This is a genomic window from Burkholderia sp. YHN3-13 (genome assembly GCF_055810675.1).
In genome coordinates, this window is sequence record NZ_JBVVNQ010000010.1 from 53,657 (window position 1) to 109,515 (window position 55,859).

Sequence of the window (55,859 nt, forward strand, 5' to 3'; positions counted from 1 at the left end):
GCGAACCGCAGCACCTGCTGCAGTTCGCGGAGATGGGGCACGCGCTCGTGGCGGCGCTCGAAGGCAAGGAGCGTCCGACGATCGGCCTGCTGAACATCGGCGAGGAGGTCATCAAGGGCAACGAGACGATCAAGCGCGCGGGCGAGCTGCTGCGCGCCAGCACGCTCAATTTCCGCGGCAACGTGGAAGGCAACGACATCTACAAGGGCACCGTCGACGTGATCGTGTGCGACGGCTTCGTCGGCAACGTCGCGCTGAAGACGTCGGAAGGACTCGCGCAGATGCTGTCCGACATCATCCGCGAGGAGTTCGGCCGTTCGCTGATGTCGAAGCTGATGGCGCTGCTCGCGCTGCCGGTGCTGATGCGTTTCAAGAAGCGCGTCGACCACCGCCAGTACAACGGCGCGGCGTTGCTGGGGCTGAAGAGCCTCGTGATCAAGAGCCACGGTTCGGCCGACGCCTACGCGTTTGAGTGGGCGATCAAACGCGGGTATGATGCCGTCAAAAACGGCGTGCTGGAGCGCCTCGCGCGCGCGATGGCGGATAATTCAGTGTCGCTCGGCGATGGCGAACACGACGCGGGCGGCGCGGGCCAGGCAAGCCCGGCCGCAGGCCAACACGCCGAACCTTCCGCTGCGCAATCCTCTAAAGCATAAATGGCCCAATCGACTCTCTATTCCCGCGTGCTCGGCACGGGCAGCTACCTGCCGCCCGACCGCGTCACGAACCAGCAGTTGACCGATCGTCTTGCGAAGGAAGGCATCGAGACGAGCGATGAATGGATCGTTGCGCGCACGGGCATCCATGCGCGCCATTTCGCCGCGCCCGACGTCACGACGAGCGATCTCGCGCTCGAGGCGTCGCGCCGTGCGATCGAGGCGGCCGGTGTCGATCCGCAGTCGATCGACCTGATCATCGTCGCGACTTCGACCCCCGATTTCGTGTTCCCGAGCACCGCGTGCCTGTTGCAGAACAAGCTCGGCATCAAGAACGGCGGCGCGGCATTCGACGTGCAGGCCGTGTGCTCGGGCTTCGCGTACGCGATGGCAACGGCCGACAGCTTCATCCGCAGCGGCCAGCACCGTACGGCGCTCGTGGTCGGCGCGGAGACGTTCTCGCGCATTCTCGACTTCAAGGACCGCACGACCTGCGTGCTGTTCGGCGATGGCGCGGGCGCGGTGATCCTGTCCGCATCGGAGGAGCCGGGCGTGCTGGGCAGCGCGCTGCATGCCGACGGCAGCTATTCGCACATCCTCTGCACGCCGGGCAACGTCAACCGCGGCGTGATCGAGGGCAGCGCGTTCCTGTACATGGACGGGCAGGCCGTGTTCAAGCTCGCGGTCAACGTGCTCGAAAAGGTCGCGATCGAGGCGCTCGCCAAGGCGAATCTCGCGCCCGAACAGATCGACTGGCTGATTCCGCACCAGGCCAACATCCGCATCATGACCAGCACCTGCCGCAAGCTCGGCCTGCCGCAGGAGCGCATGGTCGTGACGGTCGACCAGCACGGCAACACGTCGGCCGCGTCGATCCCGCTGGCGCTCGACACCGCGGTGCGCGACGGCCGCATCCAGCGTGGCCAGCACGTGCTGATCGAAGGCGTCGGCGGCGGCTTCACCTGGGGCGCGTCGGTCTTCCGCTTCTGATCCGCGGCGCGCGACCGCTGCGCGCGGATCCCACCGGCGCGCCGTTCGTGCGCGCCGTCCGAATCGATTCAATTGGGGACGATATGAAATTTGCATTCGTTTTTCCGGGGCAGGGCTCGCAGGCGATCGGCATGCTCAACGCATTCGCCGATCTGGCCGTCGTGCGCGAGACGCTTCAGGAAGCGTCCGATGCACTCAATCAGGATCTCGGCAAGCTGATCGCCGAAGGCCCGGCCGAAGAGCTGAACCTGACCACCAATACACAGCCGGTGATGCTGACCGCCGCTTACGCGTGCTACCGCGCGTGGCAGCAGGCAGGCGGCCCGGCGCCGTCGATCGTCGCCGGCCACAGCCTCGGCGAGTACACGGCGCTCGTCGCCGCGGGTGCGCTGGCGTTCAAGGACGCGGTGCCGCTCGTGCGCTTCCGTGCGCAGGCGATGCAGACGGCCGTGCCGGTCGGCCAGGGCGGCATGGCCGCGATCCTGGGCCTTGACGACGACACCGTGCGCGCGGTGTGCGCCGAAGCCGCGGAAGCGGGCGTCGTCGAAGCGGTGAACTTCAATGCGCCCGCGCAGGTCGTGATCGCGGGCAGCAAGGCCGCGGTCGAAAAGGCGTGCGAGCTCGCGAAGGCGAAGGGCGCGAAGCGCGCGCTGCCGCTGCCGGTGTCGGCGCCGTTCCATTCGTCGCTGCTCAAGCCGGCGTCGGATCAGTTGCGCGACTACCTCGCGAACGTCGACGTGAAGGCGCCGCAGATTCCGGTCGTCAACAACATCGACGTGGCCGTGATCAGCGATCCGGCCGCGATCAAGGACGCGCTGGTGCGCCAGGCCGCGGGCCCGGTGCGCTGGGTCGAGTGCGTGCGGCACATCGCCGGCACCGGCGTCACGCACGTGATCGAATGCGGTCCGGGCAAGGTGCTCGCCGGCCTGACGAAGCGCATCGACGGCAACCTGACCGGTGCGTCGGTGTTCGATCCGGCATCGCTCGACGAAGCCCTCAAGCTGGTGACCGCCTGACGCGGCGCCTTTTTTCAAGAAACGGATATTCGATTCATGGAAAAGACTCTCGATAAACAGGTCGCGATCGTGACCGGCGCGTCGCGCGGCATCGGCCGTTCGATCGCGCTCGAACTGGCGCGCCTGGGCGCGACGGTGATCGGCACGGCGACGAGCGAATCGGGCGCCGCCGCGATCAGCGCGGCATTCGCCGAGGCGGGCGTCACGGGCCGCGGCGCGGTGCTGAACGTCAACGACGCAGCGGCCGCCGAGGCGCTGATCGATGCGACCGTGAAGGAATTCGGCGCGCTGAACGTGCTCGTCAACAACGCGGGCATCACGCAGGACCAGCTCGCGATGCGGATGAAGGACGAGGACTGGGACGCGGTGATCGACACCAACCTGAAATCGGTGTTCCGCCTGTCGCGCGCGGTGCTGCGCCCGATGATGAAGGCGCGCGGCGGCCGGATCATCAACATCACGTCGGTGGTCGGTTCGGCCGGCAACCCGGGTCAGGTCAACTACGCGGCCGCGAAGGCCGGCGTGGCGGGCATGACGCGTGCGCTCGCGCGCGAGATCGGCAGCCGCGGCATCACCGTGAACTGCGTCGCGCCGGGCTTCATCGATACCGACATGACGAAGACGCTGCCGGAAGAACAGCAGGCCGCGCTCAAGACCCAGATTCCGCTCGGCCGCCTCGGCAGCCCGGAGGACATCGCCCATGCCGTCGCGTTCCTCGCATCGCCGCAGGCCGGTTATATCACCGGCACGACGCTGCACGTGAACGGCGGCATGTACATGTCGTAACGGTTTTCGTTTACCATCCGCGCCGTATCCCGATTTTCAGGCGGATAGGCGCTTGATCGACCATCAAGCCAACGCGCGTTTTGGCGTCAGCAAACCTGATAAAATGCGCGCACTTGTAAATCTGAACTTTCCCTCGGAGGGGTAATGGACAACATCGAACAACGTGTCAAGAAGATCGTCGCTGAGCAACTGGGCGTCGCGGAAGCCGAGATCAAGAACGAAGCTTCGTTCGTGAACGACCTGGGCGCCGACTCGCTCGACACGGTCGAACTGGTGATGGCTCTGGAAGACGAGTTCGGCATGGAAATCCCGGACGAAGAAGCAGAGAAGATCACGACCGTTCAGCAAGCGATCGACTACGCTCGCGCAAACGTCAAGGCGTAAGCGCCTTTCGCGCTTGTCCGCCACGTCGCCGCGATCTTCGCGATTGACGCGCCATCCTGCCGGCTTCGCGCCGGACGGACTAACAGCCACAGGGCTCGCAGGGCTGGTTCCTGTGGCCACTGTGGCTTTTGTTTTTGTCATCCAATAATGGAAAAGAGGTTACCGTGAGCCGCCGTCGTGTTGTTGTTACAGGCCTGGGGCTGATTTCGCCTGTTGGCAATAATGTTGCCGACGGCTGGGCCAATCTCGTCGCCGGCAAGTCCGGTATCGCCACCGTCACGAAGTTCGATGCGTCGAACCTCGCCTGCCATTTCGCGGGCGAAGTGAAGGGTTTCAGCGCCGAGGAGTACATTCCGGCGAAGGAAGCCCGGAACATGGATACGTTCATCCATTACGGCATCGCCGCCGGCGTCCAGGCCATCCGGGACAGCGGGCTGGAAGTGAACGAAGCCAACGCGGAACGCATCGGCGTGCTGGTCGGTTCCGGCATCGGCGGCCTGCCGATGATCGAAGACACGCATCAGACCTACGTCGATCGCGGCGCACGCCGGATTTCGCCGTTCTTCGTGCCGGGTTCGATCATCAACATGATCTCGGGCCACCTGAGCATCATGTTCGGCCTGAAGGGCCCGAACCTCGCGGCCGTGACGGCCTGCACGACCGGCCTGCACAGCATCGGCCTCGCCGCGCGCCTGATCCAGGCCGGCGACGCCGACGTGATGGTCGCGGGCGGTGCCGAATCGACGGTGTCGCCGCTCGGCATCGGCGGTTTCGCGGCGGCGCGTGCGCTGTCGACCCGCAACGACGATCCGGCCAGCGCCTCGCGTCCGTGGGACAAGGACCGCGACGGCTTCGTGCTGGGCGAGGGTGCCGGCGTGATGGTGCTTGAGGAGTACGAGGCGGCGAAGGCGCGCGGCGCGAAGATCTATGCGGAAGTCTCGGGCTTCGGCATGACGGGCGACGCGTACCACATGACCGCGCCGAACATGGACGGCCCGCGCCGCTGCATGGTCGCGGCACTGCGCGACGCCGGCATGAACGCGGACGAGGTCCAGTACCTGAACGCGCACGGCACGTCGACGCCGCTGGGCGACAAGAACGAGTCCGACGCAGTGAAGGCGGCCTTCGGCGAGCACGCATACAAGCTCGTCGTGAACTCGACGAAGTCGATGACGGGCCACCTGCTGGGCGGCGCGGGCGGCCTCGAATCGGTGTTCACGGTGCTGGCGCTGCACAACAACGTGTCGCCGCCGACCATCAACATCTTCAACCAGGACCCCGAGTGCGATCTCGATTACTGCGCGAACACCGCGCGGGACATGAAGATCGACGTCGCCGTGAAGAACAACTTCGGCTTCGGCGGGACCAACGGCACGCTGGTGTTCAAGCGCGTCTGACGCTGAATCGCTTGACGAGTCCATTCGACATGCCGGCCGGGCGCCCGCAGCGCTTTGCGTTGCGGGCCTCGGCTGTCTCGTATCTCGTGCTGGCCGTGTTCGTCGCATCGGCTGCCGCGTCGGCCTATCTGTTCTGGGCGCCGCGCGCGGGCGCCGCCGCCGGCGCATGCGTGTCGGCCGCGACGGCCGCGCTGCTGGCCGTGTGCGCGGCGCGGGCCGGTGCGCGCCGGCTGCCGGCCGAGCTGCGGATCGATGCATTCGGGGAGATTGCGGCGTTTGGCCGCACCGGGCGGCTGCTGGCCCGTGGCCGCGTGACCGGCCATGCGCACTGGAGCAGCTTGCTGCTGGTGCTGTCGGTCGGGCAGGGTGCCCGGCGGGCCCGGCCGCTGCTGATTCCGGCCGATGCGCTCGACGCGGCATCGTTCAGCGCGCTGTCCGTGCTGGCGAGAACCGCGGGCGCGGCGGGGCGGGCATGACCGCGGCACGGTTACCGACCGTAACCAGCGGCCGGCGCCGGAACGCTACAATAGCGCTCCGCGTTGCATCCCTAGTTAACGGATTTGTCAGGTGAGTGAAAAAGAAATCGATCAGGCTCTGGTCGAGCGCGTACAGAAGGGCGACAAGGCGGCGTTCGAACTCCTGGTCTCCAAATACCACCGCAAGATCATTCGGCTGATCTCGCGCCTCGTGCGGGATCCCGCCGAGGTCGAGGATGTGGCCCAGGACGCGTTCATCAAGGCGTATCGTGCGCTGCCGCAATTTCGCGGCGAATCGGCGTTCTATACGTGGTTGTACCGGATTGCCGTCAATACGGCCAAGAACTACCTTGCGACGCAAGGCCGCCGGGCACCGACCTCGACCGAGGCCGATGCAGAGGAAGCGGAAACTTTCTCCGACGCAGACCAACTAAGGGATATCAACACGCCTGAGTCGATGTTGATGAGCAAGCAGATTGCCGAGACGGTCAACGCTGCAATGGCTCTGCTGCCCGAGGAACTGCGCCAGGCAATCACGCTGCGCGAGATCGAGGGCCTTAGCTACGAAGAGATCGCGGAAATGATGGGCTGTCCGATCGGGACGGTCCGGTCGCGGATCTTCCGCGCACGCGAAGCAATCGCTGCCAAGTTGCGTCCGCTGCTCGATACGCCCGAAGGCAAGCGCTGGTAAGCGCGATGGGCGTAACGACGCGGGTCGGGGTCTAGTTACGGATAGAGTCGTGAAGTCACGACGGGGTGTGCAAGATGGGGAGCATCATGGGGTCGGTCAATACGCAATCGCAAGCGTGCTCGCGCGGCGAGCGCCTTTCCGCGCTGGTCGACGGCGAAATGTTCGATGGCCCGGACCACGGGCAGTTTCTGGCTGAGCTCGACCGCGCGGATCGCGCTGCGTGGGCCCATTACCACCTGATCGGCGATGCGCTGCGCTCGGACGAGCTCGCGCTGTCGCCCGCCGTGAGCGTCGCGTTCACCGCGCGCATGTCGGCTGCGCTCGACAGCGAGCCGCACCTGCTCGCGCCGGCGGCGGCGCCGGTCGCACGCAAGCTGCTGTCGCTGCGCCGGCGTGTCGTGCCCGCGTTCGCGGTCGCGGCCGCGGCAGCCACGCTGACGTGGATCGTCGTCCCGCAGATGCAGACGGCCGGTGCCCCGGGCGCCGTCCAGGTCGCATCGGCCGGTGCGCAGCAAGGCGGCAACCTGCAGCGCGTGACGGTTGCGCAGGCATCGGCCCAGCCGGGCCTGCAGGACGTCAACATCATTCGCGACGCGAGCCTCGACCAATATCTTGAAGCGCACCAGCAATTCGCGCAGCAGCCCGTCGTCACGGGTTCGATGCCGCTGATCCGCGCAGCCGTGACCACCACGCCAGGCCAATAAACCCGATGCGGACATTGCAGTTGAATCACGCCATCTCCGGGTGGAAGCGGCTGCCGGCCCTCCTGCTTTGCGCAGCCGCCCTGTTGTCCGTTCAATCCCTTCCTGCCAGCGCCCAGCAACCGGACGATCCCGTCGCGACCCGCAAGGGCGCCGCGGACTGGCTCGACCGCGTCCAGCAGGCGGCGCAGCAGCAGAGTTACGAAGGCACGTTCGTCTACCAGCGCGGCGGGTATGTCCAGTCGTCGCGCATCGCGCACGTCGCGTCCCGCGACGGCGAGTTCGAGCGGATCGAGACGCTCGACGGCAAGCCGCGCAAGCTGCTGCGGCATAACGACGAGCTGTACACGTTCGTGCCCGAGCGCAAGCTGTGCGTGGTCGAGCGCCGCCAGACGCGCGACTCGTTCCCCGCGCTGCTCGGCGCGAGCGGCGAGCACGTGATGTCGGTCTACGACGCGAAGTCGCTCGGCAAGGACCGCGTGGCCGGGATCGACGCGCAGGTCGTCGAGCTCGTGCCGAAGGATGCGTACCGTTTCACGTACAAGCTGTGGGCCGATGCGCGCACCGGGCTGCTGCTGCGTTCGCAGACGCTCGATGCGAACGATCACGTGCTCGAACAGATTGCGTTCTCCCAGTTGCAGACGGGGGGCGCGAACGGCGACAAGGCCGCGATCGCGGCCGGCATGCGCAACCTGAGCGGCTGGACGGTCGTGCGCCCGCCGGTCGCGACGGTCGACATGGAAGCGCAGGGCTGGCAGCTCGCACCGAGCGTTGCCGGCTTCCAGAAGATTCGTGAAGTGCGCCGGCCGATGGCCGCGCGCGATGCAGGCGACCCGCCGATCGCGGTCGATCAGGCCGTCTTCACCGACGGTCTCGCGACGATCTCGGTGTTCATCGAGCCGGCCGAAAAGAATACGCGCAAGGAAGGCGCGGGCAGCACCGGTGCGACGCACGTTCTCGTGAAGCGCCGCGGCGACTACTGGATCACCGTGCTCGGCGAAGTGCCGCCGGCCACGTTGCAGCAGTTCGCGTCTGCCATAGAATACAAGGCTTCCAAGTAACGCTACGGCTTCCGACATGATGAAACTCACGCTGCGCAAATGGCTCGCGGCGGCGGCGTTGTCTGCCTGCCTGCCGCTCGTGCCGCATACCGCATTCGCCGTGACGGCTCCCGCTGCCAGCCTGCCCGACTTCGCCGACCTGGTCGAAAAGGTCGGGCCGGCCGTCGTGAACATCCGGACCACCGCCAACGTGCCGACCAACAGCGGCCCGCGCGGGATGCTCCCGCCGGGCTTCGACAACGGCGACATGTCGGAATTCTTCCGGCGCTTCTTCGGCATTCCGCTGCCGCAGGCGCCCGGCAACGGCGGCGGCAACGGCAGCAACCCGAAGAGCGCGCCGGCGCCGGACAATCCGCCCGACACCGAGCAGAACCGTGGCGTGGGCTCGGGCTTCATCGTGTCGGCCGACGGTTACGTGATGACCAATGCGCACGTCGTCGACGATGCGGACACCATCTACGTGACGCTGACCGACAAGCGCGAATTCAAGGCGAAGCTGATCGGCGTGGACGACCGCACGGACGTCGCGGTCGTGAAGATCCAGGCGTCGAACCTGCCGGTCGTCGCGATCGGCGATTCGAACAAGGTGCGCGTCGGCGAGTGGGTCGTCGCGATCGGTTCGCCGTTCGGCCTCGACAACACGGTGACGGCCGGCATCGTCAGCTCGAAGAGCCGCAACACGGGCGACTATCTGCCGTTCATCCAGACCGACGTCGCCGTGAACCCCGGCAACTCGGGCGGCCCGCTGATCAACATGCAGGGCGAGGTGATCGGCATCAATTCGCAGATCTACAGCCGTACCGGCGGCTTCATGGGCATCTCGTTCGCGATTCCGATCGACGAGGCGATGCGCGTGGCCGACCAGCTGAAGGCGACCGGCAAGGTCACGCGCGGCCGGATCGCGGTGGCGATCGGCGAGGTGACGAAGGACGTGGCCGATTCGATCGGGCTGCCGAAGGCCGAAGGCGCGCTCGTCAGCAGCGTCGAGCCGGGCGGCCCGGCCGACAAGGCGGGCATCCAGCCGGGCGACATTATCCTGAAGTTCAACGGCCGTTCGGTCGACACGGCGTCGGACCTGCCGCGCATGGTCGGCGACACCAAGCCCGGCACGAAGGCGACGGTCAGCGTGTGGCGCAAGGGTCAGGCACGCGATCTGCCGATCACGATCGCGGAGACGCCGGCCGAGTCGACGGCGAAGGCCGAACAGCGCAAGAACGCGCCGCAGAAGCCGCGCCAGACCAATTCGCTCGGTCTGACGGTGAGCGACCTGACGGCCGACCAGATGAAGGCGCTGAAGCTGAAGAACGGCGTGCAGATCGACGGCGTCGACGGCCCGGCTGCCCGTGCGGGCCTGCAGCGCGGCGACATCGTGCTGCGCGTCGGCGACACCGACATCACGAACGCGAAGCAGTTCGCCGACGTGACGGCGCAGCTCGATCCGCAGAAGGCGGTCGCGGTGCTCGTGCGGCGTGGCGACAACACGCAGTTCGTGCCCGTGCGGCCGCGCCAGAAGTAACGCGCCGATGTTCACGCTCTACGGCCGCGGCTGGTGCCACCTGTGCGACGACATGCGCGACGCACTGGCGCCGGTGGCGGCCGAATTCGGCGTCGCGGTCGACTACGTCGACATCGATACCGATGCGGCGCTGGTTGCCCGTTACGACGAGGACGTGCCCGTGTTGCTGCTGGACGGCGCGGAAGTGTGCCGCCACCGGTTCGACGGCACACGGGTGCGCGACGCGCTGGCGGCCCGGCGCTGAGTTCCGGCCGCGTCCGGCGGGTGCCCGCGGCGGGCCGCGCTGCGGGCGGGCGTCCGAAATACCGCCCGTCGAAAGCCTTTTCAGCTAAAATAAGCTGTTTTTTCACCGACTTACACAAGGCGTGCTCCGCAGTCGTCGAGCGCGCCTTTTTCGCTTGATCGGCACTGAATGGATCATATTCGCAATTTCTCGATCATCGCGCACATCGACCATGGCAAGTCGACGCTCGCGGATCGCATCATCCAGGTATGCGGCGGTCTCGCCGACCGTGAAATGGAAGCGCAGGTGCTCGACTCGATGGATATCGAGCGCGAGCGCGGCATCACGATCAAGGCGCAGACGGCGGCATTGTCCTATCGCGCGCGCGACGGCAAGGTCTACAACCTGAACCTGATCGACACGCCGGGGCACGTCGACTTCTCGTACGAAGTCAGCCGTTCGCTGTCCGCCTGCGAAGGCGCGCTGCTGGTCGTCGATGCCAGCCAGGGCGTCGAGGCGCAGACGGTCGCGAACTGCTACACGGCGATCGAGCTCGGCGTCGAGGTCGTGCCGGTGCTGAACAAGATCGACCTGCCGGCCGCGAACCCCGAGAACGCGATCGAGGAGATCGAGGACGTGATCGGCATCGACGCGACCGACGCGACGCGCTGCAGCGCGAAGACGGGGCTCGGCGTCGAAGACGTGCTCGAGTCGCTGATCGCGAAGGTGCCGCCGCCGAAGGGCGATCCGGCCGCGCCGCTGCAGGCGCTCATCATCGATTCGTGGTTCGACAACTACGTCGGCGTCGTGATGCTCGTACGTATCGTCAACGGCACGCTGCGCCCGAAGGAAAAGATCAAGATGATGGCGACCGGCGCGCAGTATCCGGTCGAGCACGTCGGCGTGTTTACGCCGAAGTCGCGCAATCTCGACTCGCTGTCGGCAGGGCAGGTGGGCTTCATCATCGCCGGCATCAAGGAGCTGACGGCCGCGAAGGTCGGCGATACCGTCACGCACGCGGCCAAGCCCGCTGCCGAGCCGCTGCCGGGCTTCAAGGAAGTGAAGCCGCAGGTGTTCGCGGGGCTGTATCCGGTCGAGGCGAACCAGTACGACGCGCTGCGCGAGTCGCTCGAGAAGCTGAAGCTGAACGATGCGTCGCTGCAGTACGAGCCGGAAGTGTCGCAGGCACTCGGGTTCGGTTTCCGCTGCGGCTTCCTCGGGCTGCTGCACATGGAAATCGTGCAGGAGCGGCTCGAGCGCGAGTTCGACATGGATCTCATCACGACCGCGCCGACGGTCGTCTACGAGGTCGTGCAGAGCGACGGCTCGACGATCATGGTCGAGAACCCGGCGAAGATGCCGGAGCCCGGCCGCATCGCCGAAGTCCGCGAGCCGATCGTCACCGTGAACCTGTACATGCCGCAGGACTACGTCGGCTCCGTGATCACGCTGTGCGAGCAGAAGCGCGGCTCGCAGATCAACATGCAGTATCACGGCCGCCAGGTGCAGCTCACGTACGAGATCCCGATGGCCGAGATCGTGCTCGACTTCTTCGATCGCCTGAAGTCGGTGTCGCGCGGCTATGCGTCGATGGACTACGAGTTCAAGGAATACCGTTCGTCGGACGTCGTGAAGGTCGACATGCTGATCAACGGCGACAAGGTCGATGCGCTGTCGATCATCGTGCACCGGTCGCAGTCGCAATACCGCGGCCGCGAGGTGGCCGCGAAGATGCGCGAGATCATCCCGCGCCAGATGTACGACGTGGCGATCCAGGCCGCGATCGGCGCGCACATCGTCGCCCGCGAGAACATCAAGGCGCTGCGCAAGAACGTGCTCGCGAAGTGCTACGGCGGCGACATCACGCGGAAGAAGAAACTGCTCGAGAAGCAGAAAGAAGGCAAGAAACGGATGAAGCAGGTGGGTTCGGTCGAGATCCCGCAGGAAGCGTTCCTTGCGATCTTGCGCGTCGAAGACAAATAACAGGACTGATCCTTTTATGAATTTTGCGCTGATTCTTTTTGTGCTCGTCATCGTGACGGGCGTAGCGTGGGTGCTGGACAAACTGGTGTTCCTGCCGCGGCGACGCAAGGCGGCGGACTCGGCGATCGAGGAGTTCGATCGCCAGCAGTCGCGCATCGACAAGCGCTTCGCGGATGAAAACGCGGTGCAAACGCGTTCGAAGCTGCGCGACGAGAAGCTGCGCCAGCCGTGGTGGCTCGAGTACACCGCGAGCTTCTTTCCGGTGATCCTGGCGGTGTTCGTCGTGCGCTCGTTCGTCGTCGAGCCGTTCAAGATCCCGTCGGGCTCGATGGTGCCGACGCTGCTCGTCGGCGATTTCATCCTCGTCAACAAGTTCGAATACGGGCTGCGCCTGCCGGTCACGAACACGAAGATCACGCAGGGCAGCCCGCTGTCGCGCGGCGATGTCGTCGTGTTCCGTTATCCGAAGGACGAGTCGGTCGACTACATCAAGCGCGTGATCGGCCTGCCGGGCGACACGGTCGCCTACCAGGACAAGCAGCTGACGATCAACGGCCAGCCGGTGCCCGAAACGCCGCTGCCGGATTTCTTCGACGACGAGCGCCAGAATTACGCGAAGCAGTTCGAGGAAACGATCGGCAACAAGAAGAACGCGATCCTCAACAACCCGGCCGTGCCGCCGTTCGTGATGGGCGCCTACGACTATCCGTATCGCGACAACTGCACGTACAACAGCCGCGGCGTGATCTGCAAGGTGCCGCCCGGTCACTACTTCATGATGGGCGACAACCGCGACAACAGTGCGGACAGCCGCTACTGGGGTTTCGTGCCGGACCAGAACATCGTCGGCCGCGCGTTCTTCATCTGGATGAACTTCAGCGACCTGAAGCGCATCGGCTCCTTCAACTGATCGCAGTCGACTCGCACGCAATACGCGACGCACGGGCCGCGTCGCGTATTGCCGAACTACTTTAAGAACCGGCGGTAACACCGCCTCGTCACGCCTTTTCGTCTCCGGCCGTGCCGTTTCGGCCCGACCGGCGCCCGCGTTATACTCCTGCACATGCCCCTATCCCAGTTGGAAAGCCGGCTGCGCTACGAATTTCGCAATGCGGAATTGTTGCGCCAGGCTTTGACCCATCGCAGTCACAGTGCCACGCACAACGAACGGCTCGAGTTTCTCGGCGACTCCGTTCTGAATTGCGCGGTGGCCGCCCTTTTGTTCCAGCGTTTCAGCAAGCTGGACGAAGGCGACCTGTCGCGCGTACGCGCCAACCTCGTCAAGCAGCAGTCGCTGTACGAAATTGCTCAGGCCCTGAATATCTCGGACGGCCTGCGGCTGGGCGAGGGCGAACTGCGCAGCGGCGGGTTCCGTCGCCCGTCGATCCTCGCGGACGCGTTCGAAGCCATCATCGGGGCCGTGTTCCTCGATGGCGGCTTCGAAGCCGCCCAAGGGGTCATCAAGCGCCTCTACATCCCGATTCTCGACCACATCGATCCGCGCACGCTCGGCAAGGACGCGAAGACGCTGCTGCAGGAGTACCTGCAGGGGCACAAGATCGCACTGCCGACCTACACGGTCGTCGCGACGCATGGTGCGGCGCACAATCAGCAGTTCGAGGTCGAATGCACGGTGCCGAAGCTGGACGTGAAGGTATCGGGCTCCGGCGCGAGCCGGCGCGCGGCCGAGCAGGCCGCCGCGAAGAAGGCGCTCGACGAAGTGATGGCGGCCGCGCCGATGCTGGCCACGAAGCCGAAGCGCTCGAAAAACGCGCGCGGCTCGAAGCATGTGGAACCCGAAATCGTGCCGGGCGTGAAGGGCGTGCAGGAAGCGCTCGACCTGCGCTCGCCGGAGCGGAAGGAGCGGGCGGCTGCCCGCGAGGCCAGGGCGGCCGCCGGTGCGGTGCCCGCGGCGGCTGCGACCGGCGCCGAGCCGGCCGTCGCGCCGATGGCCGCGATTCGCGCGGCGCATGTCGAGACGGCTGCCGACAAGGGTGAGCGGGCGGCGAAGCCGGCGGCCGACAAGGTGGCCGATAAACCCGCCGACCGCTCCGACAAGGCGGCGGACAAGCCCGCGGACGCCGCGCCGCGTGCCGCCGATCCGGCCGCATCGTCCGCCGACAAGCCTTCCGCCGGTTCCGACCCCGCTGCGCGCACGCGTGCGCGCGACGCTGCCGCACCGGACGCCGAGACGCCGCCGGGCGGCGCGAGCCTCGCCGCCGCGCAGGCGCGCGTGGCCGATGCCGACCACTGAATTGCCCAGCGATCGTGCCGCGCGCCGCGCGGCCGTTTCCGAACCTGCCTCCCAAACGATATGAACACTCCCGCTCCTACCGGCTTCCGTTGCGGCATGATCGCGATCGTGGGCCGCCCGAACGTCGGCAAGTCGACGTTGATGAACGCACTCGTCGGCCAGAAGATCAGCATCACGTCGCGCAAGGCGCAGACGACCCGCCATCGCATCACCGGCATCAACACGTTCGATGACGCGCAATTCGTGTTCGTCGACACGCCGGGTTTCCAGACCCGTCACAGCACCGCGCTGAACCGATCGCTGAACCGCGCGGTCACGTCGACGCTGACGTCGGTCGACGTGATCCTGTTCGTGATCGAGGCCGGTCGCTTCGGGCCCGACGACCAGAAGGTGCTCGACCTGATTCCGCCCGGCATGCCGACGCTGCTGATCACGAACAAGATCGACCGTGTCGCCGACAAGGCCACGCTGTATCCGTTCATGCAGAAGATGAACACGCTGCGCGAATTCGCCGAGCTCGTGCCGCTGTCGGCGCAGCAGCCGGAAGACATCAAGCGCCTGCTCGAGACGATCAAGCCGTACCTGCCGGAAGGCGCCCCGATCTACGGCGAGGACGAGCTGACCGACCGCAGCTCGCGCTTCCTCGCGGCCGAAATCCTGCGCGAAAAGGTGTTCCGCTGGACCGGCGACGAGCTGCCGTACACGAGCACCGTCGTGATCGACAAGTTCGAGGAGGAAGGGCGGCTGAAGCGCATCTTCGCGACGATCCTCGTCGAACGCGATTCGCACAAGGCGATGGTGATCGGCAAGAAGGGCGAGAAGCTCAAGCAGATCAGCACCGAGGCGCGAATGGACATGGAGAAGCTGTTCGACGGCCCCGTGTACCTCGAGACCTTCGTGAAGGTGAGGAGCGGCTGGGCCGACAACGAGGCCGGACTGCGCGCCTATGGGTACGAATGACGCGCTGACGTCGACTGAAGACGCGGTGACGGCCGGCGCGAACGACGCGCCGCTGCCGGCTCCGCCCGAACCGCCGCGCAAGGCGCGGCGCGCGACGTCTCGCACGTCCGATTTCCGCGTCGCCGAGCAGCCGGCGTTCGTGCTGCACAGCTATCCGTATCGCGAAACCAGCCTGATCGTCGATGTGCTGACGCGCGATCACGGCCGGCTTGCGCTCGTCGCGAAGGGCGCGAAACGCCCGCACTCCGCGCTGCGCGGCGTGCTGCAGACCTTCCAGCCGCTGCTGCTGTCCTGGTCCGGCAAATCCGAGGTGCGCACGCTGACGGGGGCCGAGTGGGTCGGCGGCATGCTGCCGCTCGGCGGCGACGGGCTGCTGTGCGGTTTCTACGCGAACGAGCTGCTCGTGAAATTCTGCGCGCGCGAGGATCCGCAGCCGCCGCTGTTCAATCATTATGTGCTGACGCTCACGCGCCTCGCGCACGGCGAACCCGCGGTGCAGGTGCTGCGTTCGTTCGAGCGCGTGCTGTTGAAGGAGACCGGTTACGCGATGGCGCTGAACCGCACGGTCGCGCGCCGCGCGGTCGAGCCCGATCGCCGCTACGTGTTCGATCCCGAGCGCGGCGTGCGCAACGCGGACGACGACGTACCGTCGCACTGGCCGGTCATCACCGGACAGACGTTGCTCGACATGGAGCAGGACGATTACCATCGAGCCCAGACGGTCGCGCAAAGCAAGACGCTGATGCGCTTCCTGCTGAACACCTATCTCGGCGGTACGCCGCTTGCCACGCGTCAGATCCTGATCGACCTGCAAAACCTATGAGCTTCTTCCTGACAACGCCCACCGCCATCGACCTCGGTGTGAACATCGACCACGTCGCGACGCTGCGCAATGCGCGCGGCACGACCTATCCCGATCCGATCCGCGCGGCGCTCGCCGCCGAAGAGGCCGGTGCGGACGCGATCACGCTGCATCTGCGCGAGGATCGCCGCCACATCGTCGACGCCGACGTGCGCAAGCTGCGCCCGCTGCTGAAGACGCGCATGAACCTCGAATGCGCGGTGACGGCCGAGATGCTCGACATCGCGTGCGAAGTGCGTCCGCACGACGCGTGCCTCGTGCCGGAAAAGCGCGAGGAACTGACGACCGAAGGCGGTCTCGATGTCGCCGGCCACTTCGAAGCCGTGCGCGCGGCCTGCAAGCAACTGGCCGACGTCGGCGTGCGCGTGTCGCTGTTCATCGACCCGGACGAGACGCAGATCCGCGCCGCGCACGAAGCGGGCGCGCCGGTGATCGAACTGCACACGGGCCGCTACGCCGAGGCGCACGACGAAGCCGAGCAGCAGCGCGAGTACGAACGCATCGTCGCGGGCGTGCAGGCCGGTGCGCAACTGGGCCTGAAGGTCAATGCGGGGCACGGGCTGCATTACACGAACGTGCAGCAGATTGCCGCGATCGACGGCATCGTCGAGCTGAACATCGGTCACGCGATCGTCGCGCATGCGATCTTCGCTGGCTGGGACAACGCGGTGCGCGAGATGAAGGCGATCATGGTCGCCGCCCGCGTCGCCGCGCTGCACGGCGGCGCGCGTTGAAGATGAAATACCGCCGCGTGCGCGCGTACTGACATGGCGATCTACGGCATCGGTACCGACATCGCCCAGGTAAGCCGCGTCGCGGCCGTGCTCGAACGCACGGGCGGCCGGTTTGCCGAGAAGGTGCTGGGCCCCGACGAACTGCGTGTGTTCCATGCGCGCCGCGCGCGCTCCGAGGCGCGCGGCATCGCGTTTCTCGCGACGCGCTTCTCCGCGAAGGAAGCGTTCTCGAAGGCGATCGGGCTCGGCATGCACTGGCCGATGACGTGGCGCGCACTGCAGACGCTCAACCATCCGAGCGGCGAGCCGTACGTGGTCGCGTCGGGCGAGCTGGCCGACTGGCTGGCCGCGCGCGGCATCACGGCGCGCGTGACGGTCAGCGACGAGCGCGACTACGCGGTGTCGTTCGTGATCGCCGAAACGGACGCCGCGCCTGCTCCTGCACCTGTTTCCCGAACCTCCTCCTGACGGACTTCCCGATTCGATGAAAACGACTCCCGGCCCGGTCATGCTCGACGTCGTCGGCACGGCCCTGTCGCGCGACGATGCGCGGCGTCTTGCGCATCCGAATACCGGCGGCGTGATCCTGTTCGCGCGGCACTTCCAGAACCGCGCGCAGCTGATCGCGCTGACCGACTCGATCCGCGCGGTGCGCGAAGACATCCTGATCGCCGTCGATCACGAAGGCGGGCGCGTGCAGCGGTTCCGCACCGACGGCTTCACGGTGCTGCCCGCGATGCGCCGCCTCGGCGAGCTGTGGGATCGCGACGTGCTGCTCGCGACGAAGGTGGCGACCGCCGTCGGCTACATCCTGGCCGCCGAACTGCGTGCGTGCGGGATCGACATGAGCTTCACGCCCGTGCTCGACCTCGACTACGGGCATTCGAAGGTGATCGGCGACCGCGCGTTCCATCGCGACGCGCGCGTCGTCACGCTGCTCGCGAAGAGCCTGAACCACGGGCTGTCGCTCGCCGGCATGGCGAACTGCGGCAAGCATTTCCCCGGGCACGGTTTCGCGGAAGCCGATTCGCACGTCGCGCTGCCGACCGACGACCGCACGCTCGACGCGATCCTCAAGCAGGACGTTGCGCCGTACGACTGGCTCGGCCTGTCGCTGTCGGCCGTGATTCCCGCGCACGTGATCTATACGCAGGTCGACAAGCGGCCGGCCGGATTCTCGCGCGTCTGGCTGCAGGACATCCTGCGCGGCAAGCTCGGCTTCACGGGCGCGATCTTCAGCGACGACCTGTCGATGGAGGCCGCGCGCGAAGGCGGCACGCTCACGCAGGCGGCCGATGCCGCGCTCGCCGCCGGTTGCGACATGGTGCTCGTCTGCAACCAGCCGGAGGCGGCCGAGGTCGTGCTGAACGAGCTGAAGGCACGGGCGTCGGCCGAGTCGGTGCGGCGCATCAAGCGGATGCGCGCGCGCGGCAAGGCGCTCAAGTGGGACAAGCTGGTCGCGCAGCCCGAGTATCTGCAGGCGCAGGCGCTGCTGAAAAGCGCACTGGCGTAAGCGGGCGCGGTTCGGGTCCTTTCGCTCGCCGAAACAAAAAGCCGCGCAATTGCGCGGCTTTTTCATGGGGTGCGGCAAGGGGCAAACCGGGCAATCGGCACGGTGGGCTTTTGCGCAACTAACGGTCAGGTCCGGCCAGTACCCGTATTCACGATCGCCCGCTCAGTTCACCTTCATCCGCTGCAGCTTGTTGTACAGCGTCTTCGGGCTGATGCCGAGCAGCGTGGCCGCACGATGGCGCGTGCCGCCGACCGCGTCGAGCGTCGCGCGGATCAGCAGGTCCTCGACGTCGGACAGCGGCGTGCCGACCTTGATCTGCACGCTGCTGCCGTTCAGCGCGGCGCCGGAGGAGAAGCTCGGCTCGCCGGCGCGCAGCGTCTCGATGAAGTCGCCCGACGCGTCGTACGCGAAGCGCACGCGTTCCTGCAGTTCGCGCACGTTGCCCGGCCATTCGTAGGACAGGCATTCGCGCACGAAGCCCGGCGCCGCGCGCTTGTCGGTGGTGCTGCGCCCGGTCGCGCGCGCCTCGCGGTTCAGTTCGTCGATCTGCGCGTCCGCGATCGCGAGTGCGTCGCCGTCGCGCTCGCGCAGCGGCGGCATCGTGATCGACGCCGCATCGAGGCGCAACCACAGATCCTCGCGCAGCGTGCCGTTCGCGACCGCTTCGCGTGCCGGGCGGCGCGTGGTCGCGATCAGCCGGAAATCGCTCGCGATCGAGCTCGTGCCGCCGATCCGCATGAAGTTCTGCGAATCGAGCGCATGGAGCAGCGCTTCCTGCAGCACGAGCGGCAGCGCGGTGATCTCGTCGAGGAACAGCGTGCCGCCGCCGGCCTGTTCGAACAGGCCCGATTCGCGGCGCTCGGCGCCGTCGAACGCGCCGCGCTCATGGCCGAACAGCACGCTGTCGAGCGACGCGCCGTGGCGGCCGGCCTGCGCGATCGTCCGGCAGTCGAACGACACGAACGGCCCCTTGCGGCGCCGGCTCAGGTCGTGCAGCGTGCGCGCGGCCAGCTTCTTGCCGGTGCCGGCCTCGCCCGAGAACAGCACGGCCGTTTCGGTGCGCGCGTTGTGCTCGATCATGTCGTACACGTGCTGCATCGCATCGCTGCAGCCGACCAGCGCGCCGAAGCGGCCGAGCCGGCGCAGCGACGCACGCAGCGACTGCACTTCGTCGATCAGTTCGTACGGGCGCGGGATCCGCGCGAGCAGGCTGCGCAGGCGCGGAATGTTGATCGGCTTCAGCAGGTAGTCCCAGATGCCGTGACGCAGGCCCTCGATGGCGCTCTCGACCGTCGCGTTGCCCGTGAGCACGATGACGGGCAACGAGCCGTTCGGCTGTTGCTGCGGCAGGTGCTGGAGCAGGTCGAACCCGCTGCCGTCCGGCAGGTTCAGGTCGACGAGGACGACATCGGGGATCGAGCGGCCCAGCGCCGTGCGGGCTTCGGCGAGCGACGTGGCCGTGTCGACCGAGAAGCCGTCTGCGGCGAGCAGCGCGGTGAGGCCGGAGAGACTGTTGGGATCGTCTTCGACAATCAGGGCGTGTGGCATGGTGGACGCGAGTCGAGTCAAGAGAGGCGGGCTGTCGGCCATCGGGGCCGCAGCCGCATGTCAGATTAAAAACTGATTTTATGCCCCGCCGAACCCGTCACGCGCATTATTTCTCCGGCGCTATAAAACAGTTACCGATGATACAAATTGAATATCTTTACCGGTGGATTTTGTGTTCCTTATGCCCTTGTCAGGTGCCCGCTGTTGGCGCCAGACAAACAAAAAGCGCCCCGAAGGGCGCTTTGTTCGATGCGGGTATCGCTGACGATTACGCGCGGCTGCGGTATTCGTTCGTACGCGTATCGATTTCGATCTTGTCGCCGGTATTGCAGAACAGCGGCACTTGCAGTTCGAAGCCCGTTGCGAGCTTGGCGTTCTTCAGCACCTTGCCCGACGACGTGTCGCCCTTGACTGCCGGCTCCGTGTAGGTGATCTCGCGAACGAGGATCGTCGGCAGTTCGACCGAGATCGCCTTCTCGTTGTAGAACACGACTTCGCACGCCATGCCGTCTTCGAGGTAGTTCAGCGCTTCGCCCATCATTTCGGCTTCGACTTCGAACTGGTTGTAGTCGGCGTCCATGAACACGTACATCGGGTCGGCGAAGTACGAGTACGTCACTTCCTTGCGGTCGAGCACGACGACGTCGAACTTGTCGTCGGCCTTGTAGACCGATTCCTGGCCTGCGTTCGTCAGCAGGTTTTTCATCTTCATCTTGACGACGGCGGCGTTACGGCCCGACTTGTTGTATTCCGTCTTGGAGATGACCCATGCATCGCTGCCGATCTGCACGACGTTGCCTACGCGGAGTTCCTGTGCGGTCTTCATAAAAACTGTCCTGATCCAATCAAATAAATAGGTGCCTGAGCGTTGCGCAACGGCTGACGGCGCAAGCGGTGCGTTCCGGTGGACGCCAAAAGCGAGCGCTTGCCTGGTCAGCCGTCGGATAACCGCTTATTTTAACTGAGATTTTGCGTATTCCGCCAGCTTTCCGGCGAGATCGCCGACCGCCGCGAGCGCGTCGGCCCAGCGGGCCGCATTGGCGTCCAGTGCGGCACGGTGTTGCCAGAAATCGGCCCAGTCGGGCGTGCCGGCGCCGTTCCATGCATGCCAGAACCGCTCGAGCGCGGCGCGCGGCGCATCGGCGAGGCCTGCCGACAGGTGCGCGAGCGCGGCGTCGAGCTTCGGCAGGTGCACGTCGTCGGCCTGCGGGTAGATGTGCCACACGAACGGCTTGCGCGCCCATTGCGCGCGGACGAACGAATCCTCGCCGCGCACGAAATTGAGGTCGGCCGCCCACAGCAGCGGATCGTAGTCGGCCTGCGGGACGAATGCGAGCCCGTGGGCGACCAGGTTGCCGGCGCGTGCATGGGCGCCCGCCGCGAACGACTCGACCCCGAAAAAGCGCGCGACGGCCGGGGACAGGCGGCCGGCCGGCACGAGCGCGACGACCGGCGACGGGCCGTCGCGCCATTGGGCGAGCAGTGCGTCGACGGCCGGATTTTCGTACGCGAACAGACTGACGACCGTCGTGCCGGGCGCCGGCGGCGCGCCGCCGGTCGCGCGCTGCCACCATGCGGCGCGGGCCGCGGCGTCGGCATCGAAGGCCGTCCGGCGCGCGTCGAGGTCGTGCTCCTTTGGCACGCCGCCGGTGCCGGCCGACAGGCCGGGGAAGAAGAACGTCTTCAGCAGCGGGTAGCGTGGATGCGGCGACGGCCGCAAATGGAAATCGGCGACCCAGTCCTCGGCGCTCAGGTATTCGAGGTTGATCCACACGGGGCGGCGCTCGCGGCGTGCCATCGCCGCGAGATACGCGCCGGGCAGCTCGCACGCGAACGCCTCGATCACGACATCGGCGATCTCCAGTGCGTCGCCGACTTCCGCATGCCAGTGCTCGATCGCGATCGCGTCGATCGTCTGCCGTCCGGCGTCGGGATCGACGCTCGGCAGCAGGCGCGCGAAGGTGCGCAGGTCGTCGACGAACAGCCGGACCTGCCAGCCGTGCTCATGCGCGAGCTGGTGCGCGACGCGCCAGCACACGCCGATGTCGCCGAAATTGTCGATCACCGTGCAGAAGAGGTCGCAGGCGATCGGTTCGCCCGGCGCGAGCGTTGCGGCGGGGTGTGGGGCAGCGGTGGTGCGTGGCATCGAAGCGGGCCGGTGAATGCTCTAAACTGGCGATTCTAATAGACCCGTTCCGCGTTACAAGGCGCCCGGATCACGCATGACAGCCCCAGAAGCCTCCGATATCCCGTTCGAACCGAAGAAGATCCTTGCGCAGTTGCCGCACATGCCCGGCGTCTATCGTTATTACGACACGGCGGGCGCCGTGCTTTACGTCGGCAAGGCGCGCGACCTGAAGAAGCGCGTATCGAGCTATTTCACGAAGACCCAGCTGTCGCCGCGCATCGCGATGATGGTCACGCGCATCGCGCGCATCGAGACGACCGTCACGCGCTCGGAAGCCGAGGCGCTGCTGCTCGAGAACAACCTGATCAAGGCACTCGCGCCGCGCTACAACATCCTGTTTCGCGACGACAAGTCGTATCCGTACCTGAAGCTCACCGCACATCGGTTTCCGCGGATGGCCTACTACCGCGGGTCGGTCGACAAGCAGAACCAGTATTTCGGGCCGTTCCCGAGCGCGTGGGCCGTGCGCGAGAGCATCCAGATCCTGCAGCGCGTGTTCCAGTTGCGGACCTGCGAGGATTCGGTGTTCAACAACCGCACGCGGCCGTGCCTGCTGCACCAGATCGGGCGCTGCACGGCACCGTGCGTCGGCGCGATCTCCAGCGAGGATTACGCGGTCGACGTGTCGAACGCCGCGCGGTTCCTGCTCGGCCGGCAGTCCGAAGTGATGAAGGAACTCGAGCAGAAGATGCATGCGTTCGCGGCCGAGCTGAAATTCGAGCAGGCGGCGGCCGTGCGCAACCAGATGAGCTCGCTCGCGACGGTGCTGCACCAGCAGGCGATCGAGGTCGGCGGCGACAGCGACGTCGACATCCTCGCCGTCGTCGCGCAAGGCGGGCGTGTGTGCGTGAATCTCGCGATGGTGCGCGGCGGCCGGCATCTCGGCGACAAGGCGTATTTCCCGACGCACGTCGAAAGCGCGCTGACGCTCGCCGAAGGTGGTCTTGGCGACGAGGCCGAGTCGTCGGAAGCGGCCGACACAACCGGCGCGACCGCCGCCGGGGTGCCCGACCAGCCCGCGGAAGAAGCCGGCAGCGTGCGCGGCGGCGCGGCGGCGGCATCGGTCGAGGCGGAGGTGCTCGATGCGTTCATCGCGCAGCACTATCTCGGCAACCGCGTGCCGCCGGTGCTTGTCGTCAGCCACGCGCCCGCGAGCCGCGACCTGCTCGAGCTGCTGTCCGAACAGGCCGGCCACAAGGTGTCGCTGGTGCGGCAGCCGCAGGGGCAGCGGCGCGCGTGGCTGTCGATGGCCGAACAGAATGCGCAGATCGCGCTGATGCGGCTGCTGTCCGAGCAGGGCTCGCAGCAGGCGCGTACGCGCTCGCTGGCGGAAACGCTCGGTTACGACATCGACGATCTCGCGACGCTGCGGATCGAATGCTTCGACATCAGCCACACGATGGGCGAGGCCACGCAGGCGTCGTGCGTCGTCTACCATCATCACAAGATGCAGTCGGGCGAGTACCGCCGCTACAACATCACGGGCATTACGCCGGGCGACGATTACGCGGCGATGCGGCAGGTGCTCACGCGCCGCTACGAGAAGATGGTCGAGCAGGCCGCGCAGGCGGCCGCGGTGGATGAAGCGGCCGGCATCGACGGCGAATCGACGCGCCAGGCCGAGGCGTCGAGCCTGCTGCCGAACATCGTGCTGATCGACGGCGGCAAGGGTCAGGTCGAAATCGCGCGCCAGGTGTTCACCGAGCTGGGGCTCGACACGTCCATGCTGGTCGGCGTCGCGAAGGGCGAGGGGCGCAAGGTCGGCCTCGAGACGCTCGTGTTCGCGGACGGCCGCACGCCGCTCGAACTCGGCAAGGAGAGTGCCGCGCTGATGCTCGTCGCGCAGATCCGCGACGAGGCGCACCGCTTCGCGATCACCGGCATGCGGGCGAAGCGGGCGAAGGCGCGCCAGACGTCGCGGCTCGAGGAACTCGAGGGCGTTGGCGCGAAACGCCGGCAGCGGCTGCTCGCGCGGTTCGGCGGATTGCGTGGCGTGGTGGCCGCGAGCGTCGAGGAACTCGCGAGCGTCGAGGGCATCTCGCACGCGCTCGCCGAACAGATCTACAAGCAGCTTCACTGACGCGCCCGTGCGGCCGGGCTGCCTCGCCAGCGTTCTTGTGGCAGGCCGGTCGACACGGCACAATTGCGAATCCTTTACTGTCCCGCATGCCATGCCGTTCAATTTCCCGATTTTCCTGACGTGGGTACGGATCGTGCTGATTCCGCTCGTCGTCGGCGTGTTCTACCTGCCGGACACGGTGATGGGCGGCGCGCACCGCAATCTCGCGGCGGCGGCGATCTTCATCCTCGCGGCGCTGACCGACTGGTTCGACGGTTATCTCGCACGCAAGTGGAACCAGACCTCGTCGTTCGGCGCCTTTCTCGATCCGGTGGCGGACAAGCTGATGGTGACGGCCGCGCTGCTGATCCTCGTGCAGATTTCGCGGGTCGATGCGGCGATCGCGCTGGTGATCGTCGGCCGCGAGATCGCGATCTCGGCGCTGCGCGAGTGGATGGCGCAGATCGGCGCATCGAAGAGCGTCGCGGTGAACCAGCTCGGCAAGTTCAAGACCGCATGCCAGATGGTCGCGATCCCGATGCTGCTGTTCTACGGGCCGCTGCCGCTCGGCGTCGTGACGATCGACACGCGCGTGTGGGGTGAGTGGCTGATGTATCTCGCGGCGGTGCTGACGATCTGGTCGATGCTTTACTACATGAAGCTCGCGTGGCCGCAGATCCGTGAGCGCGGCGGTGCGTGAGACGTGCGTCTCGCGTTCGGTCGAGGCGGTTTTTGTAAAAAGGGCTGGAAAAGCCCTTGACACACGAATGTGCCTTCGACATAATCTCGCTTCTCCGCTGCACGACGAAGTAAGCGTGTGACGGGGAAGCAGCAGTAGCGTAGCGATACGCGGGAGTAGCTCAGTTGGTAGAGCGCAACCTTGCCAAGGTTGAGGTCGCGAGTTCGAGACTCGTCTCCCGCTCCAGATTTTTTCTGGCAGCGCGTTGGTTGGCGAAGCGCTGCAGATGCAGGACCCATGCGGGAGTAGCTCAGTTGGTAGAGCGCAACCTTGCCAAGGTTGAGGTCGCGAGTTCGAGACTCGTCTCCCGCTCCAGATTTTTCTGGCAGCGTGTTGGTCGGCGAAGCGCTGCAGGTGCAGGACAATGCGGGAGTAGCTCAGTTGGTAGAGCGCAACCTTGCCAAGGTTGAGGTCGCGAGTTCGAGACTCGTCTCCCGCTCCAAGTAATGGGGAAGCCAAGCTTCCCTTTTTATTTGATGGACTTCCGGTCCTCGAATAGAAATCTGTCGCTTGCCTCACGGCATCCGGACAGTCCGCTTTTGGCGCGATAGCAAAGCGGTTATGCAGCGGCCTGCAAAGCCGTTTAGGCCGGTTCGACTCCGGCTCGCGCCTCCAGGTAGGAAGAGAAAAAGCCCCGCTTCGGCGGGGCTTTTCTTTTTTCTGCATCGTTTGCCGGCCGCCGTACGGGATGCATGCGACGGCCTCCGCGCAATCAGCCATCCACCGGCTGCGCGGGCGTATCGAGCTTCAACTGATAGAACGCCGCGTCGAGCCAGCGGCCGAACTTGAATCCCGCCTCCGTGATCGTGCCCGAGTGCACGAATCCCAGTTTCGTATGCAGTGCGATGCTTCCGGCATTGGTCGCGTCGATGCAGCCGACCAGCACGTGCACCTGCGCGTCGCGCGCACGACGGACGACTTCGCGCAGCAGCAGTTCGCCGAGCCCGCGGCCGCGCTGGTCGCTGCGCACGTAGACGCTGTGTTCCACCGTGTACTTGAACGCAGGGAACGCACGGAACGTGCCCCAGCTCGCGAAGCCGAGCAGCGTGCCCGACGCGTCGACGGCGCCGACGACCGGAAACCCGCCCGCGCGTTTCGTCGCGAACCACGTGACCATCGCTTCCGGCGGGCGCGGCCGGTAGTCGTACAGCGCGGTCGAATTCGCGATCGCGTCGTTCAGGATCTCGAGGATGGCCGCTGCGTGCTCGGCCTCGCTGCAATCGATCAGGCGCACGTCGTCGTGCTGTTTCGGGGAATTCATACCGGTTCCTGGTGGGGTTGAACGGGGGCATACACCCCGCGCATGCGTTACGCGTTCCGCGCGCCGGCCGCGCCGGACGCATCGCAGATCACGACGACATAGCGCGCGGGATGCGGCGACGGATTGCTGAAGATCAGCGGCTGGTCGAGGCGCAGGGCCAGGCAGTCGCCTTCGTGAAGCGCGTGCAGCGCATCGCCGAGCGTGACGTCGACGCGGCCGCTGATGACCCACACCTGCTGATGCAGCACGCGCTCGCGTCCGCCGCTGTCGTACGCGACACGCGCGCCGGGCGGGAAATCGACCTCGACGAGCTGGATCGGCGACGGCCAGCCGGCCGGGGAGAGATTGCGCCGCACGTAGCCGGACGCCGGATCGCGCCACTCGGCCTGCTGCGCGCGCCGGGCCAGCGGCTGCGCGGGCGCGTCGTCCCGGTTGCCGCCGAACAACCCGGCCAGCGAGATGCCGAGGCCGGCCGCGAGCTTGTCGAGCACGACGGCCGTCGGGCTGGCCGACGCGCGTTCGATGAGCGAGATCATCGAACGGCTGACGCCGGAACGCGCGGCCAGCGCATCGAGCGTGTAGCCTCGAACGGTGCGCAGTTCGCGCACGCGCCGTGCGATGCGCTCGTTGATGCCGCTGTCGTCGGCCGCGGTGATCGTGGATTCTTTCATGATGGATTGATTTTCCAGCAAACTGGAATTTGATGTCAACGGCATTTGCCGCAGCCGACAGAGAGGGGAGCGGGATTCGGGCAGCTTGCCCGGCGCGCGTGCGCAGCGTAATATACGAAATAGCTACGTTTCGTTTAATTGGGGATATATGGGCATCATCAAGATTTCCGAGCACATGCATGAACGGCTGCGCTCGACGAGCACGGCGCTGAGCCGTTCGATCAATGCGCAGGCCGAACACTGGCTGCGCGTCGGAATGCTGGCGGAACTCAACCCGGCGCTGTCCTACGGCGACATCTGCAAGATGTTGATCGAGGCCGAGGCGCGGGGCGGCGACGTGGGGCTGGCGGAACCGGTCGCGTCGCAGATCGAGCAGGTGGCGTAATGGCGAGGCGAGAAATCCCGATCCGCGGGGCCGCGGAAATCGCGAAGTCGCGCGAAGCCGCGAAGCTCGCGTCGCAGGTGCTGACGATGATCACCGAGCACGTGAAGCCGGGCGTGACCACCGACGAGCTCGACGCACGCTGCCGCGAATACATCGTCGACGAACTCGGCGCGATTCCCGCGAACATCGGTTATCACGGTTATCCGAAGACGCTGTGCACGTCGGTCAACCATGTGGTCTGTCACGGCATTCCGACCTCGCGGCCGATGCGCGACGGCGACATCGTGAACCTCGACATCGCGGTGATCAAGGACGGCTGGTTCGGCGATACGAGCCGCATGTATTTCGTCGGCGAGCCGAACGAGCTGGCGCGGCGCCTCGTCGCGGCCACCTACGAGGCGATGCACGCGGGCATCCGCGCGGTGCGTCCGGGCGCGACGCTCGGCGACGTCGGTTACGCGATCCAGCAGGTCGCGCATCGCGAAGGGTTCAGCGTCGTGCGCGAGTATTGCGGGCACGGCATCGGCGATGTCTATCACGACGAGCCGCAGGTGCTGCATTACGGCCGCCCGGGCACCGGCGTGCCGCTGCGGCCGGGGATGATCTTCACGATCGAGCCGATGCTCAACGCGGGCAAGCGCGACACGCGCGTGCTGGCCGACGGCTGGACGGTCGTCACGAAGGACCATTCGTTGTCCGCGCAATGGGAGCACATGGTCGTGGTGACGGAAACGGGCTTCGAGGTGCTGACCGAGGACGCGAAGCCGCAGGCGTTCGCGGCGCTGTCGGGCACGCACGCGGCCTGACAGCGGCCGTGCGCCGCGTATGACGAGGCGCGGCACTGCAATGAAACGGGCCCTTTCGCGGGGCCCGTTCCGTTTGCGGCGACCGGCCGGCGCGGCTCAGCCGCGCGCCTTCTGCCACGCGTGTTCGACGAACACGCGGCACAGCGCTTCCATGCCCTTGCGATCTTCGTCGTCGAAGCGCGCGGCGACCGGGCTGTCGACGTCCCACACGCCGATCAGCGTGCCGTCGCCGGCCACCAGCGGGACGACGATTTCCGATTCCGAGGCCGCGTCACACGCGATATGGCCGGGAAACTCATGCACGTCGCGCACGACCTGCGTCTCGCGCGTCTGCGCGGCGGTGCCGCACACGCCCTTGCCGAGCGCGATGCGCACGCACGCGGGCTTGCCCTGGAACGGGCCGACGACGAGTTCGGTCCCGTCGAAGAAGTAGAAGCCCGCCCAGTTGAGACGATCGAGCGCGTGATAGACGAGCGCGGAGAAATTCGCCGCGTTGGCCGTCAGGTCGCGTTCGGACTCGACGAGCGCGCGTGCCTGCTCGACGAGCGTCGCGTATTGATCGGCCTTGGAGGCGTTGGGGTCGTTGGACAGCGTGAACATGGCGGGAAAGCGATAAGGGTTGTGAAAAGACGCGTGGCGCGTACCGCAGTCTACGGCACGCACGTGCGGTCTGCAGCGCTCAGTCGGGCTCGAGTTCGGCAAACCGCTCGGCAAGGAAGTCGAGTAGCGCGCGCACCGCGGGCAGCAGCCCGCGGCGCGACGCGAACACCGCGTGCACGATCTCGCGGCGCGGCGCCCAGTCCGGCAGCACGGTGACCAGTTCGCCGCGCGCGACTTCGTCGCGGACCATCATCGTCGGCAACTGCACGACCCCGACCCCCGCGACGGCCGCCGCGCGCAGCGCGAGCATGCCGCCCGTCACGAGGCGCGGCTGGTGATGGATTTCCGCGTGCGCGCCGTCGGGCCCGCGCAGCCGCCACACGTGGGTGGACTGCGGCACGCCGTGGTCGAGGCTCGGCAGGCGGGCGAGATCGGCGGGAACGGCCGGCGCGCCGCGCTCGCGCAGCAGCGCGGGGCTCGCGACGAGGCACTGGCCGCGCTCGGCCAGCACGCGCAGCGCGAGATCGCTGTCTTCGAGCGGCGGCGGGCGCACGCGGATCGCGACGTCGATTCCTTCGCCGACCACGTCGACGCGACGGTTGGTTGCTTCCAGATGAATGTCGACGCGTGGACACGCGGCCATGAACGCGGCAATCATCGTCCCGACCAGCGAATCGAGCAGCACGACCGGGCAACTGACCCGCACGATGCCGCGCGGCTCCTCGTGCAGCAGCGCGATCGCCTCGTCGGCCGCGTCGGCCTCGACGAGCATCGCGCGGCAATGCGCGTAGTACGTCTGGCCGACGTCGGTGACCGTGAAGCGGCGCGTCGAACGCTGGATCAGCCGCATCCCGAGCCGTGCCTCGAGCAGCGCGACGCGGCGGCTCAGTTTCGATTTCGGCATGTCCAGCGCACGCCCGGCCGGCGCGAAGCCGCCGTGTTCGACGACCTGCACGAAGTAGTAGAGATCGTTCAGATCCCGTGCTTTATCGTTCATGAAATAGAACGCTGAGTGCGATTTCGGCAGTCTACCGGATCGATCGTTCCACCACTATATTGCTACCCATGGATGCGAAACACGTGTTTCGCCGCAATTTGGAGAAGGGCCATGAAGAAGATCCAGGGTGTGTACAGTGCGCCGCGCGGACATTGGGTCGGCGACGGTTTCCCGGTGCGTTCGATGTTCAGCTACCAGTCCCACGGCGCGCACCTGAGCCCGTTCCTGCTGCTCGACTACGCCGGCCCCGCGACGTTCGAGCCGGGCTCGGTTTCGGCGCCGCGCGGGGTCGGCCAGCATCCGCACCGCGGGTTCGAAACGGTGACGATCGTCTATGACGGCGAAGTCGCGCACCGCGATTCGACCGGCGCGGGCGGCACGATCGGCCCGGGCGACGTGCAGTGGATGACGGCCGCGAGCGGGATCCTGCACGAGGAATTCCACTCGGAGGCGTTCACGAAGCGGGGCGGCCCGCTCGAGATGGTGCAGCTGTGGGTGAACCTGCCCGCCGCCGACAAGATGGGCGCGCCCGGCTATCAGACGCTGCTGAACGCGGACATTCCCGTGGTCGAGCTGCCGGACGGCGCCGGGCGTGCGCGGATCATTGCCGGCGAACTCGACGGGCGGCGCGGCCCGGCCCGCACGCACACGCCGATCGACGTGTGGGACGTGCGGCTCGTGGCCGGCGGCCACGCGCGGTTCCCGATCGCCGAAGGGCGCACGCTTGCGGTGGTCGTGCTGAGCGGCACCGTGCAGGTGAACGGCGAGACGGTCGCGCGCGAAGCGCAGTTCGTGCAACTCGGCCGTGACGGCAGCGACGTCGAGATCGAAGCGAACGGCGACGCGAAGCTGCTGATCCTGAGCGGCGAGCCGATCGACGAGCCGGTCGTCGGCTACGGTCCGTTCGTGATGAACTCGCAAGCGGAGATCCGTACCGCGATCGAGGACTTCAACGGCGGCCGCTTCGGCCAGATGCCGGCATGACAGTCGTGACGGCATGACGGACAGGCCCCGCGCAATGCGGGGCTTTTTTTTCGCGCGCGGGCAGGCGGTCGTGCGCGGCAGGCGCTTCGAGGCATAATCGACGGTTATCGCGCGCCGGCCGGCGCGCCCGAATCAGGACCGTACATGAACGCATCCGCCGCATCCCCGAGCGCTGCCGATCTCGACTGGCGCTGGAAATCCTTCGACGCGCTGACGGCGCGCGAAGTCTATTCGATCCTCGAGGCGCGCAGCGCCGTGTTCGTCGTCGAGCAGAACTGCGTGTATCGCGATATCGACGATGCGGACCAGGCCGCATGGCACCTCGCCGCGTTCGATCCGGCCGGCCGCCTGGCCGGCTATCTGCGCGTGCTGCTGCCCGATGCGCAGCATACCGACGTGCGTATCGGCCGCGTGCTGACGACCGCCGCGTTTCGTGGTGCGGGCCTCGGCAACGGGCTGCTGTCGCGCGCGCTCGAGCACATCCGCGCGCAATGGCCGGATACGCCGGTGAGCCTGCACGCGCAGGCTCACTTGCAGCGTTTCTACGGGGCGTTCGGCTTCACGCCGAGTTCGGACGTGCATGACGAGGACGGCATCCCGCACGTGTGGATGAGCAGCGCGCGCGCATGACGCGCAGCGGTCAGTGCGCGGCGCGGGGCACCGGCGGCTTGTCCGCGTGCCGCGCCGCGCGTTCGCCGATCAGGCGGCCGCGCGCGGAGAGCCGCAGCCAGTGCCGCAGCGCGATCAGCGCACCGATCACGCTCATCATCGAGCCGGGAATCCACAGCAGCAGCCCGCCGATCTGCTGATCGCGCAGCGGGCTCAGCCACGTGAAGGCACGGCCGCAGATCGAGTAGATCGGATACAACTCGTGCGGTGTGAAGAAGATCAGCGCGCCGAGCGCGATCTGCGGCGGGATCGCCGCGACGACGATCAGGATCCGGCGCCCTGGCGACAGCCGCGCGGGCGGCGCGGGTCGCGGATCGACGACGAGCCACCAGAACAGCAGCCCGTCGATCACCATGCTCCAGTTCATCACGCGATAGAGCCGCCAGTCGAGCATCGCGATGAAGTGGATCGGCGAGAGCAGCCAGAAATAGATCAGCCCGACGAACAGCACGACCGCGACGACCGGATGGAACACCACGTCGAGCGTGGCCCGGACGGGCGCCCACGCGAGCGCGGGGCGCACGAAGCGCTGTCGCCAGCGGAACGGGATGCCCGCGCGGATCGCCGCGCCCGGATACGACAGCGCGATGAAGAACGGCCCGAGGTGGTGCAGCACGAGATGCTGCGCGCGATGCATGAAGAACTCGTGCTCGAAGAAATAGTCGAGCCGCGTATGCAGCGCGATGTAGAGCGCCGTCAGCCCGAACCAGAACGAGAACTGCCGCAGCGGCGACACCTTCGCCTTCTTCACGCCGCGCGCGAACAGCACGGCCGCCGTCAGCACCGCGATGACGACCGTCGGCGACGGCTCCCACGGGTCGAGCCAGTACAGGAGGTTCATTGCGCGCGGATCACTTCGCCTGGGCCGGCGACTTCACGGCAAACGGTGCGTCGACCGTTTCGCCGTCGGAGAATTTCAGGCGCAGGTGCACGGTGTCGCCCGGCTTGATCGCGTGCTTCGGTTCCTCGAGCATGAAGTGATAGCCGCCCGGTGCGATGTCGACCTTGCCGCGCGCGGGGATCGTCAGCTTGTCGACCATTTCCATCTTCTGCGTCGAGCCGTTCGACACGGTCTGGTGCAGCATGGCCATCCCGTAGTCGGGGCTGTCGACGTCGACGAGATCGACCGGCTTGTCGCTCGTGTTCACGAGCGTCACGTAGCCGCCCGCGGGCAGCTTGTTCGGCAGCCAGCGCACCCACGCGCCCTGCGCGGTGATCGCGCCGGCGGCATAGGCGTGGGCGCCGGTGCACAGCGCGGCGAGGAGGGCGAACGTCTTGAGGGTCGTCTTCGTGTTCATGGCGGAATTCAGGTCGTGGAGGCGGTGTCGATGATCCGGCGCACATCGGCGGCGATGGCGTCGGGCGAATCGCGATCGGTCGCGAGCAGGCGCGCGCGGCCGGTTGCGTCGAAGATGTAGACGGCCGAGCTGTGCGTGACTTCGTAGCCGCCGGACGGATCGCGTTTTTCCATCTGGTACGCGACGCGATAGCGTTTCGCGAGCGATTCGATCTGGCCGTCGGTGCCGGTCAGGCCGCGCGCGTGCGCGGCGTCGAACGCGGCGACGTACGACTGCATCATCTGCGGCGTGTCGCGCGCGGGATCGACCGATACGAACAGGATGCGCACGTCGTTGGCCCGCGGGCCGAGCTTGCCGAGCACTTCCATCAGCCGCGCCATCGTTTCGGGGCAGACATCGGGGCAGTGCGTGTAGCCGAAGTAGACGAGCGCGACGCGGCCGTGGAACGCATCGGCGTCAACGGGACGGCCGTCACCGCCCGTCAGCGTGAACGACAGGTCGGGCAGGTGGCCGGTGACGTTGGTCAGGTTCCAGCGCGGCTCGTCGTGCGTGCACGCGGCGAGCGTCACGGCGGCGGCGAGGGCCGCGGCCGTGCGGATGAGGCGGGGGAGGCGCCACGGCGGCGCGGGACGGGCAGACGACATCCTGGGGCTCGATCGGTCGGAAAAGTGGCCGGCCGGCGGTGATGCCAGGCGTCGCGCGGCAGGCGGTTGCGACTGTAGCGCAATTCGCGCGCCCGCGTCCTTTCGAAACCCGTACGGGGCGAGCGAGCGGGGCAATATGTCGCAGTTGACGCAAGCGGCGGCGCGCGGCAGGCGACGTACCGGTTTCGCCCATCTCGGTGCGCAGGCGCGGTAAGATGCGCACAATTCCATTCGCGCAGCGGCGGCCCGTGGTTGCCGGCCGACCCTCAGACTATCGAATCGATGCAATCCGTTCCGGCTTCCCTGTCCCTGACCGATACCGCGTTCTTCTTCGACTTCGACGGCACGCTCGTCGAACTCGCGCCCACCCCCGACAGCATCCACGTTCCGCCGTCGCTGCTGACGCTGCTGGACGCGTTGCGCCGCCGCTCGCACGGGGCGGTCGCGATCGTGTCGGGGCGCGGTATCGACAACCTCGACACGTTCCTGCAGATGCCCGGCCTGCCGATCGCGGGCCTGCACGGGGCGGAGCGCCGCGATGCGAACGGCGACACGCAGCGCATCGGCTTCAACGACGAACGCCTGTTGCGCATCGAGCGCGAGCTTGCGGGTGTCGTCGACCGTCATCCGGGCATGCTGCTCGAAATCAAGGGCGCGGCCGTCGCGCTGCACTTTCGCAATGCGCCCGAGCGCGAGGCGGTCGCGCGCGAAGCGGCCGAGCGTCTCGTGGCCGACTATGCCGATGCATACGTGCTGCAGCCCGGCAAGATGGTGTTCGAGATCAAGCCGAAGGGCGTCGACAAGGGGCGTGCGCTGGCGGCGTTCCTCGACGAACCGCCGTTCGCGGGGCGCATGCCGCTGTTCGCGGGCGACGACCTGACCGACGAGAAGGGCTTCGCGGTGGTCAACGCGCGCGGCGGCCTGTCGATCAAGGTCGGCGCGGGCGAGACCTCGGCCCGCGCGCGGCTCGATTCGGTCGACGCGCTGCATGAGCAGATCGCGCGCTGGCTCGGCACGGGGCAGCCGCACGCATGAGCCGGCTCATCATCGTTTCAAACCGCGTCGCACCGATTTCGGAAGGCGAACCGGCGGCGGGCGGCCTGGCGATCGGCGTCTATGACGCGCTGAAGGAGACGGGCGGCATGTGGTTCGGCTGGAGCGGCGAGGTCGTCGCATCCGGCGCGCCGCAGCCGCAGATCCGCATCGAGGAGCGCGGGCCCGTGACGTTCGCGACCGTCGGGCTGTCGCGCCGCGATTACGACCAGTACTACCGGGGTTTCTCGAACGCCACGTTGTGGCCCGCGTTTCATTACCGCGCGGACCTGATCCAGTACGACCGCCACGAATTCGACGGCTATCGTCGCGTCAACGTGTGGCTCGCGCAGCAGCTCGTGCCGCTGCTGCAGGACGACGACGTGATCTGGGTGCACGACTATCACCTGATTCCGTTCGCGCGCGCGCTGCGCGAGGCCGGCGTGAAGAACCGGATCGGCTTCTTCCTGCATATCCCGTTTCCGGCCGCGCAGGTGCTCGTCAACGTGCCGCCGCATCGCGAACTCGTCGAGTCGCTGTGCGCGTTCGACCTGCTCGGCTTCCAGACCGAACCCGACTTGCGCGCGTTCTGCGACTACGTCGAGTTCGAGGCGGGGGGCGACGTCGAGCGCGACGGGCACAACACCGTGCGCGTGCGCGCGTTCGGCCAGACGCTGCGTGCGGCTGCCTATCCGATCGGCGTCTATCCGGACGAGATCGCGTCGCTCGCGCAGGCGGGCGAACACGGCAAGGCCGTGCGCACGCTCGCGACGTCGCTGCGCGGGCGGCAGCTGATCATGAGCGTCGACCGGCTCGATTATTCGAAGGGGCTCGTCGAGCGCTTCCGGGCATTCGAGAAGCTGCTCGAGCACCAGGCGTCGATCCGCAACCGCGTGTCGTTCCTGCAGATCGCGCCGTCGACGCGTGCGGACCTGCGCGCGTACCAGGATATCCGGCTGCAGCTCGAAGCGGAGTCGGGGCGCATCAACGGGCGCTACGCGGAGCTCGACTGGGCACCGATCCTCTACATTCACCGCCAGTACGACCGGCAGGTGCTGGCCGCGCTGTACCGGCTCGCGCGCGTGGGCTTCGTGACGCCGCTGCGCGACGGGATGAATCTGGTCGCGAAGGAATACGTGTCCGCACAGAATCCGGACGATCCGGGCGTGCTCGTGCTGTCGCGTTTCGCGGGCGCCGCGCGCGAGCTGACCGGCGCGCTGATCGTCAATCCGATCGACATCGACGGGATGGCCGATGCGCTGTCGCAGGCGCTGACGATGCCGCTCGCCGAGCGGCGCGCACGCTATACGGACATGATCGCGCAGCTGCGCGAGAACAACGTGTCGGTGTGGCGCGACAACTTCCTGCGCGACCTGCAGCACGCCTGACCGGCCGTTTCCGCGCCAATGAAAAAAGCCGCGGTGCGTGATGCACCGCGGCTTTTTTGTCGGCTGGCGGGGGCGCGTCAGGCCACGCGCTCGCCGGTCGGCGTGTTGCCGTCGTGTGCCGGGGGATGGCGGCCGTGCTGTTTCGCGAGCAGGTCGCGGTACAGGCCGGGGCGATTGCGCAGCACCTCGGGCGGGCCGTCGTCGATCACCTTGCCGTTGTTCATCACGATGATCCGGTCGAAGTTGCGCAGCGTCGACAGGCGGTGCGCGATCGCGATCACCGTGCGGCCGACCATCAGGCGGTCGAGCGCGCTCTGGATCGCTTCCTCGGACGCGCTGTCGAGCGCCGACGTCGCTTCGTCGAGCAGCAGGATCGGCGCGTTCTTCAGGATCGCGCGCGCGATCGCGATGCGCTGGCGCTGGCCGCCCGACAGCTTGACGCCGCGGTCGCCGACGATCGTGTCATAGCCTTCCGGCATCGCCTCGATGAACTCCGCGCAACGCGCGTCGCGCGCGGCGGCGAGCACTTCGTCGCGGGTCGCGTCGGGGCGGCCGTACGCGATGTTGTCGTAGATCGTCCGGTGCAGCAGCGAGATGTCCTGCGGCACGAGCGCGATCGCATGGCGCAGGCTGTCCTGCGTGATCGCCTTCACGTCCTGGCCGTCGACCTTCACGACGCCGTCCTGCGTGTCGTAGAAGCGCTGCAGCAGCGCGAGCACGGTCGACTTGCCGGCGCCCGACTTGCCGATCAGGCCGACGCGCTGGCCCGGTTCGATATGGAGATCGAAGTGGTCGAGGATCGCGCGGCGGTGCGGATACGCGAACGTCACGCGCTCGAAGTCGACGCGGCCGCCCGTGGCCGCCAGCGGCTGCGCGTCGGAGCGGTCGGGCATCCCGTGCGGTTCGAGCAGCGTCTTCACGGCCTCGGACAAGCGCGCGACGTGCTGCGTGACGTCGACGAGCGCGACCGCGAGGTCGCGCGTGCCGTGCAGGATCGTGAAGCCGAGCGAACTGACGAGCACGATGTCGCCCGACGTCGCGCGGCCCTGGTCCCACAGCCACAGCGCCCAGCCGAGCAGGCCGGCGGACAGCATCGCGGTGATCACCGCGTGCAGCAGGCGCAGCTTTTCGAGATAGAGCAGGCTTTGCTGGCGCGCGTCCATCTCGGCCTTGACCGTCGCGCCGAAGCGCTTCTGCTCGCGCAGCGTCATCCCGAACGCGCGCACGAGGCCCATGTTGCCGATCACGTCGACGAGTTCGCCGTCGACCGCCGCGGCCTTCGCCGCGAACGCATGGTGACGGGCCGAGCCGCGGCCGGCGAGCTTGAACAGGATGATGGACAGCACGGCCGAACAGCCGAGCAGGCCGGCGGCCATCAGCGGATTGACGACGATGATCATCAGGATCGCGCCCATTACCGCGATGCACGGCGGCAGCACGTTCCACGCCATCGTGTTCTCGGACGTATACACCGCGTTCGACGTGGCCGTGATGCGGCTCGCGAGCGTGCCCGGCTGCTTCTCCGAGTAATACGTCGGCGAATGGCCGATCAGGTACTGGAACAGGTCGCGCCGCAGGTCGCCGGTCACGGCGACGAACGTGTGCGCGGCGACCCAGCCGCCGACGCGCCACAGCAGGTTGTCGGCCGCGATCAGCCCGACGAGCAGCGCGAACGCGCTCCACAGCGGACCCGGGTGATGGCGCCCGGTCGCGAGCACGTCGATCAGGTGCTTGATCGCATATTGCGAACCGAGCGCGCAGCCGACGGCGGCCAGCACGCTGAAGAGCACGATGAGGTGCGCGACGGGGTGGAGGCGGATGTAGCGGAACAGGAACGCGATCGGCCGGTGCGCGTAGCTCGACAGCTTCGCGTTGTGGGCGTTGCGCTGGGCAGGGGTGAGAGATTCCAAAATATGCGTGCGGTGATTCGGTGATTGAGCGTGGCGGCTGGATCGCATGCCGGCGTTCGCCCGGACTGAATAATCCGGCATTGTAAACAAGGCCGTGCGTCGCGCTGCGCGAATCTTGCCTTGGCCAGGGGCTCGCGGTCGATTTTGAGATAAAATCCGGCATCCCGTCCTGCCTCGTGTGCCGGAATCACGCTGCCGGCAGCCACGGGTGACGAGGATCGCCAAAGGGCCTTCCACTCTAGAACGGACACCCGAGTCCGCGGGTTGCAAAGTGTTGCGCCTTTGTAACAAAGTAAAGTGTTTGAAATGTTGTGCGCCGTATCGGGATTAACCCTAGATAATCGGCTCCGGGTTCGATTCCAGGTTTTTTTACGAACCCCTGTCAACGGGTCTTCGTTTCAAACGTTCTATGCCTGTCGCGTCGCCGACGCTCCTTGAGCAGCGCGGGTTCGACGCCCCCGGCAGGCTGATTCGTCCGATGGTTCGGATGAAAAGCATCCAGCCCGGACCGCCGGCAGGTTGCCGACCCATACCTGGTTTTTAGCCGATTTTTTAGGAGTTACGCATGCGAATCGCCCAAATCGCTCCGTTGCATGAAGCGGTACCCCCGAAACTGTACGGTGGTACCGAGCGAGTGGTGTCCTACCTCACCGAAGCACTCGTCGAGATGGGGCATGACGTCACGCTCTTCGCGAGCGGCGATTCGCAAACCTCCGCGAAGCTCGAAGCGTGCTGGCCGCAGGCGCTGCGCCTCGACCCGACGATCCGCGACGTGATGGCCCCGCACATGCTGCTCCTCGAGCAGGTGCGCCGCCGTGCGGAAGAGTTCGACGTCCTGCACTGCCACATCGACTACTACCCGTTCTCGCTGTTCTCGCGCCAGCCGGTCCCGCATCTGACGACGATGCACGGCCGTCTCGACCTGCCGGAACTGCAGCCGATCTTCAATGCATTCAGCGACGTGCCGGTCGTGTCGATCTCCGACAACCAGCGCATCCCGCTGCCGCAGGCGAACTGGCTGTCGACCGTCTACCACGGCCTGCCGGAAAACCTGCTGACGCCGATCCCGAACGTGAAGCCGAGCTACCTCGCGTTCCTGGGCCGCATCTCGCCGGAGAAGCGCGTCGACACGGCAATCCGCATCGCCGAGCAGGCCGGCCTGCCGATCAAGATCGCCGCGAAGCTCGACAAGGCTGATCGCGCGTACTACGAAGAGAAGATCAAGCCGCTGTTCGCGCTGCCGCACGTCGAGTACATCGGCGAAATCAGCGAGGCCGAGAAGACCGAATTCCTCGGCAATGCACATGCGCTGCTGTTCCCGATCGACTGGCCGGAGCCTTTCGGCCTGGTGATGATCGAGGCGATGGCGTGTGGCACGCCGGTGATCGCGTTCAAGCGCGGCTCGGTGCCGGAAGTGATCGACAACGGCGTGTCGGGCTTCGTCGTCGAAGACGAACTGTCGGCCGTCGCGGCGCTCAAGCGCCTCGATACGCTGCCGCGCGAGAAGGTTCGCGCCGCGTTCGAAGCACGTTTCTCGTCGAAGGTGATGGCGCAGAATTACGTGAAGGGCTACGAGGAACTGCTGCGCCAGAAGCGCCGCACGGTGCTCCGCGAAGTCAACGCAAGCTGATCGCGGGCCGCCGCCGCGCTGCGGCGCGCGGCCGTCATCGACGCCCCGTCCGGGTTTCCGGCGGGGCGTTGTCACATCCGCGGCGCGGATGTGTTGTATTCTCGCCGCGCCCGGCGCCGCGAACGCCCCCCGAAGCGGCCCGGCACGCCATCCGGCCGTCTGTCCAGACGGTAATGTCCCTATAATGGCCGTGCCGTGAAATCCGGCCCTGTACGAATATCAAGAGGAGAGCAGTCTTGGCGAGAACGAAAACCACGCGCGCAGCGCCGGCCCCCGGCGCCGGTGTGATCTTCGCGTTGCGCGCGATCGGTCTCGTGCTGCTCGCGCGCTGGCTGTTCTCGATGTCCCAGATGGGCTATCGCTCGTCGCTGTCCGCGATGGTGTCGTCGCCGTGGGCGTTCGTCTACCTCGTGCTGATCTTCCTGCTGCTCGCGCTGCCGGGCGCCGTCGCGCGCGCCGAGCGGCCGTTCCATCCGCTGCCGCAGTGGCTGCGTCAGGCGCTGCGCGTCTTCGCGCTGATCGGTTTCCTGTTCGCCGTCTGGTCGATCGGCGCGTTCACGTGGGCGGCCGGCTGGCGCCGCGCGCTGCATGCGGTGACGGCGACCAACGGCTGGCTCGTCGCCGCGCCGGCGCTTTACGCGGCCATCGTCTGGATCTGCCGCCCGCGGCCGCTGTGGCGCACCAACGTGGCCGCCCGCCGCTTCGCGGTCGGTCGGTATGCGATTTCACTCGACGTGCTGACGCGTACCGCGATCGTCTGGATGGAAAGCCGCAAGGTTGGCCAGTACGACGCGCGCGAGCTGTCGGTGCGCTGGCCGGGCCGCAAGGCTGCCGCGCCGGGCGAGCAGGGCGCGGCGGACGGGCAGCCGGCAGTCGTGCCGCCGCGTCGCGGCAGCCTGTTCAATCGGCCCAAGATCGAACTGCTGTGGGATTCGCCGGCGGCCGTCGGCCACAACCGGCAGATCGTGATGCGCGCGCCGCTCGCGACCGAAGGCGACCGCGTCGCGGTGCTCGCGCTCGACGCGGCGCTCAAGCAGATCGTCTGACAGGGCGGGGATGGCACGGGCAACCGGGCGATCCGGGCGCCCGGTTCGTTCCGCGTTCAGCGCACGAGGCAGGGGCGCTTGTTGTTGAACGTCCACCCCGGAATCAGGTACTGCATGGCCGCCGCATCGTCGCGAGCGCCGAGGCCGTGCTGCTTGTACAGCTCGTGCGCGAGCGCGACCGCATCCATGTCGATGTCGATGCCCAGGCCCGGCCGCTTCGGCACCTCCACCAGCCCGTTCTCGATCTTCAGCGGCTCGCGCGTCAGCCGCTCGCCGTCCTGCCAGATCCAGTGCGTGTCGATCGCGGTGACCTGGCCCGGTGCGGCGGCCGCGACGTGCGTGAACATCGCGAGCGACACGTCGAAGTGGTTGTTCGAATGCGAGCCCCACGTGAGACCCCAGTCGCGGCACATCTGCGCGACGCGCACCGAACCCTGCATCGTCCAGAAGTGCGGGTCGGCGAGCGGGATGTCGACGGCCTGCAGCTGCACCGCGTGGCCCATCTGCCGCCAGTCGGTCGCGATCATGTTGGTCGCCGTCGGCAGCCCCGTCGCGCGGCGGAATTCGGCCATCACCTCGCGGCCCGAGTAACCGTTCTCCGCGCCGCACGGATCTTCCGCATATGCGAGCACGTGATGCTGATCGCGGCACAGCCGCACGGCTTCGTCGAGCGACCAGGCTCCGTTCGGGTCGAGCGTCACGCGCGCGTCGGGGAAGCGTTCGGCGAGCGCCGTCACGGCCTCGATCTCGCTCGCGCCTTCGAACACGCCGCCCTTCAGCTTGAAGTCGTTGAAGCCGTAGCGTGCATGCGCGGCCTCGGCGAGCCGCACGACGGCCTCGGGTGTCAGCGCGGCTTCGTCGCGCACGCGCGTCCAGTCGTCGGTCGCGCCGCTGCCGTCGCGATAGGCGAGCGCGGTTTTCGTGCGGTCGCCGATGTAGAACAGGTAGCCGAGCATTTCGACACGGTCGCGCTGCTGGCCTTCGCCGAGCAGCGCGGCGACCGGCACGCCGAGATGCTGGCCGAGCAGGTCGAGCAGCGCGGCCTCGAGCGCGGTGACCGCGTGGATCGTCGTGCGCAGGTCGAAGGTCTGCAGCCCGCGGCCGCTTGCATCGCGATCGGCGAAGGTGCGCCGCACGTCGTTGAGCACCGCGTGGTAGTTGCCGACCGGCTGGCCGACGACGAGCGCGCGGGCATCGTCGAGTGTGCGGCGGATGCTTTCGCCGCCCGGCACCTCGCCGACGCCGGTTCGGCCCGCGCTGTCCTTCAGGATCACGAGGTTGCGGGTGAAGAACGGACCATGCGCGCCGCTCAGGTTGAGCAGCATGCTGTCGTGGCCGGCGACCGGAATCGCTTGCAGGTCGACGATGCGCGGCGTGTCGTGGGAAGGCGAGGCAGTGACGGCGTTCATGGGCGGCGATGGCAGAAGAGTAGGCAATGCCGTGCGGCAAAAGCTTTGCCGCGCGCGGCGGGAGGTGCGATCATTCGACAACCGACGTGCGCGGCGCGCAAGGCCCGCATGTCGACAGCAACCCGGAACGGGGGTGGGAGCGACAACGAGACCAGCGGAGCGCGGAACGCGAATGCTGGCCGATCGTCAGGCACGAGACCAGGCGGCGCTGAAGTGCCGGCCCTGAGTCGACAGGAGATCCGTGCACCGATCATCAGTCGTCGGATGACTTGTGACGCAGTATAATGAATCATCGGCTTTCGCTCAAACCCCGCGTAAACCCTCGGCTCACATTACGATCATTCAAAAAGGAACCGGCCTCATGTCCGTGCCCACGCTTCCCGCAGCGCCGCGCCGTCGCGCACGCAGCCTCGCACAAGATGTCGTCGACGCGCTGACCGCGCAGATCGAAAACGGCACGCTGCGTCCCGGCGACAAGCTGCCGACCGAAACCGAAGTCATGGCGGCGCAGGGCGTGAGCCGCACGGTCGTGCGCGAGGCGATCTCGCGGATGCAGGCGAGCGGCCTGATCGAGACGCGCCACGGCATCGGCAGCTTCGTGCTGGAGCCGTCGCGCCGCCAGACGCTCGGCATCGATCCCGCGACGATCACGACGCTGCGCGACGTGCTCGCGGTGCTGGAACTGCGCATCAGCCTCGAGAGCGAGTGCGCGAGCCTGGCCGCGCAACGCGCGAACGATGCCGACCTCGCCGCGCTGCGGCGCGCGCTCGACGCAATCGCGACGGGCGCGGGCGGCGGCCGCGATACCGCGCAGCTCGACTTCCAGTTTCACCTGCAGATCGCGCAATCGACCGGCAACCGCTATTTCGTCGACATCATGACGCAGCTCGGCACCTCGATCATCCCGCGCACACGCGTGAATTCGGCGCGCTTCGCCGGCGACGACCTCGAGCGCTACGTCGGCCGGCTGAACCACGAGCACGAGGATATCTACGAGGCGATCGCGCGCCACGACCCCGAAGCCGCGCGCGCCGCGATGCGCACGCACCTCACGAACAGCCGCGAGCGGCTGCGCCGCGCGCACGAGGCGGCCGAGGCCGAAGCCGGCTGACCGTCGCGTCACGGGGCCCGCGTTGGCGTGGGCCCGGTCGAATCGCTTCAACATCAGTCGTCATACAAGATCGATGCGACGGCATCGATCCGCCCGGCCTGGCGGCGGGTTCGCCGCCAGGCCGCCTGCATGACCGATCAGCCTCCCTTCGTCACGATCGTCTTCCACGCGCCGCTCTTCACCTGGTAGAGCGTCGACATCCCGCTCTTCAGCGAACCGTCGTTCGCGAACGAGATGCGGCCGGTGACGCCTTCGAAGTCGATCTTCTTCAGCGCCGGGCGATAGACCTTCGGGTCGGTCGAGCCGGCCGCCTGCATCGCCTTGATCGCGGCCCACGCCGCGTCATAGCCGAACTGCGCATACGACAGCACGTCGACGCCGAAGCGCTTCTTGAAGCGCTGTTCGAAATCCTTCCCCTGCGGCAGCTCGTCGAGCGGCTGGCCGTATTCCCACGCCATCGCCCCTTCGGCGGCCGGACCGGCGATCTTGATGAACTCGTTGTCCTTCACGCCGCCGCCGCCGACGAACTGCGCGTTCAGCCCGAGCTGGCGCATCTGCTTGATGAAGTTCGCGGCGAGCGAATCGAGGCCGCCGAAGAAGATCAGGTCGGGGTTCTTGCCTTTCAGGCTCGTGATCTGCGCGCGGAAGTCGACGGCCTGGTTGCTGGTGAACTCGCGGCCGATGATGTTCCCGCCGGCGGCCTTCACGGCCTTCTCGAACTCGTCGGCCTCGCCCTGGCCGAACGCGGTGCGGTCGTCGATGATCGCGATGCGCTTCGCCTTCGTCACGTCGACCGCGTACTTGCCCGCGTTGCCGGCGTTCTGGCCGTCGGTCGCGATCACCATGAACATGTTCGCGAGCCCGCGCGACGTGAGTGTCGGGTTGGTCGCGGCCGGGTCGATCACCGGGATGCCGGCTTTGTCGTAGACGACCGATGCCGGAATCGTCGTCCCCGAGTTGAAGTGACCGACCACGACCGACACGTTCTGGTCGACGAGCGCCTGCGCGGCCTGCACGCCGATGCGCGGGTCGGCCTGATCGTCCTGCACGACGAGATTGAAGTGAGCCGGCTTGCCGGCGATCTGCACCTTCTGCGCGGCGGCATCGTCGAGCGCGAGCTGCACGCCGTTCTGCAGATCCTTGCCGTAGCCGGCGTTCACACCCGTGAGCGGTGCGGCGAAGCCGACCTTCACGTCGGTTGCGTCGGCAGCCTGGGCGGCCTGTTGCGAGAGGAGGGCCAGCGCGGATGCAATCGACACCGACAGCAGGGAATGACGGAATTTCATGTTGTTCCTCTTGTTCGACACCAGCGAGTGGGTACCGCGCGCGTCCGGGCGAGCCGGGCGCGTGCGACGGGCGGGCGGTTCGACCGCTTCTCGGAATCGGGCGGGGAGGTCGGCATCGCGATCTTCGGAACACGCCCCCGTCAGGCTCGGTGAAGAGCCCCGATTGTCTCGATATATAGGTCGCCGATATGCGCGGGTCTTGGCAATTTGCTGCGCATTCGATGCGGATTTGCGCATAGCTTCCGCGCGGGCAGGACCGGCCGGTATCCGGAGTTTCCCGTTGCGGACGGAAGGGGCGAAGAGGAGGGCAGGAGGAGGGGGGCGAGACAAGGGCGCGAGACAAGGGCGCGGCACGGCCCGCCGGGGGCCGTGCCGCGCAAGCGATGCCGTTAGTCGGACAGCGCGTCCGATGCGGCCTCGGTGTCGTCGTGCGACGCGTGCGTGCGGATCAGCGGATCGCTGGTGCTCGGGCGGCCCGTTTCGACGTGGCCCGCGAAGCGGCGCAGGAAGCCGAGCAGCCGGCCGTCGCTGACGGTCAGGTCATACCAGCCGTGGCTGCCGCGCAGATCCCAGTAGTCGTCGACGTGCGCGCCGGGCGCGAGGTCGAACGTGCGCGGACGGCCATGACCATAGGCGTTCGTGACCTTGAGCCGCACGGCCTTGTGGCCGCGGTTCATCAGGCGCAGCGTGATGTTGCCGTTCGCGACGTCATAGCCGTAGATCACCTCGGGGTTCACGTTCGCGCTGCCCACGCCGGTCGCGAACGGGCCGCGGAAATGGCAGTAGAAGCCGTTCGGGCCGTACACGTCGAGGTCGTACAGGCCGAGCGATGCCGCCGCGCTCCACGTGTCGGCGACGCGTTTGCCGGCTTCGACCGTGTACGCCCACGGGCCGTCCAGGCGGTTGCGCGACTGGACCTGGAACGCGGCGCCCGCGCGGCCGGTGTTCGCGAAGGTCAGCCGGAACTGGCCGTTGACGGATTCGACGCGGCCGTGCACGAACAGCTCGTACGGCAGCGCGCGCGCCGGACGCAGCCCGGCCTCCTGCTTCGGCAGCTTCTGCAGCACCGGCGGCACCGGGATGTAGTCGGGATGGCGGTTGCGGTCGGGCGGCGCGTAGCCGCTCGTGTCGGGCAGCGTCGGCCAGCCGGCATCGGACGTCGCGAAGTCGAACGCGGCGGTCAGGTCGCCGCATACCGTACGGCGCCACGGCGACACGTTGGCGGCCGTGACCGGATATTGCGCGCCGAACCGTGCCTCGATGAATTGCAGCAGCGACGTGTGATCGAAGGTCTGCGAGCAGACCCAGCCGCCCTTGGTCCACGGCGACACGACGAGCATCGGCACGCGCGGCCCGAGCCCGTAAGGGCCGGCCATGTGCGACGCGTCGCCGGCGAATGCCTCGTTGGTCGTCGCGACCGTCGACAGCCCGTTGTCGCGCGACTGCGGCGCGAACGGCGGCGGCACGTGGTCGAAGAAGCCGTCGTTTTCGTCGTACGTGATGAACAGCGCGGTCTTGCTCCACACGTCGGGATTCGACACGAGCGCCTTCAGCACCTGCTCGATGTACCACGCGCCGTAGTTCGCGGGCCAGTTCGGGTGCTCGGAATACGCTTCCGGCGCGCAGATCCACGACACCTGCGGCAGCGTGCCGTTCTTCACGTCCTGCTGCAGCACGTCGAACAGCGTGCCGCCCGCGCTGATGTTGGTGCCGGTGCGCGCCTTGTCGTACAGCGGCGTGCCGGGCAGCGCGGTGCGGTACTGGTTGAAGTAGAGCAGCGCGTTGTCGCCGTAGTTGCCGATGTACGGGTTCTGCGTCCACCCCCACGAGCCGTTCGCGTCGAGGCCCGTGCCGACGTCCTGGTAGATCTTCCACGACACGCCGGCCTGTTCGAGCACTTCCGGATAGGTCGTCCAGCCGTAGCCCTTTTCCTCGTTGCCGAGCACCGGGCCGCCGCCCGTGCCGTCGTTGCCGACGTAGCCCGTCCACATGTAGTAGCGGTTCGGGTCGGTCGAGCTCGGGATCGCGCAGTGGTAGGCATCGCAGATCGTGAACGCATCGGCGAGCTGGTAGTGGAACGGGATGTCGTCGCGCTTCAGGTACGCCATCGTCGTGGTGCCCTTGTTCGGCACCCACTGGTCGTAGCGGCCCTTGTTCCATGCGGCGTGCATGTCCTGCCAGCCGTGCGGCAGGTCCTGCAGGAACTGCAGGCCGAGCTTGTCGGCGCCCGGATGGAACGGCAGCAGTTCGGCCGGACCGACCGGCTGGTGGAACACCGACTTGCCGTTCGCGAGACGTAGCGGGCGCGGGTCGCCAAAACCGCGGACACCGCGCATCGTGCCGAAGTAATGGTCGAACGAACGGTTCTCCTGCATCAGGATCACGATGTGTTCGATGTCGCGGATCGTGCCGGTGCGGCGGTTCGCGGGAATCGCGAGCGCATCGCGGATCACGGGCGGAAACAGGTTCAGCGCGGCGGCGCCGGCAGTGCCGGCGGCGACGCGCAGGAAGTCACGACGGTTCGATCGGGTCATGGTCGTTATCGTGCGTTAAAGGGGGAAGCCGATTGGCGGGACCTGCTGGAAGGGCGCGCTCCGGGGCGCAGGATGCGGCTGCGCGGGTTCGTGCCGCCGCGAGCATAGCGAGAAATCGGTGTCATTCATGTGAAGTCCGGAAACGTTTGCAGGTGCGGTGAAACGACGGCGAAGCAGCATCGGGACACGGGGCGCCCGCGGTCGTGGCGCGGCAGGGGAAGCGGGCAAGCGGCGCAGGCGGCTCGCCGGTGAAGCGGAGCGGAGGGCGATGCGTCAGGCGTCGGTCACCCACGCGCCGAACCATTCGCTCGGGCGGGCGATCTCGTCCTGCGCGGCGACGAGTTCGAGTTCGTAGCGGCGCGCATCGTAGGTCGCCTTCACGACCGCATGCACGGCCGCGAGCGTGTGCTCGAACGCGGCGCGCACGGAGTCGCCACGCAGCCGGCGCGCGACGAAGATCGCGCTGGTCAGGTCGCCGACGCCGACCGGATGGCGCGGAAACGCGTACAGCGGGCGCTGGCCGATCCACGCTTCGGTTTCGGTGACGGCGAGCATGTTGAAACGGTCGGCCGGACTGTTACGGTCGTGCAGGTGCTTGACGAGGATGATCCGCGGGCCGCGGCGGATCAGCGCGCGGCACGCGTCGACGGCTTCGGCGACGGTTTCGATGCGCCGCCCGGCGAGCTTCTGCAGTTCGGTGTGATTCGGCGACATGCCGTCCGCGAGCGCCGGCACCTCCTGCACGATGAACTCCTCGACGCCGGGCTCGGGCCGGATGCCGCCCGTCTGGCCCATCGCGGGATCGCAGAAGTACCACGCGTCCGGATTCATCGCCTTCACCGAGCGCACGATCTCGACGGCCGCGCGTGCTTGCGGCGGCGACCCGAGGAAGCCGGACAGCACGGCGTCGCAGCGCTTGAGCGCGCCGATCGCGGCGATGCCGTCGACGAGCTGTTCCATCTTCGCGGCATCGATCGCGCTGCCGGCCCAATGGCCGTACTGCATGTGATTCGACAACTGGACGGTGTTGAGCGGCCAGACGTTGACGCCGAGGCGCTGCATCGGGAACACGGCCGCACTGTTGCCGGCATGTCCGTAGATGACGTGCGACTGAATGCTGAGGACGTTTTTCATGGGAATCGCCTGCACGCGTTTCAGGGTCACGTCACACGATACCCGAGTTCGTCGCACGCGCGGAAGTCGCGTGGCCCCGGAGTGTTGCGCGCCGTCGTCACGCGAGCGCGTAGAATCGCGGGGCGCGCGGCGGCCCGGCTGCCCGCGCGCGTCTCCAATCTCCGTGATCGCCATGCTTTCGATTTGCAAGATGTTGTCTGTTGCGCGCGCCGCCGTGCTCGGCGCGGCCGCCGTCGTGTGCGCCATGCCTGCGGCGGCCGTTGCCGCACCATCCGCGGGCAACGACGGGCCCGTGTACGGCCCGCGCCTGGAAGGGTTCACGTATCCGGCGCCCGTGCACCTGTATACGTTCGTGTCGCAGCGCGAAACCCTCGAGATGGCGTTTCTCGATGTCCAGCCCGCCCACCCGAACGGTCGCACCGTCGTGCTGCTGCACGGGAAGAACTTCTGCGCGGCCACCTGGGAGGACACGATCGGCGTGTTGAGCCGTGCCGGCTACCGCGTGATCGCGCCGGACCAGATCGGCTTCTGCAAGTCGTCGAAGCCCGAGCGCTATCAGTACACGTTCCAGCAACTCGCGCGCAACACGCATGCGCTGCTCGAATCGGTGGGCGTGAAGTCGGCGACGATCGTCGGTCATTCGACCGGCGGGATGCTCGCGATCCGCTATGCGCTGATGTATCCGAAGGCGACCGACCAGCTCGTGCTCGTGAACCCGATCGGCCTCGAGGACTGGAAGGCGCTCGGCGTGCCGCCGCTGTCGGTCGACTACTGGTATGCGCGCGAGCAGAAGACGACGGCCGACGGCATCCGCCGCTACGAGCAGGGCACGTACTACGCGGGCAAGTGGTCGCCGTCGTACGAGCGCTGGGTGCAGATGCTGGCCGGCATGTATCGCGGCGCCGGCCGCGATGCGGTCGCGTGGAATTCCGCGCTGATCTACGACATGATCCTCACGCAGCCGGTGGTCTATGAACTCGGTGCGATCCGCGTGCCGACGCTGCTGATGATCGGCGACAAGGACACGACCGCGATCGGCAAGGACGTCGCGCCGCCCGACGTGCATGCGAAGCTCGGCCGCTATCCGGAACTCGCGAAGCGCACGCAGGCCGCGATCCCCGGCGCGCAGCTCGTCGAATTCCCGGCGCTCGGACACGCGCCTCAGATCCAGGATCCGGACGCGTTCCACAAGGCGCTGCTCGACGGGCTGGAGGCCGTGCACCCGCAGTGACGCGGGGGCAGGGGCGCCGTCAGCGCGCCTCGTTCGCGAGCTCGTCGCGAATCTGCGCGGTCAGTTCGAACGAGCGCAGCCGCGCGGCGTGATCGTAGATCTGCGCGGTGACGATCAGCTCGTCGGCGCCGGTTTGCGCGATGCGATCGCGCAGCTTGTCGCGCACCGTGTCGCGCGAGCCGACCGCCGCGAACGACAGCGAATGCGCGACGGTCGCGAGCTCGAGCTCGTTTGCCTCGAGCACGTCGACGGGCGGCGGCAGCTTGCCCGGCGTGCCGCGCCGCAGGTTGATGAACTGCTGCTGCAGCGACGTGAACAGGCGCCGTGCCTCGTCGTCGGTCTCCGCCGCGAACACGTTGACGCCGACCATCGCGTGCGGCTTCGGCCACGCGGCCGACGGCCGGTACTGCGCGCGATAGATCTCGAGCGCACGCATCAGGTAGTCCGGCGCGAAGTGCGACGCGAATGCGAACGGCAGCCCGAGCATCGCGGCGAGCTGTGCACTGAACAGACTCGAACCGAGCAGCCATACCGGCACGTCGAGCCCCGCGCCGGGCACCGCGCGCACTCGCTGGCCGGGCACCGGCTCCGCGAAGTAGCGCTGCAGCTCGGCGACGTCGTCCGGAAACGAGTCGGCGCTGCCGATCAGGTCGCGGCGCAGCGCGCGCGACGTGGTCTGGTCGGTGCCGGGCGCGCGGCCGAGGCCGAGGTCGATGCGCCCCGGATACAGCGAGGCGAGCGTGCCGAACTGCTCGGCGATCACGAGCGGCGCGTGATTCGGCAGCATGATGCCGCCCGAGCCGACCCGGATCGTTCGCGTGGCGCCCGCGACGTGGCCGATCACGACCGCGGTGGCCGCGCTCGCGATGCCCGGCATGTTGTGATGCTCGGCCAGCCAGTAGCGCCGGTAGCCCCAGCGCTCCGCATGCTGCGCGAGATCGACGGTGTTGCGGAACGCCTGCGAGGCGTCGGTGCCGGCCGGAATGGGGGCGAGATCGAGTACGGAAAACGGTGTCATCGGGTGGCCTTCGAATGAGGGGCGCGGTGATGCGCTTATGCAACAAATGCCAAGGATTTTGCCAAAGGGTTCCGGAACGTGCTGGCGGCGCGCCGATACCCATGCGCCTTACAGGGGTGCAGGGGCGTCGTTCTTGATCGTTGCAGAAATCAACCTAATCGCCGATTAATTACCAATCTTTACGGCGATTGGCGGTGAATCCGCATCGACGTACAAATTTGCACGAAACGTCTGATTTTCAAGACTGCAATACGCCTGCAAAGTGCTTACGCTAACGTGAACGTGGCTGTACCGATAAGGTTCGTCGTCCGCTCAGCTTTGCCGGAATTGCACTAGTCCGTTTCTCGTCGTGCCACGCGCGGGGGGCTGCGGACTGCTAAAATCCGGCGCCTGCCCATGTTGTGCCGATGGTAGCCATTCGAGTCTTCCCGCATCCCCTTCCGGGCATTGCGCGGAGAGATGCCACGCGAAACCGGGCATGGCCGCACCCGAACAACGGGGCGCGCCTCCCCCATTACAGACGCTGCTGGAACAAGGAGTCGGGTCGTGCCCGCGTTCGTCGTCGCCGGAATACCGCATCACGCTCAATCGCGCTCAAGCGTTCTCCATGGCGTTCAGGCTGCCGGGAGGCGTTGCGCATGACGCCAACCGCAACACTGCTCGACTGGCTCCTGATCGCCTTCACGCTGGCCGCGGCCGGCTATGCGCTCGTCGCGGCCTTCGCGCCGCGGCCGCGCACGCCGCGCACCGCCGCGCGCGACGGTTTCGAGCCGGTCAGCGTGCTCAAGCCGCTGTGCGGCGCGGAGCCGCACCTGTACGAAAACCTCGCGACGTTCTGCGAGCAGCGCCACCCGCGTCATGAGGTGCTGTTCGGGGTCGCGTCGCCGGCCGATCCGGCGATTGCCGTCGTCGAGCGGCTGCGCGCCGACTATCCCGAGTGCGACATCACGCTGGTGGTCGACGCGCGCGTGCACGGCAAGAACCTGAAGGTCAGCAACCTGATCAATCTCGCCGCGCGCGCGAAATACGACCGCATCGTGATCGCCGACAGCGACATCGCGGTGCAGCCCGACTATCTGGAGCGCGTGACGGCGCCGCTCGCCGACGTGTCGGTCGGGGTCGTCACGTGTCTGTATCATGCGCGCAGCGTCGGCGGCTTCTGGACGCGGATCGGCGCACAGTTCGTCGACGCGTGGTTCGCGCCGTCGGTGCGGATCACGCACCTCGGCCGCTCGAGCCGCTTCGGCTTCGGCGCGACGCTCGCGCTGACGCGCGACACACTCGACCGGATCGGCGGCTTGTTCGCGCTGAAGGACGAGCTGGCCGACGATTTCTGGCTGGCGGAATTGCCGAGGCGCCTCGGGCGGCGCACAGTACTGTCGGAGGTCGAGGTCGCGACCGACGTGATCGAGCCGTCGTTCGGGCCGTTGTGGCACCGCGAAACGCGCTGGCTGCGCACGATCCGTTCGCTGAACCCGGCCGGCTTCGCGTTCCTGTTCATTACGTTTACGGTGCCGTGGCTCGCGATCGGCGCGGCGCTCGCGCTGCGCCTCGACGGCACCTTCGCCGGCACGCTGGCGGGCGGCGCAGCCGTGGTCGGCGCATTCGGGCGGCTCGTGCTGCACGCGCGCGGCGAAGAGGGCTGGCGCGCGTTCTGGCGCGACCTGCCGCTTGTCGCGGTGCGCGACACGCTGCTCGCGCTCGAATGGCTCGCGGCCGTGTTCGGCACGCACGTCGTGTGGCGCGGCGCAAGGATGACGGTCGTCGGCGGCGAACGCGCGACGGCGGCGGTGGAAGCAGTGGACGGCCATTAGGACCGTCGATCGAACCCGGCCCGAGGGCCGAGACGCGCTGCACGGCGACGCCGCGCGGCGCGACATGACAGAGAGGCGGGCGCCGGCACGGCGGCCCGCGGTTTTTTGACTGAATCGTTGCAACGAAACGAACTATGCAGGCTACCGGAGCATTCATGAAAACGCTGTTCTTGCAGGCCCCTTCGTATGACGGCTTCGACGGCGGAGCCGGCTCGCGCTATCAGGCGAAGCGCGAAATCCGTTCCTTCTGGTATCCGACCTGGCTCGCGCAGCCGGCCGCGCTCGTGCCGGGCAGCCGTGTCGTCGATGCACCGGCCGACGGCCTGTCGGTCGAGGAAACGCTGAAGATCGCCAACGACTACGACCTCGTGATCATTCACACGAGCACGCCGTCGTTCCCGACCGACGCGATGTTCGCGCAGGATCTCAAGAAGATGAAGCCGTCGATGCTGGTCGGCATGGTGGGCGCGAAGGTGATGGTCGATCCGCACAACTCGCTCACGGCGAGCGACGCAATCGACTTCGTGTGCCGCGAGGAATTCGACTACACGTGCAAGGAGCTCGCCGAAGGCAAGCCGTTCCCCGAGATCAAGGGCCTGAGCTGGCGCGCGAAGGACGGCTCGATCGAGCACAACGAAGCGCGTCCGATCCTCGAGAACATGGACGAGCTGCCGTTCGTCGCGCCCGTCTACAAGCGCGACCTGAAGATCGACAACTACTTCATCGGCTACCTGAACTATCCGTACGTGTCGATCTACACGGGCCGCGGCTGCAAGTCGCGCTGCACGTTCTGCCTGTGGCCGCAGACGGTCAGCGGCCATCGCTACCGCACGCGCTCGGTCGAGAACGTGCTCGCGGAAGCGAAGTGGATCCGCGACAACATGCCGGAAGTGAAGGAACTGATGTTCGACGACGACACCTTCACCGACGACCTGCCGCGCGCCGAAGCCATCGCCATCGGCCTGGGCAAGCTCGGCATCACGTGGTCGTGCAACGCGAAGGCCAACGTGCCGTACAAGACGCTGAAGGTCATGAAGGAAAACGGCCTGCGTCTGCTGCTGGTCGGCTTCGAATCCGGCGACGACCAGATCCTCGTGAACATCAAGAAGGGCGTGCGCACCGATTTCGCGCGCCGCTTCAGCGCGGACTGCAAGAAGCTCGGCATCAAGATCCACGGCACCTTCATCCTCGGCCTGCCGGGCGAGACGCAGGAAACCATCAAGAAGACGATCGAGTACGCGAAGGAAATCAATCCGCACACGATCCAGGTCTCGCTCGCCGCGCCGTATCCGGGCACGACGCTCTACAAGCAGGCCGTCGAAAACGGCTGGATGGAAGAGAACAAGACGATCAACCTGGTGAGCAAGGAAGGCGTGCAGCTCGCGGCGATCGGCTACGCGCACCTGTCGCGCGACGAGATCTATCACCACCTCGAGCAGTTCTATCGCGAGTTCTATTTCCGCCCGTCGAAGATCTGGGAGATCGTGCGCGAGATGCTGACGAGCTGGGACATGATGAAGCGCCGCCTGCGCGAAGGCGTCGAGTTCTTCCGCTTCCTGCGCGCGCACGAGGCGTAATCCGTGGCGACGCAGCGGGCGGCGCGGGCGCTGATCTTCACCGCGGACGATTTCGGGCTGCACCCGCGCGTCAACGCGGCGGTCGAGCGCGCGCATCGCGACGGCGTGCTGAATGCCGCGAGCCTGATGGTCGGTGCGCCCGCGGCGCGGGATGCGATCGACCGCGCGCGGCGGCTGCCGTCGCTCGCGGTCGGCCTGCACCTGGTGCTCGCGGACGGGCCGGCCACGCTGCCCGCGCATGACATTCCCGCGCTCGTCGGGCCCGACGGGCGGTTCGGCGACGCGATGGCGAAGGACGGCTGTCGCTTTTTCTTCCTGCCGCACGTTCGCGCGCAACTGCGCCGCGAGATCCGTGCGCAGTTCGACGCGTTCGCGGCGAGCGGCCTGCCGCTCGATCACGTGAACGCGCACAAGCATTTCCACCTGCATCCGACCGTGCTGTCGATGATCATCGAGATCGGCCGCGACTACGGGTTGCGCGCGGTGCGGTTGCCGTACGAGACGAGCGCGCCCGCGCTGCTCAAGCCGTGGATCGCGCTCGTGCGCGCGCGGCTCGACCGCGCCGGGCTCGCGCACAACGACTACGTGGTCGGGATCGCGCAGACGGGCGCGATGGACGAGGCCGTGCTGCTCGACGCGCTCGCGACGCTGCCGCCGGGCGTCGGCGAGATCTACTGCCATCCGGCCGAGGCCGGCGACGGCCCGATCACGCCGACGATGGCCGGCTACCGTCCGGTCGACGAACTCGACGCGCTGCTGTCGCCGCGCGTGGCGGCCGCGCTGAAGGCGGCGGGCGTCGCGACCGGCGGCTTTGCCGACGTCTTCGGCCAGCCCGCGGCACGTCGCGGCGCGCAGGCGGCGCGCGCACCGGGAGCGCAGCCGTCATGAGCAAGTGGATCAAGTGGCTCGGCTGGCCGATCGGCATCGGCATCCTGCTCGCGCTGGGGCTGCACGAAGGCGTCGGCGACGTGTCGCAGATGCTCGCGCGCGCCGGCTATGCGCTGCTGTGGCTCGTGCCGTTCCATGGGCTGCCGCTGCTGCTCGATGCGTACGCGTGGCACCTGCTGCTCGACCGGCGCAGTTCGCTGCCGTTCCTGTGGTGGATCGCGACCGTGCGCGAGGCCGTGAACCGGCTGCTGCCGGTGGTCGGGATCGGCGGCGAGATCGTCGGCATCCGGCTCGCGCGCTGGCAGGTGCCCGATGCGAGCCGTGTCACCGCATCGGTGATTGTCGAAGTGCTCGTGACGATCGTCGTCCAGTATGCCTTCGCGGCGCTCGGCCTCGTGCTGCTGCTCGCGACGACCGACAACATGGGCGGCGGCACGATCGGTCTCGCGCTGCTGCTGACGCTGCCGTTGCCGGTGCTCGGCGTCGTGCTGATGCGGCGCGGCGGCGTCTTCCACGCGATCGAGCGTTTCGCGGGGCGCCTGCTCGGCGATTCGCACCGGCTGCTGCAGGGCGTCGACGGGCGCCGGCTCGACGCCGACATCGACGCGCTGATGTCGCGCACGGGCCTGCTGTTCAGCGCATTCTTCTGGCAACTGGCCGGCTACGTGCTTGGCGCGCTCGAGATTTACTGGGCGCTCGCGCTGCTCGGCCATCCGGTGTCGATCGGCGGCGCGATCGCGATCGAGGCGATGACGCAGGCCGTGCGGCATGCGGCGTTCATGGTGCCGGGCGGGCTCGGCGTGCAGGAGGCGACCGTCGTGCTGCTCGCGCAGATGTTCGGCGTCGACCGCGAGACGGCGCTGTCGCTCGCGGTGGTCAAGCGCGGCCGCGAGGTGCTGTTCGGCTGCCTGGCGCTCGGCTCGTGGCAGCTTGCCGAGCTCGTGCGTACGCGCCGCCGTCTCGGTGCGCCGCTGGCCGCGCCGCGCGCGGCGCAGGCGGGCCGCGTGACCGAAGCCGAGACGGAAACCGAAACGACGCATTGAACAGGAGACGGGCCGCGCGCCCGTCTCGCGCTTTTGGCGTCGCACGGGTATCCTTGCCGCGTGTTTTCTCGACGCGCATTTCTTCCGATGATTTTCCGATTCCGGCTGCTTCCCGTGACGATGCTGGCCGCCGCGCTGGCGCTGACCGGCTGCGACGACAAGCAAGGCGACCTCGACGTGCAACGTATCAGGGACTTCTTCAACGCGATCAAGCCCGCGCCGCTGCTGCTCAAGGGGCTGAAGGTCGGTGAATCGACCGAGGCCGACGTGCGCGGCACGATGGGCAAGCCCGAGATCGTGCGCGAGTTCACCGACGGCTCGAAGCGCTACGAATATCCGCGCGGCCCGATGGGCAACCAGACCTGGTTCGTCGATCTCGATGCGAACGGGCGCTACGCGGGCGCGACGCAGGTGCTGACCGCCGAGAATTTCGCGAAGGTGCGCCCGGGGATGAACGAGGACGAGGTGCGGCGCCTGCTCGGCAAGCCCGGCGACATCGCGCAGTATCCGCTGAAGCCCGAGACGGTCTGGAGCTGGCGCTGGCTCGAGGACGGCGTCAACACCGACGCGTTCTTCAACGTCCATTTCGGCCCGGACGGGCTGGTCTATACGACTTCGCGCTCCGACATCCTGAAGGGACGGTAAGCGCGGTCGTCTGCGGCGCTATATCGAAAAAGCGACCGGAAAATTGCAAAAAGTCCGCTTCCCTGCGTGTCATCCGACTGTCAGGAAGCGGCTTTTTTCCTTTTGAAACAG

The 55,859-nt window shown here is 67.3% G+C and carries 53 protein-coding genes and 4 tRNA genes (1 of these 57 cut by a window edge); 41 read left to right on the plus strand and 16 right to left on the minus strand.

What is annotated here, in order from left to right; translation table 11 throughout:
* From plsX to nagZ, 20 genes are all read left to right on the plus strand, one after another.
* Positions 1 to 656, plus strand: partial view of a phosphate acyltransferase PlsX gene (plsX, locus tag AC0KUR_RS22105; RefSeq protein WP_034186496.1) — the 3' portion only. Its footprint begins 451 nt before the window's first position; the window shows 656 of its 1,107 coding nt (coding positions 452–1,107); its start codon lies off the left edge, out of view; its stop codon occupies positions 654 to 656.
* The gene (locus AC0KUR_RS22110) at positions 657 to 1,646 is read left to right on the plus strand and encodes a beta-ketoacyl-ACP synthase III (protein WP_034186497.1); all 990 of its coding nucleotides are present in this window, start codon (positions 657 to 659) and stop codon (positions 1,644 to 1,646) included. It abuts the gene before it with no gap.
* An 83-nt stretch (positions 1,647 to 1,729) separates the two neighbouring features.
* Positions 1,730 to 2,662, plus strand: a complete 933-nt coding sequence (fabD, locus tag AC0KUR_RS22115) for an ACP S-malonyltransferase (RefSeq protein ID WP_226251698.1) — start codon at positions 1,730 to 1,732, stop codon at positions 2,660 to 2,662.
* Between the two features lie 36 nt (positions 2,663 to 2,698).
* On the plus strand, positions 2,699 to 3,448 hold the full coding sequence (gene fabG, locus AC0KUR_RS22120) for a 3-oxoacyl-ACP reductase FabG (RefSeq protein WP_034186499.1): 750 nt from the start codon (positions 2,699 to 2,701) through the stop codon (positions 3,446 to 3,448).
* 144 nt (positions 3,449 to 3,592) lie between these two features.
* Positions 3,593 to 3,832: an acyl carrier protein gene (gene acpP, locus AC0KUR_RS22125; RefSeq protein WP_004197638.1), complete on the plus strand. Its 240-nt coding sequence runs from the start codon at positions 3,593 to 3,595 to the stop codon at positions 3,830 to 3,832.
* Between the two features lie 164 nt (positions 3,833 to 3,996).
* A complete protein-coding gene (gene fabF, locus AC0KUR_RS22130; RefSeq protein WP_034186500.1) occupies positions 3,997 to 5,229 on the plus strand; it encodes a beta-ketoacyl-ACP synthase II in 1,233 nt (410 codons plus the stop codon).
* Positions 5,230 to 5,240: 11 nt separating this feature from the next.
* Positions 5,241 to 5,705, plus strand: coding sequence for a hypothetical protein (locus tag AC0KUR_RS22135; RefSeq protein ID WP_069245555.1), 465 nt, complete (start codon positions 5,241 to 5,243; stop codon positions 5,703 to 5,705).
* Positions 5,706 to 5,796: 91 nt separating this feature from the next.
* A complete protein-coding gene (rpoE, locus tag AC0KUR_RS22140) occupies positions 5,797 to 6,396 on the plus strand; it encodes an RNA polymerase sigma factor RpoE (RefSeq protein WP_006490873.1) in 600 nt (199 codons plus the stop codon).
* 86 nt (positions 6,397 to 6,482) lie between these two features.
* On the plus strand, positions 6,483 to 7,100 hold the full coding sequence (locus AC0KUR_RS22145) for a sigma-E factor negative regulatory protein (RefSeq protein ID WP_034186502.1): 618 nt from the start codon (positions 6,483 to 6,485) through the stop codon (positions 7,098 to 7,100).
* A 5-nt stretch (positions 7,101 to 7,105) separates the two neighbouring features.
* Complete coding sequence (locus AC0KUR_RS22150; protein ID WP_034186503.1) at positions 7,106 to 8,158, plus strand: MucB/RseB C-terminal domain-containing protein; 1,053 nt, start codon at positions 7,106 to 7,108, stop codon at positions 8,156 to 8,158.
* A 16-nt stretch (positions 8,159 to 8,174) separates the two neighbouring features.
* On the plus strand, positions 8,175 to 9,674 hold the full coding sequence (locus tag AC0KUR_RS22155) for a DegQ family serine endoprotease (RefSeq protein WP_034186504.1): 1,500 nt from the start codon (positions 8,175 to 8,177) through the stop codon (positions 9,672 to 9,674).
* A 7-nt stretch (positions 9,675 to 9,681) separates the two neighbouring features.
* Positions 9,682 to 9,918 (plus strand): glutaredoxin family protein, encoded by a 237-nt coding sequence (locus AC0KUR_RS22160; protein ID WP_059560708.1) that lies wholly within the window; start codon positions 9,682 to 9,684, stop codon positions 9,916 to 9,918.
* 168 nt (positions 9,919 to 10,086) lie between these two features.
* A complete protein-coding gene (gene lepA, locus AC0KUR_RS22165) occupies positions 10,087 to 11,880 on the plus strand; it encodes a translation elongation factor 4 (RefSeq protein ID WP_175028366.1) in 1,794 nt (597 codons plus the stop codon).
* A gap of 16 nt (positions 11,881 to 11,896) precedes the next feature.
* Positions 11,897 to 12,790 (plus strand): signal peptidase I, encoded by an 894-nt coding sequence (gene lepB, locus AC0KUR_RS22170; RefSeq protein WP_034186507.1) that lies wholly within the window; start codon positions 11,897 to 11,899, stop codon positions 12,788 to 12,790.
* A 153-nt stretch (positions 12,791 to 12,943) separates the two neighbouring features.
* On the plus strand, positions 12,944 to 14,134 hold the full coding sequence (gene rnc / locus AC0KUR_RS22175; protein WP_034186508.1) for a ribonuclease III: 1,191 nt from the start codon (positions 12,944 to 12,946) through the stop codon (positions 14,132 to 14,134).
* A 60-nt stretch (positions 14,135 to 14,194) separates the two neighbouring features.
* A complete protein-coding gene (gene era, locus AC0KUR_RS22180) occupies positions 14,195 to 15,094 on the plus strand; it encodes a GTPase Era (protein WP_034186509.1) in 900 nt (299 codons plus the stop codon).
* Complete coding sequence (gene recO, locus AC0KUR_RS22185; protein WP_034186510.1) at positions 15,081 to 15,917, plus strand: DNA repair protein RecO; 837 nt, start codon at positions 15,081 to 15,083, stop codon at positions 15,915 to 15,917. The genes era and recO overlap by 14 nt, the downstream gene beginning before the upstream one ends.
* The gene (pdxJ, locus tag AC0KUR_RS22190; protein WP_031400031.1) at positions 15,914 to 16,690 is read left to right on the plus strand and encodes a pyridoxine 5'-phosphate synthase; all 777 of its coding nucleotides are present in this window, start codon (positions 15,914 to 15,916) and stop codon (positions 16,688 to 16,690) included. Before recO ends, pdxJ begins: the two co-directional genes overlap by 4 nt.
* A 33-nt stretch (positions 16,691 to 16,723) precedes the next feature.
* Positions 16,724 to 17,158, plus strand: a complete 435-nt coding sequence (acpS, locus tag AC0KUR_RS22195) for a holo-ACP synthase (RefSeq protein ID WP_034186512.1) — start codon at positions 16,724 to 16,726, stop codon at positions 17,156 to 17,158.
* A gap of 16 nt (positions 17,159 to 17,174) precedes the next feature.
* Positions 17,175 to 18,203, plus strand: coding sequence for a beta-N-acetylhexosaminidase (nagZ, locus tag AC0KUR_RS22200; RefSeq protein WP_034186513.1), 1,029 nt, complete (start codon positions 17,175 to 17,177; stop codon positions 18,201 to 18,203).
* A gap of 162 nt (positions 18,204 to 18,365) precedes the next feature.
* On the opposite strand, the gene AC0KUR_RS22205 is transcribed toward nagZ, so the two are convergent.
* The 3 genes from AC0KUR_RS22205 to earP all read right to left on the minus strand — a co-directional run bounded on the left by AC0KUR_RS22205 (position 18,366) and on the right by earP (position 21,897).
* Entirely contained in the window at positions 18,366 to 19,751 is a 1,386-nt protein-coding gene (locus AC0KUR_RS22205) for a sigma-54-dependent transcriptional regulator (protein WP_034186514.1), read from the minus strand.
* Between the two features lie 268 nt (positions 19,752 to 20,019).
* Positions 20,020 to 20,577 carry an elongation factor P gene (efp, locus tag AC0KUR_RS22210; RefSeq protein ID WP_034186515.1) on the minus strand — a complete coding sequence of 186 codons (558 nt, stop codon included), beginning with the start codon at positions 20,575 to 20,577 and terminating at the stop codon, positions 20,020 to 20,022.
* Between the two features lie 126 nt (positions 20,578 to 20,703).
* On the minus strand, positions 20,704 to 21,897 hold the full coding sequence (gene earP, locus AC0KUR_RS22215; protein ID WP_367189392.1) for an elongation factor P maturation arginine rhamnosyltransferase EarP: 1,194 nt from the start codon (positions 21,895 to 21,897) through the stop codon (positions 20,704 to 20,706).
* Positions 21,898 to 21,973: 76 nt separating this feature from the next.
* Here earP and uvrC point away from each other — a divergent pair, with 76 nt between their 5' ends.
* From uvrC to AC0KUR_RS22245, 6 genes are all read left to right on the plus strand, one after another.
* Entirely contained in the window at positions 21,974 to 24,019 is a 2,046-nt protein-coding gene (uvrC, locus tag AC0KUR_RS22220) for an excinuclease ABC subunit UvrC (RefSeq protein ID WP_367189393.1), read from the plus strand.
* A gap of 91 nt (positions 24,020 to 24,110) precedes the next feature.
* On the plus strand, positions 24,111 to 24,698 hold the full coding sequence (gene pgsA / locus AC0KUR_RS22225; RefSeq protein ID WP_034186518.1) for a CDP-diacylglycerol--glycerol-3-phosphate 3-phosphatidyltransferase: 588 nt from the start codon (positions 24,111 to 24,113) through the stop codon (positions 24,696 to 24,698).
* 149 nt (positions 24,699 to 24,847) lie between these two features.
* A tRNA-Gly gene (locus AC0KUR_RS22230) sits at positions 24,848 to 24,923 on the plus strand.
* Between the two features lie 53 nt (positions 24,924 to 24,976).
* Positions 24,977 to 25,052, plus strand: a tRNA-Gly gene (locus AC0KUR_RS22235).
* Between the two features lie 51 nt (positions 25,053 to 25,103).
* Positions 25,104 to 25,179, plus strand: a tRNA-Gly gene (locus tag AC0KUR_RS22240).
* 99 nt (positions 25,180 to 25,278) lie between these two features.
* Positions 25,279 to 25,352, plus strand: a tRNA-Cys gene (locus AC0KUR_RS22245).
* A gap of 97 nt (positions 25,353 to 25,449) precedes the next feature.
* Here AC0KUR_RS22245 and AC0KUR_RS22250 read toward each other — a convergent pair.
* Both AC0KUR_RS22250 and AC0KUR_RS22255 read right to left on the minus strand, forming a co-directional pair.
* On the minus strand, positions 25,450 to 25,998 hold the full coding sequence (locus AC0KUR_RS22250) for a GNAT family N-acetyltransferase (RefSeq protein ID WP_034186519.1): 549 nt from the start codon (positions 25,996 to 25,998) through the stop codon (positions 25,450 to 25,452).
* Positions 25,999 to 26,045: 47 nt separating this feature from the next.
* Positions 26,046 to 26,669 carry a helix-turn-helix domain-containing protein gene (locus AC0KUR_RS22255; RefSeq protein ID WP_473376423.1) on the minus strand — a complete coding sequence of 208 codons (624 nt, stop codon included), beginning with the start codon at positions 26,667 to 26,669 and terminating at the stop codon, positions 26,046 to 26,048.
* 148 nt (positions 26,670 to 26,817) lie between these two features.
* On the opposite strand from AC0KUR_RS22255, the gene AC0KUR_RS22260 reads away from it, so the two are divergent.
* Together AC0KUR_RS22260 and map are read left to right on the plus strand one after the other, a co-directional pair.
* Positions 26,818 to 27,054: a ParD-like family protein gene (locus tag AC0KUR_RS22260; RefSeq protein WP_473376424.1), complete on the plus strand. Its 237-nt coding sequence runs from the start codon at positions 26,818 to 26,820 to the stop codon at positions 27,052 to 27,054.
* Positions 27,054 to 27,860, plus strand: coding sequence for a type I methionyl aminopeptidase (gene map / locus AC0KUR_RS22265; protein WP_034186522.1), 807 nt, complete (start codon positions 27,054 to 27,056; stop codon positions 27,858 to 27,860). Before AC0KUR_RS22260 ends, map begins: the two co-directional genes overlap by 1 nt.
* Positions 27,861 to 27,956: 96 nt before the next feature.
* On the opposite strand, the gene AC0KUR_RS22270 is transcribed toward map, so the two are convergent.
* Together AC0KUR_RS22270 and AC0KUR_RS22275 are read right to left on the minus strand one after the other, a co-directional pair.
* A complete protein-coding gene (locus AC0KUR_RS22270; RefSeq protein ID WP_034186523.1) occupies positions 27,957 to 28,460 on the minus strand; it encodes a GAF domain-containing protein in 504 nt (167 codons plus the stop codon).
* Positions 28,461 to 28,539: 79 nt separating this feature from the next.
* Positions 28,540 to 29,457 carry a LysR family transcriptional regulator gene (locus tag AC0KUR_RS22275; RefSeq protein ID WP_124609129.1) on the minus strand — a complete coding sequence of 306 codons (918 nt, stop codon included), beginning with the start codon at positions 29,455 to 29,457 and terminating at the stop codon, positions 28,540 to 28,542.
* 111 nt (positions 29,458 to 29,568) lie between these two features.
* Between AC0KUR_RS22275 and AC0KUR_RS22280 the strand changes: the two genes are divergently transcribed.
* A complete protein-coding gene (locus AC0KUR_RS22280; protein WP_049029664.1) occupies positions 29,569 to 30,441 on the plus strand; it encodes a pirin family protein in 873 nt (290 codons plus the stop codon).
* 144 nt (positions 30,442 to 30,585) lie between these two features.
* A complete protein-coding gene (locus AC0KUR_RS22285; RefSeq protein WP_034186526.1) occupies positions 30,586 to 31,071 on the plus strand; it encodes a GNAT family N-acetyltransferase in 486 nt (161 codons plus the stop codon).
* Positions 31,072 to 31,081: 10 nt separating this feature from the next.
* On the opposite strand, the gene AC0KUR_RS22290 is transcribed toward AC0KUR_RS22285, so the two are convergent.
* From AC0KUR_RS22290 to AC0KUR_RS22300, 3 genes are read right to left on the minus strand one after another with little or no spacing between them, the layout of a single operon-like run.
* Positions 31,082 to 31,951, minus strand: a complete 870-nt coding sequence (locus AC0KUR_RS22290; RefSeq protein ID WP_069705373.1) for a cytochrome c oxidase assembly protein — start codon at positions 31,949 to 31,951, stop codon at positions 31,082 to 31,084.
* Between the two features lie 10 nt (positions 31,952 to 31,961).
* A complete protein-coding gene (locus AC0KUR_RS22295) occupies positions 31,962 to 32,408 on the minus strand; it encodes a copper chaperone PCu(A)C (protein ID WP_473376425.1) in 447 nt (148 codons plus the stop codon).
* Positions 32,409 to 32,416: 8 nt separating this feature from the next.
* Positions 32,417 to 33,052: an SCO family protein gene (locus AC0KUR_RS22300; RefSeq protein ID WP_124670451.1), complete on the minus strand. Its 636-nt coding sequence runs from the start codon at positions 33,050 to 33,052 to the stop codon at positions 32,417 to 32,419.
* Between the two features lie 282 nt (positions 33,053 to 33,334).
* Between AC0KUR_RS22300 and otsB the strand changes: the two genes are divergently transcribed.
* Positions 33,335 to 34,087, plus strand: a complete 753-nt coding sequence (gene otsB / locus AC0KUR_RS22305) for a trehalose-phosphatase (protein WP_034186530.1) — start codon at positions 33,335 to 33,337, stop codon at positions 34,085 to 34,087.
* The gene (gene otsA / locus AC0KUR_RS22310; RefSeq protein ID WP_034186531.1) at positions 34,084 to 35,472 is read left to right on the plus strand and encodes an alpha,alpha-trehalose-phosphate synthase (UDP-forming); all 1,389 of its coding nucleotides are present in this window, start codon (positions 34,084 to 34,086) and stop codon (positions 35,470 to 35,472) included. The genes otsB and otsA overlap by 4 nt, the downstream gene beginning before the upstream one ends.
* A 77-nt stretch (positions 35,473 to 35,549) precedes the next feature.
* On the opposite strand, the gene AC0KUR_RS22315 is transcribed toward otsA, so the two are convergent.
* A complete protein-coding gene (locus AC0KUR_RS22315; protein ID WP_473376426.1) occupies positions 35,550 to 37,382 on the minus strand; it encodes an ABC transporter ATP-binding protein in 1,833 nt (610 codons plus the stop codon).
* A gap of 565 nt (positions 37,383 to 37,947) precedes the next feature.
* Between AC0KUR_RS22315 and AC0KUR_RS22320 the strand changes: the two genes are divergently transcribed.
* Both AC0KUR_RS22320 and AC0KUR_RS22325 read left to right on the plus strand, forming a co-directional pair.
* Positions 37,948 to 39,012, plus strand: coding sequence for a glycosyltransferase family 4 protein (locus AC0KUR_RS22320; protein ID WP_034186533.1), 1,065 nt, complete (start codon positions 37,948 to 37,950; stop codon positions 39,010 to 39,012).
* Positions 39,013 to 39,248: 236 nt separating this feature from the next.
* A complete protein-coding gene (locus tag AC0KUR_RS22325) occupies positions 39,249 to 40,058 on the plus strand; it encodes a hypothetical protein (RefSeq protein WP_473376427.1) in 810 nt (269 codons plus the stop codon).
* Between the two features lie 56 nt (positions 40,059 to 40,114).
* Here AC0KUR_RS22325 and gudD read toward each other — a convergent pair whose 3' ends face one another.
* On the minus strand, positions 40,115 to 41,467 hold the full coding sequence (gudD, locus tag AC0KUR_RS22330) for a glucarate dehydratase (protein ID WP_034186535.1): 1,353 nt from the start codon (positions 41,465 to 41,467) through the stop codon (positions 40,115 to 40,117).
* Positions 41,468 to 41,828: 361 nt separating this feature from the next.
* Between gudD and AC0KUR_RS22335 the strand changes: the two genes are divergently transcribed.
* The gene (locus AC0KUR_RS22335; RefSeq protein WP_059560683.1) at positions 41,829 to 42,578 is read left to right on the plus strand and encodes a FadR/GntR family transcriptional regulator; all 750 of its coding nucleotides are present in this window, start codon (positions 41,829 to 41,831) and stop codon (positions 42,576 to 42,578) included.
* Positions 42,579 to 42,715: 137 nt separating this feature from the next.
* On the opposite strand, the gene AC0KUR_RS22340 is transcribed toward AC0KUR_RS22335, so the two are convergent.
* The 3 genes from AC0KUR_RS22340 to pdxY form a co-directional block, all read right to left on the minus strand.
* The gene (locus AC0KUR_RS22340; protein ID WP_034186537.1) at positions 42,716 to 43,864 is read right to left on the minus strand and encodes a branched-chain amino acid ABC transporter substrate-binding protein; all 1,149 of its coding nucleotides are present in this window, start codon (positions 43,862 to 43,864) and stop codon (positions 42,716 to 42,718) included.
* A 389-nt stretch (positions 43,865 to 44,253) separates the two neighbouring features.
* Complete coding sequence (locus AC0KUR_RS22345) at positions 44,254 to 46,398, minus strand: phosphocholine-specific phospholipase C (RefSeq protein WP_059560680.1); 2,145 nt, start codon at positions 46,396 to 46,398, stop codon at positions 44,254 to 44,256.
* 273 nt (positions 46,399 to 46,671) lie between these two features.
* Complete coding sequence (pdxY, locus tag AC0KUR_RS22350) at positions 46,672 to 47,532, minus strand: pyridoxal kinase PdxY (RefSeq protein WP_034186753.1); 861 nt, start codon at positions 47,530 to 47,532, stop codon at positions 46,672 to 46,674.
* A 172-nt stretch (positions 47,533 to 47,704) separates the two neighbouring features.
* Here pdxY and AC0KUR_RS22355 point away from each other — a divergent pair, with 172 nt between their 5' ends.
* Entirely contained in the window at positions 47,705 to 48,763 is a 1,059-nt protein-coding gene (locus AC0KUR_RS22355; protein WP_049029966.1) for an alpha/beta fold hydrolase, read from the plus strand.
* A 19-nt stretch (positions 48,764 to 48,782) separates the two neighbouring features.
* On the opposite strand, the gene AC0KUR_RS22360 is transcribed toward AC0KUR_RS22355, so the two are convergent.
* On the minus strand, positions 48,783 to 49,781 hold the full coding sequence (locus tag AC0KUR_RS22360) for an LLM class flavin-dependent oxidoreductase (protein WP_124670446.1): 999 nt from the start codon (positions 49,779 to 49,781) through the stop codon (positions 48,783 to 48,785).
* Positions 49,782 to 50,419: 638 nt separating this feature from the next.
* Between AC0KUR_RS22360 and hpnI the strand changes: the two genes are divergently transcribed.
* The 5 genes from hpnI to AC0KUR_RS22385 all read left to right on the plus strand — a co-directional run bounded on the left by hpnI (position 50,420) and on the right by AC0KUR_RS22385 (position 55,748).
* On the plus strand, positions 50,420 to 51,595 hold the full coding sequence (hpnI, locus tag AC0KUR_RS22365; RefSeq protein WP_034186541.1) for a bacteriohopanetetrol glucosamine biosynthesis glycosyltransferase HpnI: 1,176 nt from the start codon (positions 50,420 to 50,422) through the stop codon (positions 51,593 to 51,595).
* A gap of 134 nt (positions 51,596 to 51,729) precedes the next feature.
* Positions 51,730 to 53,172 carry a hopanoid biosynthesis associated radical SAM protein HpnJ gene (gene hpnJ, locus AC0KUR_RS22370; RefSeq protein ID WP_376698784.1) on the plus strand — a complete coding sequence of 481 codons (1,443 nt, stop codon included), beginning with the start codon at positions 51,730 to 51,732 and terminating at the stop codon, positions 53,170 to 53,172.
* A gap of 3 nt (positions 53,173 to 53,175) precedes the next feature.
* Positions 53,176 to 54,060 (plus strand): hopanoid biosynthesis-associated protein HpnK, encoded by an 885-nt coding sequence (hpnK, locus tag AC0KUR_RS22375; RefSeq protein ID WP_175027832.1) that lies wholly within the window; start codon positions 53,176 to 53,178, stop codon positions 54,058 to 54,060.
* Positions 54,057 to 55,103 carry a lysylphosphatidylglycerol synthase domain-containing protein gene (locus tag AC0KUR_RS22380; protein ID WP_473376428.1) on the plus strand — a complete coding sequence of 349 codons (1,047 nt, stop codon included), beginning with the start codon at positions 54,057 to 54,059 and terminating at the stop codon, positions 55,101 to 55,103. Before hpnK ends, AC0KUR_RS22380 begins: the two co-directional genes overlap by 4 nt.
* An 87-nt stretch (positions 55,104 to 55,190) precedes the next feature.
* Positions 55,191 to 55,748 (plus strand): lipoprotein, encoded by a 558-nt coding sequence (locus AC0KUR_RS22385; RefSeq protein WP_034186545.1) that lies wholly within the window; start codon positions 55,191 to 55,193, stop codon positions 55,746 to 55,748.
* Positions 55,749 to 55,859 lie beyond the last annotated feature (111 nt).

Coding starts and splice junctions, on each gene's coding strand:
- acpP (WP_004197638.1), top strand. CDS start 3,593: ATGGACAACATCGAACAACGTGTCAAGAAGATCGTCGCTGAGCAACTG.
- AC0KUR_RS22275 (WP_124609129.1), bottom strand. CDS start 29,457: ATGAACGATAAAGCACGGGATCTGAACGATCTCTACTACTTCGTGCAG.
- pdxJ (WP_031400031.1), top strand. CDS start 15,914: ATGAGCTTCTTCCTGACAACGCCCACCGCCATCGACCTCGGTGTGAAC.
- AC0KUR_RS22385 (WP_034186545.1), top strand. CDS start 55,191: ATGATTTTCCGATTCCGGCTGCTTCCCGTGACGATGCTGGCCGCCGCG.
- gudD (WP_034186535.1), bottom strand. CDS start 41,467: ATGAACGCCGTCACTGCCTCGCCTTCCCACGACACGCCGCGCATCGTC.
- acpS (WP_034186512.1), top strand. CDS start 16,724: ATGGCGATCTACGGCATCGGTACCGACATCGCCCAGGTAAGCCGCGTC.
- AC0KUR_RS22260 (WP_473376424.1), top strand. CDS start 26,818: ATGGGCATCATCAAGATTTCCGAGCACATGCATGAACGGCTGCGCTCG.
- AC0KUR_RS22340 (WP_034186537.1), bottom strand. CDS start 43,864: ATGAAATTCCGTCATTCCCTGCTGTCGGTGTCGATTGCATCCGCGCTG.
- AC0KUR_RS22285 (WP_034186526.1), top strand. CDS start 30,586: ATGAACGCATCCGCCGCATCCCCGAGCGCTGCCGATCTCGACTGGCGC.
- AC0KUR_RS22290 (WP_069705373.1), bottom strand. CDS start 31,951: ATGAACCTCCTGTACTGGCTCGACCCGTGGGAGCCGTCGCCGACGGTC.
- AC0KUR_RS22250 (WP_034186519.1), bottom strand. CDS start 25,998: ATGAATTCCCCGAAACAGCACGACGACGTGCGCCTGATCGATTGCAGC.
- AC0KUR_RS22150 (WP_034186503.1), top strand. CDS start 7,106: ATGCGGACATTGCAGTTGAATCACGCCATCTCCGGGTGGAAGCGGCTG.
- AC0KUR_RS22280 (WP_049029664.1), top strand. CDS start 29,569: ATGAAGAAGATCCAGGGTGTGTACAGTGCGCCGCGCGGACATTGGGTC.
- AC0KUR_RS22160 (WP_059560708.1), top strand. CDS start 9,682: ATGTTCACGCTCTACGGCCGCGGCTGGTGCCACCTGTGCGACGACATG.
- AC0KUR_RS22270 (WP_034186523.1), bottom strand. CDS start 28,460: ATGTTCACGCTGTCCAACGACCCCAACGCCTCCAAGGCCGATCAATAC.
- era (WP_034186509.1), top strand. CDS start 14,195: ATGAACACTCCCGCTCCTACCGGCTTCCGTTGCGGCATGATCGCGATC.
- AC0KUR_RS22155 (WP_034186504.1), top strand. CDS start 8,175: ATGATGAAACTCACGCTGCGCAAATGGCTCGCGGCGGCGGCGTTGTCT.
- hpnI (WP_034186541.1), top strand. CDS start 50,420: ATGACGCCAACCGCAACACTGCTCGACTGGCTCCTGATCGCCTTCACG.
- AC0KUR_RS22335 (WP_059560683.1), top strand. CDS start 41,829: ATGTCCGTGCCCACGCTTCCCGCAGCGCCGCGCCGTCGCGCACGCAGC.
- otsA (WP_034186531.1), top strand. CDS start 34,084: ATGAGCCGGCTCATCATCGTTTCAAACCGCGTCGCACCGATTTCGGAA.
- AC0KUR_RS22295 (WP_473376425.1), bottom strand. CDS start 32,408: ATGAACACGAAGACGACCCTCAAGACGTTCGCCCTCCTCGCCGCGCTG.
- uvrC (WP_367189393.1), top strand. CDS start 21,974: ATGACAGCCCCAGAAGCCTCCGATATCCCGTTCGAACCGAAGAAGATC.
- pdxY (WP_034186753.1), bottom strand. CDS start 47,532: ATGAAAAACGTCCTCAGCATTCAGTCGCACGTCATCTACGGACATGCC.
- AC0KUR_RS22360 (WP_124670446.1), bottom strand. CDS start 49,781: ATGACACCGTTTTCCGTACTCGATCTCGCCCCCATTCCGGCCGGCACC.
- otsB (WP_034186530.1), top strand. CDS start 33,335: ATGCAATCCGTTCCGGCTTCCCTGTCCCTGACCGATACCGCGTTCTTC.
- AC0KUR_RS22355 (WP_049029966.1), top strand. CDS start 47,705: ATGCTTTCGATTTGCAAGATGTTGTCTGTTGCGCGCGCCGCCGTGCTC.
- recO (WP_034186510.1), top strand. CDS start 15,081: ATGGGTACGAATGACGCGCTGACGTCGACTGAAGACGCGGTGACGGCC.
- AC0KUR_RS22320 (WP_034186533.1), top strand. CDS start 37,948: ATGCGAATCGCCCAAATCGCTCCGTTGCATGAAGCGGTACCCCCGAAA.
- hpnJ (WP_376698784.1), top strand. CDS start 51,730: ATGCAGGCTACCGGAGCATTCATGAAAACGCTGTTCTTGCAGGCCCCT.
- AC0KUR_RS22110 (WP_034186497.1), top strand. CDS start 657: ATGGCCCAATCGACTCTCTATTCCCGCGTGCTCGGCACGGGCAGCTAC.
- lepB (WP_034186507.1), top strand. CDS start 11,897: ATGAATTTTGCGCTGATTCTTTTTGTGCTCGTCATCGTGACGGGCGTA.
- rnc (WP_034186508.1), top strand. CDS start 12,944: ATGCCCCTATCCCAGTTGGAAAGCCGGCTGCGCTACGAATTTCGCAAT.
- pgsA (WP_034186518.1), top strand. CDS start 24,111: ATGCCGTTCAATTTCCCGATTTTCCTGACGTGGGTACGGATCGTGCTG.
- lepA (WP_175028366.1), top strand. CDS start 10,087: ATGGATCATATTCGCAATTTCTCGATCATCGCGCACATCGACCATGGC.
- earP (WP_367189392.1), bottom strand. CDS start 21,897: ATGCCACGCACCACCGCTGCCCCACACCCCGCCGCAACGCTCGCGCCG.
- map (WP_034186522.1), top strand. CDS start 27,054: ATGGCGAGGCGAGAAATCCCGATCCGCGGGGCCGCGGAAATCGCGAAG.
- fabG (WP_034186499.1), top strand. CDS start 2,699: ATGGAAAAGACTCTCGATAAACAGGTCGCGATCGTGACCGGCGCGTCG.
- fabD (WP_226251698.1), top strand. CDS start 1,730: ATGAAATTTGCATTCGTTTTTCCGGGGCAGGGCTCGCAGGCGATCGGC.
- AC0KUR_RS22345 (WP_059560680.1), bottom strand. CDS start 46,398: ATGACCCGATCGAACCGTCGTGACTTCCTGCGCGTCGCCGCCGGCACT.
- AC0KUR_RS22255 (WP_473376423.1), bottom strand. CDS start 26,669: ATGAAAGAATCCACGATCACCGCGGCCGACGACAGCGGCATCAACGAG.
- efp (WP_034186515.1), bottom strand. CDS start 20,577: ATGAAGACCGCACAGGAACTCCGCGTAGGCAACGTCGTGCAGATCGGC.
- AC0KUR_RS22380 (WP_473376428.1), top strand. CDS start 54,057: ATGAGCAAGTGGATCAAGTGGCTCGGCTGGCCGATCGGCATCGGCATC.
- AC0KUR_RS22145 (WP_034186502.1), top strand. CDS start 6,483: ATGGGGTCGGTCAATACGCAATCGCAAGCGTGCTCGCGCGGCGAGCGC.
- AC0KUR_RS22300 (WP_124670451.1), bottom strand. CDS start 33,052: ATGTCGTCTGCCCGTCCCGCGCCGCCGTGGCGCCTCCCCCGCCTCATC.
- nagZ (WP_034186513.1), top strand. CDS start 17,175: ATGAAAACGACTCCCGGCCCGGTCATGCTCGACGTCGTCGGCACGGCC.
- AC0KUR_RS22205 (WP_034186514.1), bottom strand. CDS start 19,751: ATGCCACACGCCCTGATTGTCGAAGACGATCCCAACAGTCTCTCCGGC.